A 57,671-nucleotide genomic window follows, 5' to 3' on the forward strand; every position below is an offset into this window, starting at 1 on the left:
AGCCTGACAGCGCCGATGGTACTGCGACCGGTAGGTCGTGGGAGAGTAGGACGTCGCCGGACATTCACACTGTTAAGGGCCACCCCGCAAGGGGTGGCCCTTAATGTGTTTTACAGACCTTTTCAGTGGCTGAGCCGGCGGGTGAGGGCGTCCGCTGCCTGCCGGGTCCGGCGGGCCAGCAGGAACCGTTCGCCGGCCGGGACCGCATCCGTGCGGAAGCTGATGCTGATCGCCGCCACCGGATGCCCCGCATAGTCCACGGCCGCACTCGCGACCGAGGCGACGCCAGGGGTGATGTGCGAGTCCTCCACCGCGTACCCCTGCCGCTTTTCGTCGGCCAGGATCCGTCGGAGCTGACTCAAGGTCTGCGGGCCGTGGTCAGTACGGCGTACGAAGCTCTCGGGAGTGGGGAACAGGGCGCGAACCTGGGCCGGCGGTAGGGCGGCGAGCAGAGCGCGGCCGGATGCGGTCAGGGTCGCAGGGAGGCGTACGCCGATGTCGGTGACCAGGGTGACCGGCCGTGGGGGCTGTTCCTTCAGGAGGTAGACGAGTTCCCGCCCGTGGAGGACGCCCAGATGGGCGGTCTGGCCGACTTCGGCGACGAGTTGGGCCAGCAACGGCCTGGCCAGGCGCTCGAGCGGGTCGTGGCGCAGGTACGCGGAGCCGATTTCGAAGGCTGCGACGCCGAGTCCGTACCGCTTCTCCTCCGGCAGGTGCACCACGAAGCCCTCGCTGATCATTGCTTTCAGCAAGTGGTAGGTCGAAGAGCGTGGCAGTCCGACCGCGGAGGCGATGCGCTCCATCGGTACCGGTCCGGGCTGGGTGGCCAGGAACGTCAGCACCCGCAGAGTGCGGGTCGAGGCGGGAACGTTGCCGCTCACAACAGTGAGAGTAGCCCGCCCGTCTCAGATTTCGGACGATTGACGGGTTTCGGTGCGTCCGCGCCGGATCCGGAACCGCACGCCCTCGCCCACCAGAGCCAGCGCGAACAGCCCGAGCGCCGTCCACCAGTCGAAGAAGTCATCCCCCGACAGCAGGAACCCGACCCCGACGGACAGCACGCCGAAGAAGCCCACCGACAGCAGAAACCGGGTCACCGCTGCTGCTCCACCGGCTCGGATGTCTGCTCTGCGGGTCCAGACGGCTGCTCCGCCGCCTCAGGCGTCTGGTCCACCGGCTGGAGCGTCTTCTCGGCCGTCCAGGCGGCGGCAGCCACCCGGTAGCCGAGCCACTCGTTGACCGCGAGCATCGGCTTGTTGGCCGCGTCGTTCCCGGTGAACGCCTGCTCGAACCCGGCGTCGCGACTCCGCGTGAGCGCGGCCGACTTCACCACCTTCGCCAGCCCCCGCCCCCGGTACGCCGGAACCGTCCCGGTCAGATTGGACCAGATCACCCGGCGCTCGGGATCGGCCGTCGTCGTCACGAACGAGACGACCCGGTCGCCGTCCAGCACCGCGGCGCTCAGGTCAAGGCGCAGATCCGGGTGGTCCCAGTCGTGCTTCAGCCAGTCCTCGTAGGCCGAGATGTGCGACAGTCCGCTCGGATCGTCCCCGGCGACCGCCGCGTGAGCCTCCCACAGACTGCGTGGGTCGACCGCGGTGTAGTCCACCAGTCGCAGCCCATCCGGCACAGCCGCCACCTCCGGTACGGCGCTCAACTCGGCCCGCGAATGACTCATCCGCCGGCCGACCACGAACCCACGCCGCTCAGCGAACGCCTTCGAGGCGTCCTCGTCGGCGACGACGGTCAGCAACTTGTGGGCCCCCGCCTCCACAGCCACCGCGGTCACCTGATCGGCAAGAGCGCTCCCGATCCCACGCTCGCGCTCTACCGGCGGCACGTGCACGGTGATCCGCACCCGGGGCGCCACCTCGTCAGCCGGCCGGTAGATGTTCCCGTACCCGATCACCGCCTCACCGTCGACCGCGACCAGCACCACCCGTGTCGTCGTCTTCCGGAGCTCCGCCTCGATGCCTCGAGCCGTCTTCACCAGATGCGGCATCGCCGCAGCCCAGACCCCCGCAATCCCCACCGCGTCCTCAGGCGTAGCCACCCGAACCTCAAACCCCATCCCCCGACCCTAATCCCCGCAAGGGCCGCGGGGTCCCGGCAACGTTCTCCGCCCTGCCCTCAGGTTTTCCGCCCCACCGGTCTCCGCCCAGCCCGGCGCTGAGCAGGGCCCCGGCCTCCGGTCCCCGGTGCAGGTGGTGCCAGATGCGCCGCCGCGCGAGATGTCTCGGGTCTGAGACATATGGTGGGGTGGCGGTGCTATCGGTGGGCGGTGTGGCGCGGTGCAATGGGCGGGTGAACAGCCAAACATCCCAGGCAGTGACAGTCGGTGTCGGGCCGCTCAGTCCGGCGGACGTCGTCGCGGTGGCGCGCTACCGGGCGCCTGTGCGGATCGACGACCAGGCGCTCGAGGAGATCGCGAAGTCCCGGGCGGCGATCGAGGCGCTCGCGCATGCGGACACCCCGCACTACGGCGTCTCCACCGGATTCGGAGCACTCGCGACGCGGCACATCGCACCCGAGCTCCGCGCCCAGCTGCAGCGCAGCCTCATCCGGTCGCACGCGGCCGGCTCCGGCCCCGAGGTCGAGACCGAGGTCGTCCGCGCCCTCGCACTCCTGCGACTCTCAACCCTCGCCACCGGTCGTACCGGAGTGAAGGTCGAGACCGCCCAGGCGTACGCCGGTCTGCTGAACGCTCAGCTGACCCCGGTCGTGCACGAGTACGGCAGCCTCGGCTGTTCCGGCGACCTCGCACCGCTCTCGCACGTTGCCCTCGCAGTCATGGGTGAAGGCAAGGTCCGCGACGCCGACGGCAACCTGCGCGACACCGCCGAGGCGATGGCCGAACACGGCCTCGAGCCGGTCGTCCTCGCCGAGAAGGAAGGCCTCGCGCTGATCAACGGCACCGACGGCATGCTCGGCATGCTGGTGCTCGCGCTCGCCGACCTCGACCGGCTGCTCAAGACGGCCGACATCGCCGCCGCGATGAGCGTGGAGGGTCAGCTCGCCACCGATCGCGTGTTCGCCGCAGACCTGCAAGCACTCCGCCCCCACCCCGGGCAGGGCGCTTCGGCCGCCAACCTGCGGGCCGTACTCAGCGACAGCGGGATCGTCGCAAGCCACCGCGGCCCTGACTGTAACCGCGTTCAGGACGCCTACTCACTCCGCTGTTCACCGCAGGTGCACGGCGCCGCCCGCGCCACGGCCACCCACGCCGCATCAGTCGCCGGCTACGAGCTGTCCGCCGCGATCGACAACCCGGTCGTACTACCCGACGGCCGCGTCGAGTCCAACGGCAACTTCCACGGCGCGCCCGTCGGCTACGTGCTCGACTTCCTCGCGATCGCGGTGGCCGACGTCGCCAGCATCAGCGAGCGACGGTCCGACCGCTTCCTCGATGTTGCCCGCAACCACGGTCTGAACGCCTTCCTGGCCGACGATCCCGGCGTCGACTCAGGGCACATGATCGCGCAGTACACGCAGGCCGCCATCGTGTCCGAGCTGAAGCGGCTCGCAGTACCGGCCAGCGTCGACTCGATCCCGAGCAGCGCGATGCAAGAGGACCACGTGTCGATGGGCTGGCACGCCGCCCGCAAGCTGCGCAAGAGCATCGACGGCCTGCAACGGGTTCTGGCGATCGAGATCCTCACGGCCGCACGGGCGCTGGACCTGCGTGCGCCGCTCGAGCCGTCGCCCGCGACGGCCGCAGTACGAAGCAAGCTGCGCGAGCACGTGCAGGGTCCGGGCACCGACCGGCATCTTGCTCCCGAGATCGAACACTCCGTCCAGCTTGTTGCTGACGGCACCTTCTTGTCCGCTGTCGAGGCCGTCACCGGCCCCCTGCTCTGAAAGGCTGGATCACACATGTCCGGACCACGTCCCGTTCGCGCTGCCCGCGGTACCACCCTCACCGCCCAGGGCTGGCAGCAGGAAGCCGCGCTGCGGATGCTGCAGAACAACCTCGACCCGGAGGTCGCCGAGCACCCCGACGAACTCGTCGTCTACGGCGGTACCGGCAAGGCCGCGCGGAACTGGAACTCCTTCGACGCGATGGTCAGAACGCTGACCACGCTGAAGAACGACGAGACCATGCTGGTGCAGTCGGGCAAGCCGGTCGGCGTCATGCAGACGCACGAGTGGGCGCCGCGGGTGCTGATCGCGAACTCCAACCTGGTCGGCGACTGGGCCAACTGGGAGGAGTTCCGCCGGCTCGAGGCGCTGGGCCTGACCATGTACGGCCAGATGACGGCCGGCTCTTGGATCTACATCGGTACCCAGGGCATCCTGCAGGGCACCTACGAGACGTTCGCCGCGGTCGCCGCGAAGAAGTTCGGCGGTACGTTGGCAGGCACCATCACGTTGACCGCCGGCCTCGGCGGCATGGGCGGCGCGCAGCCGCTGGCCGTCACGATGAACGACGGCGTCGCGATCTGCATCGACGTCGACGGCAGCCGGATCGATCGCCGGATCGAGCACCGCTATCTCGATGTCCGGGCCAAGGACCTGAGCGACGCGCTGCGGCTGGCCGAAGAGGCCAAGAAGGCGCGCAAGCCGCTCTCGATCGGTCTGCTGGGCAACGCCGCGGTGATCGTGCCGGAGCTGCTCGAGCTGGGCGCCCCGATCGACATCGTCACCGACCAGACGTCGGCGCACGACCCGCTGATGTACCTGCCGGTGGGCGTGGACTTCGACGACTGGGCGACCGCTCGCGAGAAGGACCCGGCCGGTTTCACCGAGCGGGCGCAGGCCTCGATGGCCCGGCACGTCGCGGCGATGGTCGGCTTCCAGGACGCGGGCGCCGAGGTGTTCGACTACGGCAACTCGATCCGGGACGAGGCGCGGAAGGCCGGGTACGAGCGGGCTTTCGAGTTCCCTGGCTTCGTACCGGCGTACATCCGGCCGTTGTTCTGCGAGGGCAAGGGCCCGTTCCGGTGGGCCGCTCTGTCCGGGAACCCCAAGGACATTCACAAGACCGACCAGGCGATCCTCGAGCTCTTCCCGGACAACGAGCACCTGACCCGGTGGATCAAGATGGCGCAGGAGCGGGTGGCCTTCCAGGGGCTGCCGGCCCGGATCTGCTGGCTCGGCCAGGGCGAGCGGGACAAGGCCGGCGTACGGTTCAACGACATGGTCGCGTCGGGTGAGCTGGAGGCGCCGATCGTGATCGGCCGCGACCACCTCGACACCGGCAGCGTCGCCTCGCCGTACCGGGAGACCGAAGGCATGCTGGACGGCTCGGACGCGATCGCCGACTGGCCGCTGCTGAACGCGATGGTCAACGTCGCCAGCGGCGCCTCCTGGGTCTCCATCCATCATGGCGGCGGCGTCGGGATGGGCCGCTCCATCCACGCCGGCCAGGTATCAGTTGCCGACGGCACCGACCTGGCCCGGCAGAAACTCGAGCGGGTACTGAGCAACGATCCCGCCATGGGTGTGATTCGGCATGTCGATGCCGGGTACGAACGAGCAGAAGAAGTAGCAGCCGAACGAGGCGTCAGGATCCCGATGCGGGAGAGCTGATCGCTGCACTGTGCGACCGAGGCAATCCATAGCGCTAAGGTGCACATTCTTGAGGGGCGAGATACCCGGGAATACCGTGTTCGCGGGCTCTCGTTCCCCTAGGATCGTTCGGGCGATCTCCGACGAGCGCGAAGGGGCGCCATGATCGAGTTCGAAGACGTCACCAAGCAGTATCCCGACGGCACCGTGGCCGTGGACAAGCTGAGCATGCGGATCCCGAGCAACGAGATCACCGTGTTCGTCGGACCTTCGGGCTGTGGCAAGACCACCTCGTTGCGGATGATCAACCGGACGATCGAGCGCAGCAGCGGGACGATCTCGATCGACGGCGAGGACATCAACGCCGGCGACCCGGTCACCCTGCGGCGCGGGATCGGGTACGTGATCCAGCATGCGGGGCTGTTCCCGCACAAGAAGGTCGTCGACAACGTCGCGACCGTGCCGCTGTTGCTGGGCTGGGACCGGAAGAAGGCCCGGGCCACGGCGATGGAGCTGCTGGAGCGGGTCGGCCTCGATCTCAAGCTGGCCGAGCGGTATCCGGCCCAGCTGTCCGGTGGCCAGCAGCAACGAGTGGGCGTTGCCCGCGCGCTCGCGGCCGATCCCAAGATCATGTTGATGGACGAGCCGTTCAGCGCCGTCGACCCGATCGTTCGGCACCAGCTGCAGGAGGAACTGCTCCGCCTGCAACGCGACATCGGCAAGACGATCGTGTTCGTCACGCACGACATCGACGAGGCGATCAAGCTCGGTGACAACGTCGCGGTGCTCCAGGTCGGCGGCAAGCTGGCCCAGTTCGCCCCGCCGTCGGAGCTGCTAGCCAACCCCGCGGACCCCTTCGTGGAGAGCTTCGTCGGTCAGGACCGCGGTTACCGGGCCCTTACGTTTCTGCAGATCAGCGAGCTCGAGTTCGGCCCGCTGCCGGCCGAGCTGGTACTCGACGAGGCCGGCCGCCCGACGGGCTGGCGCAACGGCGCCGCGGACCTGCTCCCGGTGGGCCCGGTGTTCACCAAGTCGGACTCGATGCGGGCCGCGCTCGACTCGTTGCTGACCTCGCCGACCCAGCAGGGCGTCTGCGTCGACGAGACCGGCAAGGCGATCGGCATCGTCGACCACAACATCCTCGCCGGAGCGCTGCGGTCATGACCTGGATCGGCGACAACCTCTCGCTGATCTGGGAGCAGCTCAGCGAGCACATCTACCTGGCGATCCTGCCGGTGATCTTCGGGCTGGTCATCGCGATCCCGCTCGGCTACGTGGCGACCCGGTTCTCCTGGCTGGCCAATCCGTTGATCGCGCTCGGCGGCGTGCTCTACTCGCTGCCCTCGATCGCGTTGTTCATCGTGCTGCCGGTGATCCTGGGGACCCGGGTACTGGACCGGATCAACATCATCATCGCGCTGACCATCTACGCGGTCTCGCTGCTGATCCGCAACGTGATCGACGGTCTGCGCTCGGTGCCACCAGAGGTCCGGCAGGCCGCGATCGCGGTCGGGTACGGCCCGGCCCGGCGGCTGCTGACGATCGACCTGCCGATCGCGGTCCCGGTGATCTTCGCTGGCCTGCGGGTCGTCACGGTCGCCAACATCTCGATGGTCAGCGTCGGCGCGGTGATCGGTATCGGCGGTCTCGGCGAGTTGTTCACACTGGGCTTCCAGAAGGACTTCCTCACCCCGGTCGTGGTCGGCGTGGTGCTGTCCCTGCTGCTCGCGCTGCTGGCCGACCTGCTGATCGTCACCCTGCAACGCGTGCTCACCCCCTGGGCCCGCATCGTCACTTCGGTGCAGGAGGCCTGAGATGCTCGAGTACCTCTTCGACTCGTACAACTGGTCCGGTCCGGAAGGCATCACCGCCCGGATCATCCAGCACATCTGGTACACCTTCGCCGCCCTCGGCCTGTCCGCGCTGATCGCGTTGCCGATCGGCCTGCGGATCGGGCACACCCGGCGTGGCGCGTTCCTGGCGATCAACACGGGCAACGCGGCCCGGGCACTGCCCAGCCTCGGACTGCTGATGATCGCGGTGCTGCTGACCAACCAGATCGGCTTCCTGCCCGTACTGATCGCGCTGGTCGCGCTCGGTATCCCACCGATCCTGACCTCGACGTACGCCGGGCTGTCCGGTGTCGATCCGGCCACGATCGACGCGGCGCGGGGGATGGGGATGACCGGCCGGGAGATCCTGACCAAAGTGGAGATCCCGATCGCGCTGCCGCTGATCATCTCCGGTCTGCGTGCGGCCACCCTGCAGATCGTCTCCACCGCGACCATCGCCGCGCTCGTCTCGCTCGGCGGGCTGGGCCGGTACGTCGTCGACGGGCTGAAGCTGCGCGACTTCCCGCAGATGTTCAGTGGCGCGCTGCTGGTGGCGCTGCTGGCGATCCTGCTCGACCTGCTGTTCGCGCTGGCCGGCCGGATCACCGTTTCCAAAGGTCTACGGGTCGACTGATGGCCGGAACCCATCCCTCGACACCGAACACCGGCGGCGTTCGCCGGTACCCATCGAAATCCTGGAGGCTCCCGTGTTGAGAAACACACTCATCCGTACTGCGATTGCCGGGGTCGCGGTCCTCGGTCTGGCTGCCTGTGGGGGTGGGGGCGATCCGCTGTCCAGCGGCGACGGGGGTACCTCACCCGCGCCGAGCGAGGTGAAGAGCATCACCGTCGGGTCGGCCGACTTCTCCGAGAGCCAGCTGCTGGCCGAGATCTACGGCCAGGCCCTCGCGGCCAAGGGCGTCGACGTGAAGTACCAGCAGAACATCGGCAACCGCGAGACCTACATGGCGGCCATCAAGGACGGCTCGGTGCACCTGCTTCCGGAGTACACCGGCGCGGCGCTGGACTACTTCAAGAAGGGCGCCACCGAGACCGAGGACGACGCGGCGTACAACGCGCTGAAGGCGGCGCTGCCGGCCGGCCTCGAGGTGCTGGACAAGTCGCCGGCCGCCGACGAGGACACCATCGTGGTCAACAAGGAGACCGCGGCCAAGTACAACCTGAAGTCGCTGTCGGACCTGAAGGCGCACTCCAAGGAGATGGTGGCCGGCGGCAGCTCGGAGTTCAAGGTCCGTGAGGCCGGGCTGAAGGGGCTGAAGGAGAAGTACGGCGTCGAGTTCAAGGAGTACAAGACGCTGGACGCCGGCGGCCCGCTGAGCACCAAGGCGCTGCAGACCAACCAGATCCAGCTGTCGAACTTCTTCACCACCCAGTCGGTGATCGCGGACAACGGCTGGGTCCAGCTGGAGGACCCGGAGAACATCCTGCCGCCGAACAACATCGTTCCGCTGATCCGGACCGACCACAACGGCGCCAACATCAGCGACGTGCTGAACAAGGTGTCGGCCAAGCTCACCACCGAGGCGCTGACCGAGCTGGTCAAGCGGATCGACGTCGGCAAGGAGGCCGCGAAGGCGGTCGCCACCGACTGGCTGAGCAAGAACCCGCTGTCCTGAAGTAACGCTGGGGGTCGCCGGGACAGGTTCCCGGCGACCCCTTGCCATGTCGTGATCGATGGAGGAGTGCGCGTGACCGAGTCGTTCGAGCAGCTGTGGGCCGACCTTGCCGCGATCGGCAAGGACCCCTCGACCGGCGGCTACCACCGCGGCGGCTGGACCCCGACCGAGCGGGAGGCGACCGCCTGGTTCCGCGACCAGTGCGCACAGCGCGGCCTGGCAATCGAATCCGACGGCATCGGCAACCTGGTCGCCTGGTGGGAACCCGGCGAAAGCGCCGCCGGAGCGGGGTCGGGCGGAGCGGGCTTCGGCGGGGGGCGGGGAGTCGGCGCCGCCCACGGGGCTCGGCTTCCGGGGGTGGTGACCGGCAGCCACCTCGACTCCGTCATCGACGGTGGGGCCTTCGACGGGCCGCTCGGGGTGGTGTCGGCGCTCTCGGCGGTCGATCGGCTGCGGGCTGAGGGATTCGTGCCGTCGGTGCCGATCGGCGTCGGTGCCTTCGTGGAGGAAGAGGGGTCACGCTTCGGGATGCCGTGTCTCGGGTCCCGGATCGCCACCGGGGTGCTGACGCCCGAGAAGGCATTCGCGCTGCAGGACCGCACGGGTGTCTCGCTGGCCGACGCGCTGAGGGACAACGGTGCCGACCTGGATCGCGTGGGGCCGTCGTCGTTGTTGTCGCGGATGGGGACGTTCGTCGAATTGCATGTGGAGCAAGGGCGGGCGCTGACTGCGCCGGTGGGTGTGGCGAGCTCGATCTGGCCGCACGGGCGGTTCCGGTTCACCTTCACCGGTGAGGCCAACCATGCCGGTACGACGCTGATGGAGGACCGGCACGACCCGATGCTGACGTATGCCATGACAGCCCTGGCGGCGAACAAGCAGGCGCGGCTGGCGGGTGCGCGGGCTACCTTCGGCAGGCTTGCTGTCGAGCCGAACGGGACCAACGCAGTACCGTCGCAGGTGACCGCGTGGCTGGATGCCCGGGCCGCATCGGCGGAGGTGCTGGAGTCGTTGCTGGCAGCAATCACCAGGCAGGCGACCGAACGGGCTGAGCGGGACGGGACCGCGGTCGAGATGGTGCCGGAGTCGGTCTCGCCGGTCGTGGATTTCCAGCCTGGGTTGCGGGATCGGCTGAGCGCAGTACTGGATGATGCGCCGGTGTTGCCGACGGGGGCCGGGCATGACGCCGGGGTGTTCTCCGATGCGGGGATCCCGACGGCGATGCTCTTCGTGCGGAACCCGACCGGCATCTCGCACTCGCCGGCCGAACATGCCGAGATGGACGACTGTCTGGCCGGGGTCGAGGCGCTGGCGACGGTGTTGAAAGAGCTTGCCCAGTGACTGCTTACTGGTGCGCACAAGCCTTGCTGCCAACGGGGCTCGCGTCGTCTGTGCTGGTTACCGTCGCTGACGGCCGGTTCACGTCGGTCGAGGTCGGAGCTGAGTCTGGTGATGCTGTACGGCTTGCTGGGTTGGTGATTCCGGGGCTGGCGAACTGTCACAGTCACGCCTTCCACCGGGCGCTGCGCGGTCGCACGCAGACCGAGCGCGGGACGTTCTGGACCTGGCGCGAGCAGATGTACTCCGTGGCGTCGGTGCTCACGCCGGACAGCTACTACCGGTTGGCGCGAGCGGTCTACGGCGAGATGGTGCTGGCCGGGATCACGTCGGTCGGGGAGTTTCACTATCTCCATCACGGACCGGGCGGGCAGCGGTACGACGAACCGAACGCGATGGGTGCTGCGTTGATCGCGGCGGCACAGGATGTCGGGCTGCGGATCGCCTTGCTGGACACGTGTTATGTGGCCGGGGGCATCGATCAGCCGCTGAATGACGTGCAGAAACGCTTCAGTGATGGGGATGCGGCGGGCTGGGCTGCTCGGGTCCGCGACCTGCGTGGGGCGGACGACGTGGTGATCGGAGCGGCGGCGCACTCGGTCCGTGGGGTGCCGGACGATCAGCTCACGGCCGTCGCCGATGCGTTGCCCAAGGCCCCTTTGCATGTGCATCTGTCCGAGCAGGTCGCGGAGAACCAGGCTTGCCTGGCAGCGTACGGGCGGACTCCTACGCAACTCCTGGACGAGTCCGGGTTCCTCGGGCCGCGGACGAGTGCGGTGCATGCGACGCACCTGACGCCGGTGGATATCGGGTTGCTCGGGAGTACCGGGACGTACTCGTGTTTCTGTCCGACGACCGAGCGGGATCTTGCCGACGGCATCGGTCCGTCGGTGGCATTGCGGGACGCGGGATCGCCGCTGACGTTGGGATCTGACAGTCACGCGGTGATCGATCTCTTCGAGGAGATGCGAGCCGTCGAGCTCGACGAGCGGCTGGCGTCGCAGGAGCGTGGGCACTGGACGGCGGCTGAGTTGCTCGCTGCTGGGACGGTGGCGGGGCATCGGTCGATCGGGTTCGGCGACGCCGGAGTGATCGAGGTCGGGGCCCGGGCGGATCTGGTCGCGTTGCGGCTGGACAGTGTGCGGACGGCGGGGACCGGTGGGTCGGTGGAGACCGCGGTCTTCGCCGCGTCGGCCGCCGATGTGACCGATGTGGTGGCCGGCGGCGTACAGGTTGTGGCTGAAGGCAATCATGTGAAGCTGGCGGTCGGTGCCGAACTGGCCGCCTCGATCGAGGCGGTGACGCGATGAGCTCCCTGCTGGTGACCGGGATCGGTTCGCTGGTGACCAACGACCCGGCGCACGGTGGGCCGCTCGGCGAACTGCACGACGCGGCGCTGGTGATCGAGGGCGGCAAGGTCGCCTGGGTCGGCTCGCGCCGGGCCGCGCCGGCGGCGGACAGCTCGACGGACTGCGGCGACCGTGCGGTCATTCCGGGCTTCGTCGACTCGCATTCGCACCTGGTCTTCGCCGGGGATCGTGCCGAGGAGTTCGCGGCGCGGATGAGCGGGCAGCCGTACAGCGCGGGTGGCATCCGTACGACGGTCGCCGCGACCCGTGCCGCCGCCGACGAGCAGTTGACGGCGAACGTCGGCCGCCTGGTCGCCGAGATGCGCCGGCAGGGGACGACGACGGTGGAGATCAAGTCGGGCTACGGGCTGACCGTCGGCGACGAGGCGCGCTCCTTGGCGATCGCCTCGGGCTTCACCGACGAGACGACGTACCTGGGTGCGCATGTGGTGGCGCCGGAGTTCGCCGACGATCCGGCCGGCTACGTCGACCTGGTCACCGGGCCGATGCTGACGGCCGCGGCCAAGCACGCCAAGTGGGTGGATGTCTTCGTCGAGCGAGGCGCCTTCGACGCCGACCAGGCCCGCGCCATCCTGCGAGCCGGCCAGGCGGCGGGGTTGTCGGCCCGTGTCCACGCCAATCAGTTGGGCGAGGGACCCGGCGTACAGGTCGCCTGCGAGGTCGGTGCCGCTGCCGCCGACCACTGCACCTACCTGACCGACGCAGACGTCGACGCCCTGGCCTCGGCCGGCGTCGTGGCCGGCCTCCTCCCAGCCATCGAGTTCTCCACTCGGTCGCCGTACCCGGACGCCCGACGCCTCCTGGCCGCCGGCGTGACGATCGCCCTGGCCACCGACTGCAACCCCGGCTCCGGCTACTCCTCCTCCATGCCCTTCTGCATCGCCCTGGCCGTCCGCGAAATGCACATGACCCCAGCCGAAGCCCTCTGGTCCGCCACCGCAGGCGGCGCCGCGGCGCTCCGGCGTACGGACGTCGGCCGCCTCACCGTTGGAGCACGGGCGGACCTCGCCGTCCTCGACGCCCCGTCGTACCTCCACCTCGCCTACCGGCCGGGGGTTCCGCTGGTGCATCGGACGTTCGTGGGTGGGCGGGAGGGATAGGGCCCAACCGCCACCCCATCAAACCCTCACCGCGGCGCCTCCCGTCAGCCGCACCGGCGTCACGACGGGGGTCGATTGATGGCTTGGCGGTTGTAGGGCCTTCGTGACCACGTCCACCACCCACCCCGGATCCAGCATCACGTCCTCCCAGGAGAACCGGATCAGCCGCCACCCCCGGATGGTCAGATTGGCGTGCCGCCGGCAGTCCCGGGTCAGGGCGCTCCGACTGCCATGGTGAGCGAAACTGTCAGCTTCCAAGGCGAGCTTCAGTCGCGGCTGTGCGAGATCGATCCGGGCCGAGAAGGTCTTGTCCCGTACCACCCACTGCGGGACGAACTCGTCGAAGCCGGCCTCGAGAAGCCTCGCCCGGAGGACGGACTCCAGCGGCGACTCTGCCCGGCCGTCGGCCGCCGCGGCCACCCGCCTCACCCGCGCGCTGCCCGGACCCGCGAGCCCGGCGGCCGCCGTCATGAGTCGGTCCCGCTGGATCGCACCCTTGCGAAGCGCGGAGTCGGCCACGCAGAGCCCGTCCGCGAAGGGCAGCGCGCGAGCGCAGTCGAGGACGGTCCGCAGCTTGGTGGTCCTTCCGTCGAAAGCGGGGACGTCGTCCGCCCAGTACAGGTCGCAAGCGAGGGTGCTCGCCCGTCGGTGTTGGCCTCGCGGGACCGTCACCTGTGCCGTGGTCGGCGCTTCGAGCACGTCGAATCCGTGCAGGACGGCCGCGCTCGAGTGCGACACGACCCCACCCTGGGCACGAGCGGCCGCGTCGGGGTCCCTGGCCGGTGGTAGCGCACACACCCCCTTGGCGATGCGCTGGATCGAGCCGGCCGCGAGAGCCTTCCGGATGGCGTCGCCGGACACCGAGGCCCGCAGCTCGGCGAAGGTGGCCAGGCCGTTCGCGGACCCGAGGACCTGGGCGACCGCCGTGGGGGAGACCACCATGGGGGAGATGGTGGCCGATTTCGGCCCGGGGCGTCGGGGGTTGTCCACAGGTCCGCGACCGCCAGCCCATCAAAGGAGCCCGGGTCGGGGCTCCGCAGGCGGGGGGAACGACCGGGGGACGTCGTTTGATGGGCTGGCGGTTGGAAAACCCGGTGCGAGCTCGCCAGCGACCCCTCACCCTGGAGGCATGTCCAAGCAGATGAAAGCCGAGGTTGCGCTGGGGTGGCGGTTGCGGTCCGCCTTTCGGTGGCAGACCGACGGCGGTACGTGAAGGAATTACGCCGACATCACCGGGTGGTGGCGTGATGCCGCGTTGCTGCGGGAGCTAGGGCCGGCGCTGGGGCGTTTGTACGAGACGGAGGCGACGGTCGTCTTGGGGCCGGTGTCTCGGGGGTCGCTGGTCGGGGCGCTCACGGCGGCCGCGCTCGGTGTCGGGTTTGTTGAGGTCCGGAAGAACGGTGGGCCGGCGCATGACAGCGATCGGTGGGTACTGCGGACTACCGGGCCGGACTATCGGGATCGGCATGTCGACTTCGGGTTCCGGCGTGAGTTGGTGCGGGCCGGGGACCGGGTGCTGATGGTCGACGACTGGGCCGATACCGGCGCGACCGCCCGGGTGGTGCGCCAGTTGGTCGATGACTGCGGCGCGCAGTGGATCGGCGCCGCGGTCATCGTGGACGGGTTGATGGACCCCCGTTTGCGCCATGACCTGCCGATCAGGGCACTGCTCGACGTACGGACCCTCTAGTCCGCCAGCTCCTTGGAGAGCATGGCGCTGGTCGTGCCGTTCGGGCGGCGGAGCTTGCCGACCTCGACGAAGCCGCGGGCGGCGTGGAAGGCCAGGGAGGGGGCGTCGGGCGGGTCGGACTGGACCCGCCCGACCAGGCGGTCGAAGGGCTTGGCGGCGCGTTCGACGGCCCGGTAGACCGAGGTGGCGATGCCGGTCCGGCGGTGCGCCTCGGCGACGACGATCCGGTCGAGGTGCAGGAAGCGGTCGGCGTAGGTGTTGACGAACCACTGGAAGTCGAGGGAGTCGTGGGCGGAGCCGGGCGCGAAGGTGAGGACGAAGGCGGCGATCTCGCCCTCGATCTCCACCACGGCGGCGTGGGCGGCGATCAGCCGGAGCCAGTCCAGCCGGTCGGGGCCCAGCGGGTCCGTCTGCTCGACGGCGGCGGCGTTCAGGGCGAGCACGGCCGGTTCGTCGGCTGACGTCATGGGGCGGAGTTTCACGAGCACACCTTCCCACGCGGAGACCCTTCCGCGGCAGGGGTCCGATCAGGGCCTTACCGGGCCCGAACCCTGAAATTCCGGGGCCGGGGTTGGGAATGGACCGGCAGTGGTGCAATGTTGAGCCAGGTGAACTCAAGTCTGCGGATCTGGACCTCCGGTCCGATTTGAATCCGGACAGGCCGGGAGGCAAACTTGAGTCTGTATCACTCAACTTCGTGGAGGTAACACACATGGCCCGCGCGGTCGGTATCGATCTCGGTACGACGAACTCCGTCATCGCCGTACTGGAAGGTGGCGAGCCCACCGTCATCCCCAACGCCGAGGGAGCGCGCACGACGCCCTCGGTCGTGGCCTTCGCCAAGAACGGCGAGGTCCTGGTCGGCGAGGTGGCCAAGCGCCAGGCCACCACGAACGTCGACCGCACCATCCGGTCCGTCAAGCGTCACATGGGCGAGGACTGGAACGTCTCGATCGACGGCAAGAAGTTCACCCCGCAGCAGATCAGCGCCTTCGTGCTGCAGAAGCTGAAGCGGGACGCCGAGGCGTACCTCGGGGAGCAGGTCACGGACGCGGTCATCACCGTGCCGGCCTACTTCTCCGACGCGCAGCGCCAGGCGACCAAGGAGGCCGGCGAGATCGCCGGTCTGAACGTGCACCGGATCGTCAACGAGCCCACCGCGGCCGCGCTGGCGTACGGCCTGGACAAGGGCACCGAGCAGACCATCCTGGTCTTCGACCTCGGTGGCGGCACCTTCGACGTCTCGCTGCTGGAGATCGGTGACGGCGTCTTCGAGGTGAAGGCCACCAGCGGTGACAACCACCTCGGTGGTGACGACTGGGACCAGCGGATCGTCCAGTGGCTGGTGACCCAGTTCAAGAACAAGAACGGCACCGACCTGTCCGGCGACAAGATGGCCATGCAGCGTCTGCAGGAGGCCGCTGAGAAGGCCAAGATCGAGCTGTCCAGCGCCGCCGAGACGAGCATCCACCTCCCGTACCTGAGCCTGACCGACTCCGGCCCGCTGCACCTGGAGGAGAAGCTCTCCCGGGCCGAGTTCCAGAAGCTCACCAACGACCTGCTCGAGCGCGCCCGCGCGCCGTTCAAGGCCGTCATCAAGGACGCCGGCGTGGACGTGTCGAAGGTCGACCACGTCATCCTCGTCGGTGGCTCCACCCGGATGCCCGCGGTGGCCGAGCTGGTCAAGGAACTGACCGGTGGCAAGGACCCGAACAAGGGCGTCAACCCGGACGAGGTCGTCGCCGTCGGCGCCAGCCTGCAGGCCGGTGTGCTGAAGGGTGAGGTCAAGGACGTCCTGCTGCTCGACGTGACCCCGCTGAGCCTGGGCATCGAGACCAAGGGCGGCGTCTTCACCAAGATCATCGAGCGGAACACGACGATCCCGACCAAGGGCTCGGAGATCTTCACCACCGCCGAGGACAACCAGCCGTCGGTGATGATCCAGGTCTACCAGGGCGAGCGCGAGATGGCCCGCGACAACAAGTCGCTCGGCAACTTCGAGCTGACCGGCCTGCCGCCGGCGCCGCGCAACGTGCCGCAGATCGAGGTCACCTTCGACATCGACGCGAACGGCATCGTGCACGTCAACGCCAAGGACCTGGCCACCGGCAAGGAGCAGCGGATGACGGTGACCGGTGGCTCCGCGCTGCCGAAGACCGACATCGACCAGATGGTCCGCGACGCCGAGCAGTACGCCGAGGAGGACCGCAAGCGCCGCGAGGCGGTCGAGTCCCGCAACCAGGCGGAGGGCTTGGTCTACCAGACCGAGAAGTTCCTGCAGGAGAACGAGGACAAGATCCCCGACGACGTCAAGACCGAGGTCAAGGACGGCGTCGCGGAGCTGAAGAAGGCGCTCGAGGGCACCGACGACGACGCGATCAAGGCGGCGTCGGAGAAGCTCGCCCAGTCCAGCCAGAAGATGGGTGCCGCGATGTACGCGAACGCCCAGGCCGCCGGTGGATCGGACGACAACGCGTCGGCCGCCGACGACAGCTCGAGCAACGACGACGACGGTGTCGTCGACGCCGAGATCGTCGACGACGAGCGTCCGCAGGACAAGAAGCCTGAGGACGACAAGTGACCGATCGCGACCCAGGCAGCGAGTTCGGCGACGGTGAACCCGTCGTCCGGGACAAGCGCCGGATCGACCCGGAGACGGGCAACCTGCGGGAGCCGGCTGAGCAATCAGCCGCCCCCGCGGGTGGCGCGGCAGCAGGGATGCCCGGTACGCCGGGCGCCCAGCCGCCGCGTGATCCGTCCGACCTGATCGCCGGACCGTCCGCCCAGGAGGCCCTGTTGACCGAGGCGCTCGCCGAGCGTACGGCCGACCTGCAGCGACTGCAGGCGGAGTACGTGAACTACAAGCGCCGGGTCGACCGGGACCGGGAGACGAACCGCGAGCTGGTCATCGGGTCGGTGCTGACCGAGCTGCTGCAGACCCTGGACGACATCGGCCGGGCCCGCGAGGCGGGTGAGCTCGAAGGCGCCTTCAAGGCGGTCGCCGAGTCGGTCGAGCGTGTCACCGAGAAGCTGGGGCTGACCAAGTTCGGCGAGGTCGGGGACACCTTCGACCCGCGGATCCACGAGGCCCTGCTGCACAACTATTCCGACGAGGTCGACGGTCCGACCGCGACGCTGGTGATGCAACCGGGGTACCGCCTCGGCGAGCGGATCCTGCGCGCGGCCCGGGTCGCGGTCTCCGAACCGACCGAGCAGCTCCCGGCCGAGCAGGCCGATGCTGACGAGGCCGACAAGCCAACGGAGTAAGGGATTCTCCCCGAGGAGGTGGGGCGTCGATGAGTACGAAAGACTGGTTGGAGAAGGACTTCTACAAGGTTCTCGGCGTCTCCAAGACGGCTGAGCAGGACGAGATCAAGAAGTCCTACCGCAAGCTGGCGCGCAAGTACCACCCGGACTCCAACGCCGGGGACGCGTCGGCCGAGGCCAAGTTCAAGGAGGTCTCCGAGGCGTACGACGTCGTCGGGGACGCCAAGAAGCGCAAGGAGTACGACGAGGCCCGCCGGCTGTTCGGCAGTGGTGGCTTCCGGATGCCGGGCAGTGGCGGGGCGCAGGGTGGACAGGGATTCGGCTTCGACGTCGGCGACCTGTTCAACCGGGGCGGACAGGCCAGTGGCGGTGGCGGCGGTCTCGGCGACATCCTCGGCGGCATGTTCGGTGGTGGTGGCCGCACGACGACCACCACCTCGACGGCCCGCCCGCGGCGTGGCGCCGACATCGAGACCGAGGCGACGATCGAGTTCGCCGAGGCCGTCAACGGTGTCACCGTCGCACTCCGGATGACCAGCGACGAGCCCTGCAAGACGTGCCGCGGCACCGGGGCGAAGTACGGCACGGTGCCGAAGGTCTGCCTGAAGTGCGAAGGCACGGGCATGCAGACATCGGTCCAGGGTGGCGTCTTCGCGATGACCGAGCCGTGCACCGAGTGCAAGGGTCGCGGCCTGGTCGTCGACCAGCCCTGCGAGACCTGCCACGGCTCCGGCCGCGGCCAGTCGAGCAAGACCATGCAGGTCCGCATCCCCGCGGGCGTGCAGGACGGTCAGCGGATCCGGCTCAAGGGCAAGGGCGCCGCAGGCGAGCGTGGGGGACCCGCAGGGGATCTCTACGTGAGCGTGCACGTCAAGCCACACCGGATCTTCGGCCGGCAGGGTGAGCACCTGACCCTGGCGGTGCCGGTGAGCTTCACCGAGGCCGCGCTGGGCGCCGAGATCAAGGTTCCGACGCTCGACGGCCTGCCGGTCACGGTCCGGATCCCTGCTGGTACGGCGAACGGCAGCAAGTTGCGTGTTCGCGGCAAGGGCTCGGTCCGCCGGGACGGGTCGAAGGGCGACCTGTTGCTGACCATCGAGGTGCAGGTGCCGCACGAGTTGACCGACGAGCAGCGCATGAAGCTGCAGGAGTTCAACACCGCGTCGGCACAACCGGATCTGCGCGCCGGGTTGTTCGGGAGTTCCTGATGGGCATCCCGTTCAACCAGGTGCCGACCTGGGACGACCGCACCCCGATCTACGTGATCTCGGTGGCCGCGCAGTTGGCCGGCATGCACCCGCAGACGCTGCGGCAGTACGACCGGCTCGGGCTCGTGACGCCGAGCCGGGCGAGTGGGCGCGGGCGGCGCTACTCGGCGTACGACGTGGCCAAGCTGCGGTACGTGCAGCACTTGTCGCAGGAGGAGGGGGTGAACCTGGCGGGGATCCGGCACATCCTCGACCTCCAGTCGGAGGTGGAGGGCCTGCGCTACCGGGTGAACCAGCTCCTCGCCGAGGTCCAGCGCGGCGTCGGCGTCTCCCGCCAGCAGACCCAGCGCAGCCGGGTCTTCTCGGCGGGACCGGCCGGCGACGTGATCGCCATGGGCCGCCAGCAGACCAGCACCCGCTGGATCCGCACCCAGCCCCTCGAGCTGGGCCAACGCTGACCCTCTCCGGGAGCCTCCGCAACGAGGCTCCCGGAGGGAGCAGCCAAACGTCCGGCAGCCCCACACGGGGCTTCCGGCGACAGACTTCCGGGCGCTTCTACCCCCGCGGGGCGCCCGGCTTCGGCCGGTGGCTTCTTCCCCCAGAAGCTGCCGGCGCCCGGAGACACCCGATCCCCTCAGGTGTTCTCCGGCCCCCGCCGGAGTCCGTCTCTCCCCCCGAGACGACTCCGGCCGCGGCCGGCGGCTGTCCTCCCCCAGACGGCCCCGGCCCGAGCCCCCGGACCCGGGACCCAGGTCCGGGGGCTTCCTCATACTCCGTTAACGAACACCGCCTACGCTGGCTGGGTGACGCTCACCTTGCAGACCGACCGGTTGCTGATCCGGGACTGGGAAGAAGACGATGCCGACGCCGCGCTGGAGATCTACGGCTCGGCCGATGTGGCTCAGTGGTTGTCGCCGGCGATCGACAAGGTCACCGATGTCGCCACGATGCGAGTCATCCTGCAGGCCTGGATCGAGGCCCAGCCGAACTTCGTCGTACCGGCCGGCCGCTGGGCGGTGACCCGCAAGGACGACGGCGAGGTGGTCGGCGGGCTGCTGATCCGGCTGCTCCCGCCGTACGAGGAGGACCTGGAGATCGGCTGGCAGCTGCGGCCGAGCGCCTGGGGCAACGGGTACGCCAGCGAGGCGAGCCGGGCGCTGATGACGTGGGCGTTCGACGAGGGCGCGACCGACGAGCTGTACGCGGTGGCTCGGCCGAACAACAAGCGCGCCATCGCGACCGCCAAACGGCTCGGGATGGAGTGGGTCGGCGAGACCGACAAGTACTACGACCTGAACCTGCAGGTCTACCGGATCCGGGCTTCCGAGTTCAAAGACTGACGAGAGGGCGGTCCCTGCACAAGGGACCGCCCTTCGCCGTCACCGGGTCAGCCCGTACGCCTTGGTGATCGTCTGCTGCAGCCGGCCGCCCGCGGCGTCGGTCGCGTCGAGCCTGAGGTCGACCGTGCCACCGGCGTGCGCGACAGGATGGTTGCTCGCGGCAACGTAACTGCCGGTTGGCGTTTTCGTCACGAGTACCGGTGTCCAGGTCTTGCCGTCGTAGGACTGCCACACCCTCACCCGGGTGAACGCAGCCGTCGGGGCGCCGGTCTGCTGGCGGAGGTTCAGCGTCATCTTCACCGCCGTGCCGACCCGCACCTGGCCGAAGGCGTTCGCCTGCGGCAGGTTGAGGTCCGCGAGCACGAGCGGCATCGCCTCCGCGGCACCTCCGCGCGACCTGAAGTCCCAGATCGACTGGACCCGGGGCGAGTACTTCGTCCACGTCCGCCTGGCGTCCAGGGTCAGCCGGTAGCTGCCCGGGGCCTCCGGTACCGGCCCATTGATGACCAGCTCATCCGCCTTCACCAGCGTCTTGCCGTCACGCTGCAGGGCCACCGCATAGGTTCCGTCCGGTATGCCACCCGGCTCTTCGTAGTGATCCGATCCCTGGGTGAAGCCCGCGAGACCGATCACCAGATTGCCGCCGGTTCGCTTGATCCCGGCGTCGGACGGCCACTTCGACGTCTTGGCCGGGAGACCCGAGTTGATCACCGGGCTGCCCCATCGGATCGACCGGCTCTCGCCTGCGCGGTAGCGATGTACGCCACTGCGCCAGAAGGCGGAGTTGTCGCCTTCAGCGGATTCGATTCGCTGCTCCCATTCACCGGCGGTCACATAGGCGATCCGATTGACCGGTCCGACCCCGAGCGGCCGGGTGTCGAGCCCGTGCGCCTCGCCCAGCGGGGTGTACCCCACCCGGGTCTCCGCCAGGCGTGTGGCCTTGGTCTGCGCGCCGTACGTCTCCCGGATCCGCGCCAGCTCGTCGACCTTGGCGGCATACCGGGGATCGGCTGGGATCCGGTCCGGCCAGGCCTTCAGGAGGTCGTAGACGATCGGGGAGGAGATGGTTCCGTCGAGGCGGACCACCTGGCCGGGCTTCTTGGCCAGCAGGTCGGCGACGGCGCGCGACGTACGGAGTACCGGAATCTTCACGCCCGTGGTGGTCAGCGCCGTCGGGTTGGTCGACAGTCCTGGCTCTGACGGGTTGTAGAACAGGACACCGGCGGCCTTGGCCTGTTGGGCTTCCAGCGCGAGCGCGTCCAGATCCGCGTCCTCCGGATCGGCGGCGATCAGCGCCAGCTTCCCGGCCGCGTGAGCCAGCTCTTTTACGACGACCAACTGCTTGCTTCCGGCAACCCGCGGCCCGCCCGGCAGTTCGCCGACCGGCAGGCTCGCGCGGCCGAGGAAGAGCTTGTACGCCGGTGTTTCCAGCCGCGTCCCGGCGCTGAACTCCAGCTTGCCGACCGATACCGGCCCTGTCGGTACTGCGAGAGTCCGCACCGGACCGCCACTGCTCGACACCTCCTCGAACCCACTCAGCTTCCCGAACCGGTCGAGCCGGTAGTACGCGAGCGTCGTCCGCCCGGCCGGCGGCTGGATCCTGCTGTCCAGCGAGACGCCCGCATCCACCGCCTTGCGGGCATCGAGCGTCAACTGCGTCGTCTTGGCGACCTTGACCTGCGGCAACGCGACGACGGTGAACGTGTCCGGCGCGGAGTCCGTCGCGGGCTGGAAGAAGGTGGACGAGACCGAGTACGTCCCTGGCGCGATCCGCATCCTGGCGATGCCGTTGAACATCTCCGGCCCGCCCAGACCGTCGAACGTGTCGACCAGCCCGCCATCGGGTCTGGTGACGAAGAGCAACTCGCCGTCGGCCGGCTTGCCGTTGCTGTAGTAGCCGTGCACCGTCACGTCGTACATCTCCGGCTCGAGGAACCACCCGTACGTCGTGACGAGCGGATCGCCCGTCGCCGGAGTCGCGATCACCCGCCCGGTGTGCCGCCCGACCTTGCCCTCGCCGGAATCGGTCGTCACCGTGACAGAGGCCTTGCCGCCGGCCGGTACTACGACCTGCGTCGCGCTCAACCTCGGAGGCTTTGCGGTGTCGCCTGCGTCGAGCGGGGTGGTCAGCTTGAGCGTCACGGCTGTCTTGGTCGAGTTCTGGTAGGTGAGGACTCGGCTGACGGGCTTGGGTGTCGGGTGTGGCCAGAGGGTGGTGCCGAACTCGAGCTCGCCGGTCTCGACGGTGACGCTGTTGTCCGTGGCCTGGTCGGCGTCCACGCGTCCGGCGCCTTCGTTGTCGACGGGGCCTTTGGGGAGCGGGTCGGCCGTGGAGATCAGGCGGGCTTTGAGGCGGGTGGCGTTCCAGTCCTTGTGCTGTTGGGCTAGGAGGGCGGCCGTGCCGGCGACGTGGGGTGAGGCCATCGAAGTACCGGTCAGGGAGGTGTAGTACTGGTCGACGGGAGAGCCGATGTCCGCGCCTGCTGCGAGCGGCGCCACGATGTCGGTGCCTGGGGCGCTGATGTCGGGCTTGGTCGCGCGGTCGGCGCGCGGGCCGTGGCAGGAGGTCTCCTCGAGTTCGCCGTTGCGCATCAGGTTGGCGACGGTCAGAGCCCGGGCGGCGGCGCCTGGTGCGGCGATCTGGTTCTTGCCTTCGCAGTTGCCGGCCGAGACGACGAAGAGGGCGCCGGACTTCTTGCTCAGCGCGTCGAGCGTGCGGGAGACCGGGTCGGTGCCGTTGCTCTCGTCCTGGGTCCCGAGGCTCATGTTGACGATGTCGGCGCCTTGCGCGACGGCCCATTCCATCCCGGCGATGATGGTCGACTCGCTGCCGTCGCCACCGTCGTCGAGGACTTTCCCGTTCAGGAGTGTGGCATCCGGTGCGACGCCGCGGTACTTGCCCTTGGATGCCGCGCCGCTACCGGCGATCGTGCCGGCGACGTGGGTGCCGTGGCCGTAGTGGTCGGTCACGTTGTCCGCGGCGGAGAAGTTCTTGGCCTTGAGGACTTTGCCGCGCAGGTCCGAGTGGGTTGCGTCGATGCCGGTGTCCAACACGGCAACCTTCACCCCCTTGCCGGTCAGCCCACGCTTCCACGCAGCCGGTACGCCGATCTGCGGCACACTCCAGTCGAGCGCCGCCGTCACCTTCCGATCCAACGAAACCCGGCGAACAGCACTCGTCCCGTCAACCGACTTCCAGAAGTCCCGAGCCGACCCTCTGCGCACCTTCTCCGCCCGAGCACCGAGCGAGGGCAACAACGTGCCTGCCCGCCGTGCCTTGGCCTGATCCCCGCTGTACTCCACGATCACCGGAATCGACGCCGACTTGCTGTCATCCCCCAACTCAGCCAGCAACGTCGTCACATCGAACAACCGCCGATCCAACCGCCCAGAAGCAATCGCTTCCCGAGCACCGGCTGGCACAGCAAACAAATGCCCACCCGCAGAACTAACCGACCCACTGCCCGCCCCCGGCAGAAACCTCACCCGTTCGGGCACCCCCGCCCGGACCTCCACGTCTACCCGATCGCCCGTAACCAAAGTCAACTGCCGATGCACACCCCCCGCCTGCGTCCCCACCTCCCACCCACCGGGCGGATCAGAGAGCGGGCCGGCAGCGGTGCGCTGAGCGGTGCCTGCTGTTGCGCCTGCGGCGGCGCCAACGCCTGCGGTCAGCAGTGCGGCGGACAGCAGCGCCGCCATCGGTTTGGTTGATCGCATGTGGAACTCCCCCGAGTTGTTGAGGGCGGGTGGGTCCCGCCTTCAGGACTGACGTTGGGGGATGGGGGTTGGTTCGTCTACTGGGAATCGGGGGCGGAAGGTGCCTGAAAGGGCAGCGGTTGCGAGGAAGGCAAGGGCTAGGACGGCGTAGCTGTCGCCTAGGAGTTGTTCTGGCCAGGACCAGTGGCGGCCTTCGGGGTCCAGGAGTTGGTGAGGGCCGATGGCGAAGACGATTGTTGCTGTGAGCATCCACCAGTGGCGGGTGCAGAGGAAGTATAGGGCCGCGGGGACTATCCAGACCCAGTGGTGGGACCAGCTGACGGGGGAGGAGAGTAGGCCCCAGGTGGCTATTGCGAGGAGGGCTAGGACGTCGTCGCCTGAGGTGCGGGCTCGACGGGCGACTACGGCGGCCAGTACGCCGGTTGCCGCGACCAGCCCGAACCATAGGAGTGAGCGAAGTACCCCGTCCGCCATCACGCGGCTCAGGAGCGCCTGGTAGTTCTGGTTGAAGGCGTAGGTTGCGCCGCCGATCCGGTCCGGGTCGAGTAGGACGCCGAACCAGTACTTCGCGGAGTCGGTCGGGGCGAGGGCGAATCCGAGCACGCCGACGCCGACGAAGGTCGCCATCGCGATGGCCGCCTCGCGGTACTGGCGGCGTACCAGGAAATAGACGACGAAGACGGCCGGCGTGAGCTTGATCGCCGCCGCGAGGCCGACGAGCGCGCCGCGGGGCCAGCGGGTCTGGGGCAGCAGGCAGTCCAGCGCCACCAGCGCCATCAGCATGAGGTTGATCTGGCCGAAGCCGATCGTCGACCGGATCGGCTCGAAGGCGAACGCCGCGACGGTAGCCGCCAAACCGAGGGTGATGGTGTGCTTGTTCCACCCCCGGAGCCGGTAGGCGATCACCAGCATGGTCGCTGTCAGGCCGGCCGCGCTGCCAACGCACATCGCCAGGTCGGCCAGCGGCATCGGCAGCAGATGCAACGGGACGAAGAGCACAGCTGCGATCGGCGGATAGGTGAAGGGGAGCGCGACCCAGGGGACGAGCTGCCCGAATCCTTCCGAGTAGAGGCTGATGTCGTGCAGGTACGCGTAGCCGCCGGTCCGGTAGACATTCAGATCGACGTTGCCCGACCAGCTGAAGTAGAGCAACGGGGTGAGGATGACGGCCAGCACCAGGAGTTGCAGGCGCCGGCGCAGCAGGCCGTCGTACAGCGTCCTCATACGAGCTCTTTCTGGTTGGACGTGGTGAGCAGACCCGTTACCAGCAAGGCGATTGCGGCGATCGCGTACGAGTTGCCGACCAGCGCCTGCGGGAAGGTGTGGTGGAACTCCTGGTCATGCGCCCACGGCGCCAACCACGGCAGTCCGATCAAGAACACGACGGTCCAGGCGCCAGCGAACACCCTCATCGCCGTACTACGAGCAGCCCACGACCACACCATGGCGACGGCCGGGAGGGCCCAGACCCAGTGGTTCGACCAGGAGATCGGCGAGACGAGCAACCCGGTGAATCCGGTCGCCACCACCGCGTCCAGCGGCCGGCCGGCGGCGTACAGGCGACGGGCGATCAGCAGTCCGGCGGTACCGATGATCATTGCACCGAGCAACCAAAGTGGAGCGGTCATGGTCGAGCCCTGGGTGATCCGGGCGATCGCGCCACGGATCGACTGGTTGCTGATGTAGTGCGCTGGGCCCGGGCGGCCCGGGTCGAAGATGTAGCGGGTCCAGAAGTCCACTGTCGGGCCGGGCATCACCAGGTAGCCGAGCAGCAGGGTGCCGGCGGTAGCGGCTGTGGCGACGGCTGCCTCACGGAAGCGCTTGGTGACCAGCAGGAACACGATGAAGATGCCGGGCGTCAACTTGATGCCGGTGGCAACGCCGACCAGTACGCCGCGGAACCGCCGCGGCGTGTAGCCGAGCAGATCGACCAGCAGCAGGGCCAGTAGGACCAGGTTGATCTGCCCCATCCCGAAGGTCGACCGCACCGGCTCGAGCAGCAGGCCCAGTGCCGCGAAGCTCAGCCCGGCGACGAGGGCGCGGTCCCGGGACCAGAGCGGCCGGACCGTACGGACGGTGACGAAGGCGATCGTCAGCAGCGAGACGGCCGACAGCATGGTCATCAGCAGCCGGGCGAAGTGCTCGCCGATCGCCAGCGGAACCATGATCATCGCCGCGAACGGTGGATACGTGAAGCCGAGGCCCATCCCCGGGTACTTGTGGTGGATCGTGTAGATGTCCTCGCCGTCGGCGAAGCCCTTGGCTGCCGCGTAGTACACGCGCAGGTCGGACATCGACGACGACGGGGGCCAGAGCGCCACACAGAGGGCGACGACGGCGATCGCCGCCAAGGCGAAGTAGGGCAGCAGATTCCGGGTCTTCACCGGCTCGAGAACGGGACTTGTGGTCATGTTCTCGAGCCTCGCGGCCGGACCCCACCCGCCACATCGCCGTCAAGAGCCTTCCTTGCTCACTGCAACGGATGACCGATCGCAACAGACCATCACTCCAAAGAGTGACGGCGCAGCCCCCTGTCAAGTCGCAGAATGAACAGGTGAGTGGACCCTCCCTGCCCTCGATCCGGCGATTCCTGACCGACCCGGCCAACCGGCTCTGGCTGGACGGGCTGCTGGCGGGCGCCCTGGTCGCGGCGATGGTCTACGACATCACCGCGAACCGGAGCCAGGGGACGCACTGGGCCTGGGCCGGAGCCCGGCCCGAGCTGCTGCTCTTCGCTTGCGCTGCTCCCGCGTCGCTGACCCTGCGCCGAGTGGCCCCGGAGATCCCCAGCGTGATCCTCGGCTTCACCGGCCTGCTCATCTATCCGGTGACTCAGACCCACTGGGTGCTGACGCCTGCCCTCGCGGTGGCGCTCTACTCGCTCGGCGTCTGGCGCTCCTGGCCACGATCGCTGGCGGTGGCGGCAAGCGGTCTCGTCGCCCTTCCGGTGGTGGGCCGGCTGGTCGCGGGCAGGCCGATCGCCCGGCTGGTCACCGACGTCGGCAGTGTCGAAGGAGACGAGCCGTGGGCGCTCAGGGCGTGGCCGGTCTGGTTGTCGGCGCTGATGCTCGCCGTCTGGGCAGTGGGTCTGCTGGTGCGGATGGGCCGGGAGAACCGGCTGGCCGCGGTCCGGGAGTCCGAGCTGCTCAAGCAGAACCAGGAACACGAGCAGGTCCAGGTACTCCTGGAAGGCCGGTCACAGATCGCGCGTGACCTGCACGATGTGGTCGCCCATCACGTGAACCTGATCGTGATCCAGGCCGAGACCGGGCCTGACCTGGTCCAGCGTGAGCAAGGCGACGTACTGCAGGGGTTCCAGCGCATCGGCGACGCCGGCCGCAAGGCGTTGGGGGAGCTGGACCGGATGCTGTCGGCGCTGCGCGACGCGCACGGCGTACCGGATCCGTCGCTCACGCCCCAGCCGGGTCTGAAGGAACTGCGGGCGTTGACCGACGGTCTGTCCGAGCAGGGCCTGCCCGTCTCCTTGGAGATGCACGGTGAGACCGACCGGGTCCCCGACGGCGCGCAGCTCACGGCGTACCGGCTGGTGCAGGAGGCGCTGACCAATGTGGTCAAGCACGCGCGGGCGTGCGCCGTACAGGTGCTGGTCGAGGTGAGCGCCACCGGTATCGGGGTGCGGATCACCGATGACGGGCAGGGCTTCGATCCGGACAGCCCGGCCGACGGCCGGCACGGCCTGGTCGGGATGGGCGAACGGGTTCGGGTCCACGGCGGCACTCTCACGATCAACTCCCACCCAGGCATCGGTACGACGATCAGCGCCCTGCTCCCGTACTCCGAAGAACAGGCGAACGGATGAACACCCGGCTCAGAGCCTTCCTGGCGAGCACCCAGTTCGACATCGCGCTGGCGGTGATCGGCCTGGCGATCACGCAGGTGCAGCTGATCAAGGTGAATGGGGGATGGACCCACGCGTCGCTGGCGGTTCAGCTGTTCATGGCGGTCGCTCCGGCGCTGATCGCCATTCGGCGGGTCGATCCGGTGCTGGCATCGGTGGGGCTGCTGATCGGTACTTTTTGCTCGGTGGTGGTCGGGGACATCGACTTCGTCATCCTGGCCGGAACCGCGCTCGCCCTTTGGTCGTTGGCCTCGCGATGCCGACTCGTCACGGCGCTGGTGGCCGGGGCAGTGATCACCGCCTTGCCGATCGGGGCCAAGGTCAGCTGGCCCTTCATCGCGAACTGGCTGTTTCCGGCGATCTACGACGGTGCGGTTGACTACTCCAGCCTGCCGGACGCCTCGGATTCCTATCCGGGGGGCTACAGCCGGATCCTGTCGATGGAGTGGCCGGTCTGGCTCTCGGCCGCGCTCTTCGCGGTGTGCGTGCTGGGCGTGGTCTACCGGCTCGTCCGTCAGCGCGTGGTGGTCGAGCGAGGTGCCCGGGGACGCCTCGATGACCTCCGTGCCTTCGTACCTGCCACGGTCGCTCTCGATGCGGTCCTGGCCATGGCGGCGGCGTCCCTGATCCTGCTCGACCTCGGCAGGGACCTTGGCAAAGGGCTGTGGTGGAGCGCGCCCGGCTGGATGACTTACGGCATCGCGTTCTCGGCTCTGACGCTGGTACTTCGGCGTAAGTGGCCGGTCGTGCCAGTGGTGGTGCTCGCGATCGGCGCCCTGCTGGCGTACTGGCAGACGTCGTTCAGCTGGAGCATCGTCGGGGCGCTCGCGGTCGCCCTGTACTCGCTGGCCTCCAACCGACGGCTTCGGCTGTCGTTGCCCGTGGCAACCGCTGTGCTGGGGGCGCTGCCGGTCGTCGCCGAGCTGATCCGGTACTCGCAGATGAAGCTCGTCTTCCCCAAGCTGAAGGGGTATCTGGACTGGGACGGCTTCACCGGCCGGGAGCGGAACTTCCCGTACGAGATCATGGTCGATCACCAGTGGCCGGTCTTGCTGTCGGCCGCGTTGGCGCTGGCTGTCGCTGCCGGCGTACTGGCCAGGCTCTATCGGCGGAACCGGGCAGCCGCGGCGCGTGAGGCCGAGCTGGAGCGGCGGAGCGAGGAGCAGGATGCGGCGCAGGTCGTGCTCACCGAGCGGTCGAACATCGCGCGGGATCTCCATGACGTGGTGGCGCACGCGGTCAACCTGATGGTGATCCAGGCGGAGACCGGGCCGGATCTGTTGCGGCGTGGGGATCGGGACGTGCTGGAGGGGTTCCAGCGGATCGGCGACACCGGGCGGCGGGCACTCGGCGAGTTGGACCGGTTGTTGTCGGCGTTGCGGGATGCTGACGGGGTGCCGGATCCACAGCTGGCGCCGCAGCCCGGGCTGGCGGAGCTCAGGCAGCTGGTGCGGGACGTGTCGCATGACCGGCTCGCGGTCGAGTTGGAGCTGGACGGTGATCCCGAGGTGCCGCCGGTGGGGCACCAGCTCACGGCGTACCGGCTGGTGCAGGAAGCGTTGACCAATGTGGCCAAGCATGCCGAGGCGACGGGAGCGAAGGTGGCGGTGAAGATCAGCACCGAGGGGATTGCCGTCACGGTGACGGACGACGGGCGTGGGTTCGATCTCGCGGCGGCGCGCAAGGGCAGCCGCCATGGGCTCCCCGGTATGCGCGAGCGGGTCCGCATCCACCATGGGACCCTCGACATCCACACGTCTCCAGGCGCCGGTACCACCGTCGAAGCCTGGCTCCCGGTCGCCGCGAAGGCGGAGGTGGGTCGGTGAGCGACGGGGGTGCGCCGATCAAGGTGATGGTGGTGGACGACCAGGATCTGGTGCGGGACGGGATCGCGATGATCCTGGACGGTCAGCCGGATATCGAGGTGGTGGCGCAGGCCGTCGACGGCGCGGACGCGATCCGCAAGGCGGCCGCGGTGCTCGACCTCGGCGTCGTACTGATGGACGTCCGTATGCCCGTGATGGACGGCATCGAGGCGACCCGCCGCCTGGCCGCCACGGTGAACGCGCCACGAGTCCTGATCCTGACCACCTTCGACCTCGACGAGTACGTGTACGACGCGCTGCGGGCCGGCGCCAGCGGCTTCCTGCTCAAGCGCTCGTCCCGCGACGAGCTGATCAACGCCGTCCGGGTGATCGCGGCCGGCGACGCGCTGCTCGCGCCACCGGTGACCCGCCGCCTGATCGACCGCTTCGCCGACAACAGCCTCGACCCGTCCGTCGCCGCGCGGCTCGACGTGCTCACCGCCCGCGAACGCGAGGTCCTCATCTTGGTTGCCAAGGGCAACTCCAACGCGGAGATCGCGGCCGGACTGCACCTGACCGAACACACGGTCAAGACCCACGTCAGCCGGATGCTCGCGAAGACCGGCCTGCGCGACCGGGTCCAGGCCGTCATCCTCGCCTACGACGCCGGCCTGGTGACGGCGGGCCAACGGTGAATGTCAGGCGTTGACGGCCGGGGCAAAACTCCGGAAAGATAACTGCGACGCCGCTGCAGCCAGCGCACCCCGTGAAGAACGAGGATCGCATGCGAAAGCTAGCCGCAGTACCTGCACTTGCCCTGTCCGCCGCCCTCCTGACAGCACCGGCAACCGCGCACGCCACGACCAGCGCCGCCACCTACTACGTCGACTCGTCCGCCGGCAGCGACTCAGCCGCCGGCACCAGTACTGCGACCGCCTGGCGCAGTCTGGCCAAGGTCAACGGATTCGCCTTCCAGCCCGGCGACCAGATCAACTTCAAGCGGGGCGGGTCCTGGACCGGCACCCTCACCCTGTCGCGATCGGGGACCGCCGCGAGCCCGATCGTCGTCGGCGCCTACGGCAGCGGCAACCTGCCGGTCGTCGGCGGCCCGGTCACCGACTGCGTGAAGATCACCGGCTCGTACTGGTTCGTCGGCGACCTGCGCGCGAGCAACTGCGAGTGGGCCGGCTTCGAGCTGTTCGGCGACCACATCGTGATGGACACCGTCCAGGCCGACGCCAACGCCGCCGGGATCTCGATCGTCGACGGCTCGGACGGCAACATCGTCCGGTGGAGCACGATCAAGGACAACACCAAGATGAGCGTGCTGACACCGAAGGACGTGGACCCCGACGACGACGCCGGGGCGTTCGGCTTCCTGGTGCACGGCAACGACAACCTGATCAGCCGCAACGTGATCGCCGGCCAGTACGCGTTCAGCTACGACTACGGCTTCGACGGGGCCGCGGTCGAGATCTTCAACGGCAACGACAACCGGATCGAGTACAACACCACCGCCGACAACGAGACCTTCACCGAGCTCGGCCGCAACGGCACCGGCAAGACCGCGGACGGCAACGTGTTCGGCTACAACAGCGTCACCTCCACCAAGGCACAAGGCGGCTTCCTGGTCACCCGCGGCGCGGCCAGCGACATCGGCCCGGTGCGTGGCACGGTGGCCCGGAACAACTCCGTCTACCTGCCCAACGGCGACGGCTTCAGCTGCGACGAGGGCTGTGGCGCGGGGATCCTCAAGCTGAGCGGCAACATCATCAAGGTCGGCAAGAAGGTCGGGTACGAGGACGCGTTCGACACCGGCAATCCGGCCGACAGCGCGGACGAGGACCGCGGTGTCTACTCCGGAAACCAGTACCAGTTCACGCTCGGTCCGAACTCGGTGAAGGCGGACCCGCTCTTCACCAGCGCCACCAACTTGCGCCCCAAGGCGGGCAGCCCGGCCATCGGACGCGGTGAGAGTTCCGACTTCGCGTTCGACCTCGCGGGCAAGCCCTTGGCCGGTATCGAGCACTTGGACGCCGGCGCCTACCAGTCCTGAAGAAAGTCGAGGGGGTGGTTTCAGCCACCCCCTCGACCGGCTACTTCAGCCCGTAGGCCTTGGTGATCTGCTGCTCCAGCTTGCCGCCGGCCGAGTCGCCGACGCTCAGTCGCAGCGACGGCGCCTTGCCTGCCTGAGCGGCTGGGTGCGTCACGGTCGTCCGGTACTTGCGGTCAGCAACCTTCGTCAGCGGCAGCGTGGTCCAGTGCGTACCGTCGTACGACAACTCCAGCTTCGCCTCGGTGAATTTCGCCTTCGAGCTGGAGCCGGCCTGGTGCCGCAGGCCGAGGGTGATCGTCGTCGGCTTGCCCACCTTGACCTGGTTGAGGTCGTCCGCCTGCGGCACATCGACATCCGCCAGCACGAGCGGCATCACCTCCTCGTCGCTACCGCTCGACCTGAACGACCAGACCGACTTCACCTGCGTCGAGTACAGCCAGAACGCCGCCTCCCGCTTGGCGTCGAGGCTGATCTTGTACTCCGCCGCGTCCGCGGGCACCTCAGCCCAGAGCCCCGGCTGGTCGGAGGAGGCGACCTCCTCGCCGTTGCGCTGGAGCGTGGTCGCGAACTCGCCGAGCCCGCCGAACGTGTCGCCGAACTCGAACGGCCCGCGCCGGAACGGGCTGAGGGAGACGCCCAGACCGTTGTCGGCCCTGCTCACGAAGGCGTACGGCGTCGTCGCCGCGGGCAGGCCGCTGTTCTCCACCGGCGCGATCCAGCGCTCGGTGGTGTGAGTCCCGGCCCGGTAGGTCCTGTCGGGTGTCTGGACTCCGGCGCCGTCGCCGTTGTTGTTGACGACGAGACTGCTGTTCCACTTGAGGCCGTTGGCGAGCACGTACGACGTACGGCGTACCGGTGTGGGCATGACCGGGAGCAGCCAGCTGCCGAATCCGCCGCCCAGCGGGGTGGTCGACGTGCGGATCTCCGACGTCTCGGTGCCCGCGACGTGCGCGCCGAAGATGTCGTCGACCCGGGCCAGCTGGTTCGGCTTCAGGACGAGCTGGGCGCCTGCCGGGACCTGATTCGCCCAGGCTTTCGCGTAGTCGTAGACGACCGGGGTCGCGGTCACGCCGGTGAGTTTGATGGACACCGGCCCCTTCTTCAGCCGGTCGATCAGTTGCTGGGCCTCCACGCGCGACGTGCGAGCGGCCGGGATCGTCGCTACGGGGCCGTCGCCGGTCGCCCAGTAGGCGAAGACACCGTCGATGCCTGGGTAGTCCGGGTTGTAGAGCAGCGTCGCGGCGGCGCCGGCATCCTCGGCCAGCTTCACCAGCACGCCGTTCCAGCGCGGGTCGGTGTCGGTCGACTTGATCAGGACGAGTTTGCCCTTGGCGCCGGCCAGCTCACCCGGGTTCGCCGCGCCACCGTCGTACAGGTCCAGGGTTTTGGTGCCGGTGAAGCGCGGGCCGACGTAGAAGTCGAGGGCGGTGATCGCCTTGCCGCCAACGACTTTGGCCCGGTACGGCGGAACCTCCAGCCGGCCGCCGGTCGAGAACTCACTCCGGCCGATCGTCGCCTTCGCCGTCGGAGTCACCGCGAGGAGGCGGGGCGCGCCGGTGAACGAGATGCCGTTGCCGCCAGCGAGGTTGCCGTCGGAACCGTTGCGCAGGTAGGAGAGTCCGGCCTCCCGGAAAGTCAGGTCCGGGCGGCCCTGTGCCCTGGTCTGGACGGGCTTCGTCTTGCGCGCGTCGAGCGTGACGGTGGTGTCCTTGGTGACGGTCGTTTCCGGGCCGACGACCAGGTCGAACCGCTGCAGGCCGGTCTCGGGCCACGGACCGATGAAGGTGCTCGTCACCTCGTACTTGCTCGGTGGCACCCGGACCGTGACCGTGCCGTCCTGCATCGCGACGCCGAACGGGCCGAAGTCGATCGGTTCGCCGTCGAGCCGGGCGATGTTCAGCAACGTGTTGGCCGGGCTCCCGTCGTGGTTGATGCCCTTGATGGTGAGGTCGTAGAGCTCGGGCTCGGCGTACCAGCCGATGGTCGTCACGATCGGGTCCGCGCCGGCCGCGGTCGCTGTGACCCGACCCGAGAAAGTGCCCGTGCCGGCCGCCGCGCGATCGGCGGTGACGGTCACCTTCGCGTCACCACCCGCCGGTACTACGAGTTGGCTCGCGCTGAGCTTCGGGGCCGCCTTGGCCGGGTCGAGGTCGGCGGCGAGGTCGAGTGTGACCGGAGAACTGCCGGGGTTGTGGTACGTCAGCTCGTGGCTGACCGGGTCGCTCGCGGGGTAGGGCCAGCGCAGTACGCCGAGCTCCAGCTCGCCCGTGCCGACCGTGACGCTGTCGTCGGTGGCCTGGTCGGCGTCGACGCGGCCGGCGCCTTGCTCGTCGACCCGGCTGCCGGGCTGCGGGTCGGCCGTCGAGATCAGGCGGGCCTTGAGTCGCGCGGCCTTCCAGGTCGGGTGGGCCTGCGCGACGAGAGCTGCCGTGCCGGCGACGTGAGGGCTGGCCATCGACGTACCGGACAGTGTTGTGTAGTTGTCGTCGACCGGGTCACCGAGGCTGGTACCGGCGGCGCGTGCCGCGACGATGCCGGTGCCTGGTGCGGAAATCTCCGGCTTGAGGGCGCCGTCGCCCTTGCGCGGGCCGCGGCAGGACGAATCGTTCAGCTCGCCCGTGCGAGTCAGGTTGCCGACGGCGAGGGCGTCGTCGGCGGCGGCCGGTGTGCTGACCGTGAACGGTTGCGGCCAGAAGCAGTTGCCTGCGGCGATGACGAAGAGGGCGCCGGTGGATCGGCTCATCTGGTTGACGGCCTGGGACAGGTCGTCGGTGCCGTCGCTGGCATCGCCGCCGAGGCTCATGTTGACGACGGATGCGCCCTGGGCAGTGGCCCACTCCATACCGGCGATGATGTCGGAGAAGTCGCCGTTCCCGTCGTCGTCCAGGACCTTGCCGACGAGCAGGCTGGCTTCGGGGGCGACGCCCTTGTACTTCCCGCCGGATGCAGCGCCATTGCCGGCGGTGATGCTGGCGACGTGGGTGCCGTGGCCGTTGTGGTCGACCGCGTCCGGCGTACGGGTGAAGTTCCTGGCCTCGGCGATCCGGCCGGCCACGTCCGGATGGGTCGGGTCGATGCCGGTGTCGAGGATCGCGACCTTCACCCCCTTGCCGGTCAGGCCGCGTTGCCAGGCGGCGGGGGCGCCGATCTGGGGGGACGCTCTGGTCGAGGTTGGCGGTGACCTTGCGGTCCAGCGAGATGTGCTGGACGGTGCCGGCGACCCGGTCGGACTTGCCCGGGGTGAGGGAGCGCCAGAAGTCGGCGGCCTTGGTCTTGGTGATCGCGGCGGCGTTGGCGCCGAGGCTGGTGAGTGCGCGGGTTCTGGCTGAGCCGGGGATCGCGGCCTTCGCCTTGGTGAGGGCGGCGGGTCCGGAGTACCGGATGATGACGGGCATCGTCTTGCTGTGCGCGTCGTCGCGGTGCTCGGCGATCAGGGTGGTGACGTCGAACAAGGTGCGGTCGAGGCGACCGGCCACGACGTCGGCGGAGGCTGCGGAGGGTACGACGTACGTGTGGCCGTTGGAGTAGCTGGTGACGGCTGAGTCGGAGCGGCTGCCGCTGACCGGCTCGAAGACGATCTCGTCCGGCTTGCCGGGGCGGGTGGTGACCCGGACGCGGTCGCCGGTGATCAGGGTCACGGTGGCGCTCGCCTGTTGCTTGGCGGGGTGGCTGGGCTTGGCGGGCTGGCTGGGTGGCGCTGATTCGGCGGGCAGGGGTGCCGCGGAGAGCAGGAGCGCGGCCCCCAGCAAGGGCGGGATCCAGCGATGGCTGGGCAAGACGGACCTCCAGTGGGCAGAAGCTGCGTTCTGTGAGGAAGACCCGACTGAGCGTCCGGTGGTTCTCGTTTCGAGGTTCCTCGAAGGGTCGGGCGGCCCGGGAGTTCCCTGAGTTTTCCCCAGGATTCGACAGAGTTGAGCGGAATGGACTCAAGTTTGGATAAGTTGTCTCTAGTAGGACCTGTAACTGAGCTTTGAAAGGCTGGAACCAGATGGACGTTCAGCGGTTGACGACGCTGGCCCGGGAAACCCTGTCGGTCGCGATCCGTCAGACGTCTGCGGCCGGCAACCCGACCGTGGAACCGATTCACCTGCTGTCGGCACTGCTCGCGCAGCCCGAGGGGACCACTGTCGGTCTGCTCGAGGCCGCCGGCGGTGACCTCGACGCGGTACGCCGCCGCACGGCGGAGGCGATGAGCCGCTTGCCCAAGGCGAGCGGTGGCAGCATGCAGGCGCCGAGCCTGTCGCCGAAGACGAGCGACGTGCTCAACCAGGCTGAGCAGCGGGCGCTGGGGCTGGGGGACGAGTTCGTCTCCACCGAGCACCTGCTGATCTCGCTGGCCACCGTCGAAGGGGTCGCGCAGACCGCGCTGGGCGTGACTGCGGATGCCTTGCTGCAGGCGTTCGACAAGATGCGCGGCAACCGGCGGATCACCTCGCCGGAGGCCGAGGGCACGACGAAGACGCTGGAGAAGTACGGCGTCGACCTGACCGAGCGGGCTCGCGACGGCAAGCTCGACCCGGTGATCGGGCGCGACTCGGAGATCCGGCGCGTGGTGCAGGTGCTGTCCCGGCGTACGAAGAACAACCCGGTGCTGATCGGTGAGCCCGGCGTCGGCAAGACGGCCGTGGTCGAGGGACTGGCCCAGCGCATCGTCGCGGGTGACGTTCCCGAATCGCTGCGCGGGCGGCGGTTGATCAGCCTGGATCTGGGGGCGATGGTCGCCGGAGCGAAGTACCGGGGTGAGTTCGAGGAGCGGCTGAAGGCCGTGCTGACCGAGATCAAGGAGTCGGACGGCCAGGTCATCACGTTCATCGACGAGCTGCACACGGTCGTCGGCGCGGGCGCGTCCGGCGAGGGCGCGATGGACGCCGGCAACATGCTGAAGCCGATGCTGGCGCGCGGTGAGCTGCGGATGATCGGCGCCACCACGCTGGACGAGTACCGGACCCGGATCGAGAAGGACCCGGCGCTGGAGCGACGGTTCCAGCAGGTGTTCGTGGGTGAGCCGTCGGTCGAGGACTCGATCGCGATCCTGCGCGGGCTGAAGGAGCGGTACGAGGCGCACCACAAGGTCGCCATCTCCGACTCCGCGCTGGTGGCCGCGGCGACGCTGTCCAACCGGTACATCACCGGCCGGCAGCTGCCCGACAAGGCGATCGACCTGGTCGACGAGGCTGCTTCCCGGCTGCGGATGGAGATCGACTCGTCGCCGGTCGAGATCGACTCGCTGCGGCGTACCGTCGATCGGTTGAAGATGGAGGAGCTCGCGCTGTCGCGCGAGGAGGACGCTTCGTCGCAGGACCGGCTGGCCCGGCTGCGTGCGGACCTCGCGGATCGCGAGGAGGAGCTGCGTGCGCTCGAGGCTCGCTGGGAGAAGGAGAAGTCCGGGCTGAACCGGGTCGGCGAGATCAAGGAGCGGATCGACGAGCTCCGCGGTCAGGCCGAGCGGGCTCAGCGTGACGGCGAGCTGGCGCGTGCCTCCGAGATTCTGTACGGCGAGATTCCCGAGCTGACCAAGGAGCTGGAGGCGGCCGCCGCGGAGCCTGAGGTTCTGGACGGGCCGGACGCGATGGTCAACGAGGAGGTCGGGCCGACCGAGATCGCCGAGGTGATCGCGATGTGGACCGGCATCCCGACCGGCCGGCTGCTCGAGGGCGAGACCGGCAAGCTGCTCCGGATGGAGGACGAGCTCGGCCGGCGGCTGATCGGCCAGCGTGAGGCGGTCAAGGCCGTCAGCGACGCTGTGCGGCGGGCGCGGGCGGGCATCTCCGACCCGGACCGGCCGACGGGGTCGTTCCTGTTCCTCGGGCCGACGGGTGTCGGTAAGACGGAGCTGGCGAAGGCGCTGGCGGACTTCCTCTTCGACGACGAGCGCGCGATGGTGCGGATCGACATGTCGGAGTACGGGGAGAAGCACAGCGTGTCGCGGCTGGTCGGCGCACCGCCTGGTTATGTCGGGTACGAGGAAGGCGGCCAGCTGACCGAGGCGGTCCGGCGGCGTCCGTACTCCGTGATCCTGCTCGACGAGGTGGAGAAGGCGCATCCCGAGGTCTTCGACATCCTGCTGCAGGTGCTCGACGACGGGCGGCTGACCGACGGCCAGGGCCGGACGGTCGACTTCCGCAACGTCATCCTGGTGCTGACCAGCAACCTGGGGTCGGCGTACCTGGCGGACATGTCGATCGAGGACTCGGTCAAGCGCGACCAGGTGATGAACGTGGTCCGGCAGGCGTTCAAGCCGGAGTTCATCAACCGGCTCGACGAGATCGTCCTGTTCGACGCGCTCGGCTCGGAGGAACTGACCAAGATCGTCGGCCTCCAGATCGTCGCCCTGCAGAAGCGGCTGTCCGACCGGCGGATCACGTTGGACGTCGGCGAGGACGCGATGGAATGGCTGGCCATGACCGGCTACGACCCGGTCTACGGTGCTCGTCCTCTCCGCCGCCTGGTCCAATCAGCCATCGGCGACGAACTGGCCCGAGGCCTGCTCTCCGGCACCATCCGAGACGGCGACACAGTCCACGTCCGCCTCAGCGAGGCCAAGGACACCCTGGAGGTCACCGCCGCCTGACCTCCGCCCGAAACCACCCCGTGCCTGTTGGGTGCGGGGTGGTTTTGGCTTTGTCTGCGAGGATCAAGGGGTGAGCGATCAGTACGGCGGTGACGATCGGCCGGGCCCCTACCAAGGCGCCTTCGGCTCGCCCGGCCAGCAACCGCCCTTTGGCGGACAGCCCGGTTCCGGTCCCGGCCCTGGCCCGTACGGCGGGGCCTTCGGCCAGAACCCGTACTCCTCGGTCCCCGGGCGGGAGGCGGTACCGCCGAAGCAGGTGAAGATCGCCGCTGCGATCTCCCTGGCCCTCGGCGTACTCTGCGTCCTCCTCGGCCTCTTCATGCTCACCTCAGCCGGCACCGAGATCGCCAAAACCCTCACCGGCGACCCGTCGGCCAAAGGCGTAGTAGTCGCCGCCGTCCTGATCAGCAGCGCCCTCTACCTGCTCCCAGCCTTCTTCCTCCGCCACCGCCGCCGCTGGGCCCGCACCCTGCTGATCGTGGTCGCCGCCCTGGGCATAGCTGGCGGCCTCACCGCCCTACCAGCATCGATCCTCGGCGTAGCCCTCCACGCCACCCTGCTCTACCTGATGCTCCAAGAACCCACCAAGCGCTGGTTCCAAGGCCCCCGCTGATGGAAATCTGGATCAACCCGGCTTGCTCCAAATGCCAAGCCGCCACCACCGCTCTAGACGAAGCCGGCGCCACGTACACAGTCCGCCGCTACCTGGACGACCCACCCACGGCAGAAGAACTAGAAGCAGTCCTAACCCGCCTGAACCTAGCTCCCTGGCACGTAGCTCGTATGAACGAACCAGCCGCCAAAGCCGTCGCCGCCCTGCCCAAGGACGAGGCTCACCGCCCCCATTGGATCGCCGCCCTGATCGCCAACCCGATCCTGATCCAACGCCCCATCCTCACCACAGACGACGGCACCACAGCCATAGCCCGGGACCCAGAAACCCTCACCCGTCTCCTAGGTCCCTAACGCGCGAAAGCTGGGCCCCACCGTCCGGAGGGAATCCCAGCCTCACTTCCCACCAAGGAACCCGTGGCGAGCTGCCACAACCCTTGCACACAAGGCGATCGCGCACCAAGCCACCGGCGAATCTGCCCCACCCTGCCCCAGTCAGCACACAAGGCCGGGTCCACTCCTCCGAGCGGTGGACCCAGCCTTGTGTGCCGCGAGCACCAGAGCCCGTCGTCCGGCGGGAGTCTGGCTTCACTTCTCCGCAAGGAGCCCTAGGGAGCTGGCAACAGCCTTACACACAAGGCGAATCGCCTGCCACCCATCCAAGCGATCTGCCCCGATCTGCCCGACTCCAACGGCCAGAAAGCCGCAAGGGCTGGGTCCGCCCCTCCCGAGGGGTGCCCAGCCCTTGCCGACCGCGACCACCAGGGCCCACCGTCCGGAGGGAATCCTGGCTTCACTTCTCCACGAGGAGCCCCCGGGAGCTAGGTAAAGCCTTACATACAAGGCGATCGGTGTGCCATCGAGTAAGACGATCTGCCCCAAGGCTGCCCCATCCTGCCCACCGAGTGGCTCCCCCCAACGTCGGCTCAGACACTGCATCATCCCCAGATGCTCAGCAACCATTCGCCTGCTTCCGCTCTCTCCGCCTGGATCGACGAGTCGATCATCGTCGGCAAGGATCATCCGGGTGCCTACGCTCTAGCGTCGGTGATCACCGACGTATCCGCCGTGGATGACCTTCGCGATACCTTCCGGGCCTTGAGAGAAAAGAAGGTCGTCCGTCTCCACTGGGTTGCCGAATCGACGAAGCGACGCGACCTGATCACTCACACCATCGCCGAGTTGGACCTCGTCTCGGTCGTGGCCCTTGGTAAACCCGTTCACCGGCAAAAGCAGGAGCGCGCCCGACGATGCTGTATGGAATGCGTGCTGCATGAGCTTGAGGGCTACGGCGTCACTAGTGCCCGGCTCGAATCGCGCGCGCCCGCGCAGGATCGGCACGATGTGAGGCTGGTCGACAGTGCGCGAGAGAAGGGACTGATCTCGCGCGACTTGCTGGTCGACTTCGCTCGGCCGACTCATGAACCGATGCTCTGGTTGCCTGACGCGGTCGCCGGTGCGGTGACAGCAGCAGAGTTGGGAGAGCCGCGATGGCTACTCATGCTCTCCGAGTCGATTGACATTCGGCAGGTGAAGGTGCGCTAGAAGCGCGAAAGCTGGGCCCCTTCATCCGGAGGGAATCCCAGCTTCACTTCTCCACATGGAGCCCAAGGGAGCTGAGACAAGTCTTGCACAGGGGTGAGTGGGGTGTCACGTTTATTGGTGGGGCAGGTTGGGGCAGATCAGAGTTTGGTTAGGCGGGATAGGGCTTCCTCGAGGACTTCGGGTTTTTTGCAGAAGGCCCAGCGGACCAGGGGGCGGCCGGCTTCGGTGTTGTCGTAGAAGACTTGCGTCGGGATGGCTACTACGCCGGTGCGTTCGGGGAGCATGCGGCAGAACTCGATGCCGTCGGTGTGGCCGAGGGGGCGGATGTCGGTGGTGACGAAGTACGTTCCTTGCGGCCGGTGGACGCCGAAGCCCAGTGATTGCAGGCCGTCGCAGAGCAGGTCGCGCTTGGCTTGCATGGTCGAGCGCAGGGTGTCGAAGTAGTCGTTGCCGAGGGCAAGCGCTCCGGCGACGGCCGGCTGGAACGGGGCGCCGGAGACGTAGGTGAGGAACTGCTTGGCGGTGTTCACGGCGGTGACCACTTCCGGCGTACCGGTGACCCAGCCGATCTTCCAGCCGGTGACCGAGAAGGTCTTGCCCGCGCTGCCGATCGAGATGGTGCGGTCGGCCATTCCGTCGTACGCCGTGAGCGGCCGGTGCTGCAATCCGTCGAAGACCAGGTGCTCGTAGACCTCGTCGGTGATGACGACCAGGTCGTGCTCGACCGCGATCGACGCGATGCCGCGCAACTCGGTGTCGTCGAGGACCGTACCGGTCGGGTTGTGCGGCGAGTTGATCAGCAGCACCTTGGTACGCGGGGTGACCGCGGCCCGGAGTTCGTCGAGATCGAGCCGGAAGTCGGGTGCTCGCAAGGTGACCGGTACGCGACGTCCGCCGGCCATCGCGATGCAGGCGGCGTACGAGTCGTAGTACGGCTCGAGTGCGATCACCTCGTCGCCTGGCTCGACGTACGCGAGCAACGCGGCCGCAATCGCCTCGGTCGCCCCGGTGGTGACGAGCACCTGCGTATCCGGGTCATACTTCAGCCCGTAGAACCGCGACTGATGCTCCACGATCGCCTGCCGCAACGCCGGAATCCCACGTCCCGGCGGGTATTGGTTCGCCCCGCCGCGGATAGCAGCGATCGCATCCTCCAGCAACGAATCCGGCCCGTCGGTATCCGGAAACCCCTGCCCCAGATTGACCGACCCAGTCCGCACCGCCAACGCCGACATCTCCGCGAAGATCGTCGTCCCCAGCCCCTGCAACCGCCCAGCCTGTCCACGCATGTCTCTGACCCTAACCCGGCCCACCGGCTCTCGGCGGAAGCATCCGCACGGCGGGCTACGGCTCGTCGATGGGGACTTCGGGGTTGACCATTCGGGTCAGCCAGGCTCGGGCTGCGGCTCGGTCGGTGGGGGTTAGGGCGGACTCGAGGTTTTCTTCTACGGCTCGGACTTTGGGGGTTGCTTCGGCTAGGCGGGAGTGGCCGGATTCGGTCAGGTAGATCTGGTGGGTGCGGCGGTCTGCCGGGTTGGGGCGGCGTTCCAGGAGGCCGGAGCGTTCCATGCCGGTGATCAGCTCGTTGGCTGATTGGCGGGCGGTGCCTACCTTGCGGCCTACCTCGGCGATGGTTTGGCCGGGGTTTTCGCGGAGGACGAGCAGGGTGCCGTACTGCTGGACGGAGAGGTCGTGCTCGGCCAGGGCGACGGCTACGGCGGAGCGCATGCTCAGCCAGGCGTGGCGGACCAGGAAGGTGACGCACATGCCTTCATCGACAGACTCCATGTCGCCATTCTGCCGCGCGCACCGCGGCCACCGAGAGTTCGCCCGAAGAGATTGACAGGTTCCTGTCGAGTCATGCAGACTCGATCACGTCAGGACCCTGTCAATTGTAGGAGCCACCGTGCATCCTGTCGATCCTCGGCGGCAACGCCGGATTCTCTCGATTCTTGTTGTGTCCGCGATCCTGATCTGGATCGATTCGACCGTGCTCGGCATCGCGCTGGAGCGGCTCGCCGATCCGGTCGACGGGCTCGGCGCCACCCCGGGGCAGCTGCAGTGGGCGCTCGGGATCTACTCCCTCTTCTTCGCCACCGCGCTCTTCGCGGCCGGTGCGCTCGGCGACCGCTTCGGTCATCGGACCGTGCTGATGTCCGGTATGGCCGTGTTCGGCGCCTCATCGGCGTGGGCTGCCTGGGCCGACGGCCCCGTCTCGCTGATCCTCGCCCGCGCGTTGATGGGCATCGGTGGCGCGATGATCATGCCAACCTCGATGGCCATCATCGGCTGGGTCTTCCCGCCCGAACGCCGGGCCGGCGCGATCGCCGCCTGGTCCGCGTCCGCCGGCATCGGGGTCGCCGTGGGGCCGGTGCTCGGCGGGCTGCTGATCGACCACTTCTGGTGGGGCTCGGTCTTCCTGATCAACCTGCCGATCGTCGCCGCCGGCCTGGTCGGCGCCGCGCTCGTCGTACCGAATCCGCGCAGCCCGCAGCGTCGCCGGTTCGACCCGCTCGGCCTCGGGTTGTCGACGTTCGGGCTGCTCGGGGTGACGTACGGGCTGATCGAAGGCGGTCAGAGTGGCGGCTGGGGTCGCTGGCAGGTCTGGGGCAGCATCGCGGCCGGCGTACTGCTGATCACGGCTTTCCTGTACTCCGAACTGAAGGAAGCCCACCCGAGCTTCGACCCCCGCCTGTTCCGCAATCGGCAGTTCGCCGCGGGCAATGTGGGGATGGCTACCCTCTTCCTCACGATCACCGGGCAGAGCTTCTACCTCACCTTCTATTTGCAAGGCGCTCGCGGATTGACGGCTCTGCATGCCGGCCTGCTCTCCCTGCCGGGCGCGACAGGCGTCGTCATCGGATCGGCTCTGGGTGCCCGGCTGGCGCGGCGGTTCAGCGTCGCCGCGGTCTCCGGTACGGCGCTAGCCGTCTTCGCCGGATGCCACGCGCTCAACCTGACCTTCTCGGTCGGCACCTCGCTGATTTGGTTCTGCTTCGTCGGTGGTGTGGCCGGGATCGCGATCGGTACTGCGGTAGCGCCCACCAGCGCCGCCATCCTGTCGACCCTCCCGATGGAACGGATCGGCGCGGGGTCGGCCGTCAACAACGCGATTCGCCAAGTCGGCAGCGTGCTCGGGATCGCGGTCCTCGGCACGATCGTGTCGAACGTCTACCAGCATTCGATCGCCCCGTCGCTGGCCGGACTGCCGGACGCCGCCCGTGAGGCCGCATCTGGGTCGGCCGAAGCGACCCGGCGTACGGCGGCAGCAATCGGTCGCCCCGAGCTGGTAGGCCAGGCGAACGACTCATTCATCCACTCGATGCACGTCGCGGCGTTGTCAGCCGCCGGGTTCGCGCTCTTCGGCGCGATCGCATTGATCCTCGCCTTCCGCGCAAAGACAACGTCGGCTCAGGCGCCTGCGGCGCCTGACCCGGCGGAGGTAGAAGGAGCGGCCGCAGCTGTGGTGGGGGTGACCGTGGAGCGAGCCGGATAGGCACCAGGGCTGCGTGGGCTGGATGACAGGCCGGCCGGCCCGCAGTGGCGGGCTGGTCGGGCGTGCGGTGGGGGTGAGGGCGGGCCCACCCCCACGGTGATGGGCTAGTTCCAGGGGCTGGGGGCTGGCGGGGGGACTACTGGTGGGCGGTCTTCGCAGTGGCCGGGGGCGCCGGCGTCGGTGGTCCAGTTGCCGTCGTTGCCGGTGCCTAGGCGGACGTCGAACTCGGGAGTGCCGGTGAAGTGGAAGGTGCCGCAGTTGTTGACGAACGGGGCGCCGACGTTGCGGGCGTCGACGTTGTCGAAGGTGGCCCAGCCGCCGACCCGGGCGTTCACCACGTTGGTGCCGGTGCCGTCGACCTTGATGTTGCGGAAGGCAACGTTCGTCAAGGTGTAGTCGTCCTTGACCGGCCAGTCGACGACGAACATGAAGGCGTTGTACGTCGAGTCGAGGAAGGAGCTGTCCGTGACCTCGATCTTGCCCGACATGTTCGACTGCAACGCGTAGAGCCAGATCGCGCCCAGCCCGAGATCCCAGTTGAGATCCCGCGGCCCGCCACGCACCGTCGTGTTGCGAGCGAACGACAGCGTCCCCTCGAACGGCGTCGATCCGAACCGCGACCCGGCATGCAGCGTGCTGCCCTCACGAATCGGGTCGGCGACGAGGTTGTCGGTCACCGCGTTGTCGCGACCACCGTAGATCGCGATGTTGTTGGCCAGTACCGGCGTCTGCACCGTGTTGTGGTCATAGACGTTGTCGTGGTTGACCAGCCCGGCCGCGTTCGCCTCAGACCACATCGCCAGCCCGTCGTCACCGCTGTTCCGGACGAAGTTGTTGGTGGCCCGCACGTTCGAGACACCCAGATGCAGGTTCATCCCGTCCGCGACGGCGTCGGTGATGATGTTGTTGCGGATCAGCAGACCGCTCATCGGCCCGTCGAGCCAGATCCCGACCTTGGTGTGATGCAGGTACAGGTTCTGGATCGTCGACCCACCACCGATCGCACCGCCGATGCCGTTCACCTGGTCGGTGTCGATCCGCTCGCGCACGTCGCTCTCGATCGCGAAGTCGGACAGATGCACCTTCGTACTGCCGCCGGCGTCGGCGTACTTGCCGTAGAAGCCCGGCGCGCTGTGCACCGACTTGTCCGGCGCGGGCTCCGCGAGCGGCAGCACCTTGCCCTTGATGATCGTCCACCAGTTGCCGGCGCCCTGGACGGTGACCTTGTCCACGACGATGTGCCGGTTGACCTGGTACGTACCCGGCGGGATGAAGACCGTCCAGCCGAGCTTCTTGGCCACCGCGATCGTCTTGTCGATGGCCGGCGCGGCGTCGCGTTGCCCGGTCGGGTCAGCCCCGAAAAGCCTTACGTCCAAGGACTTCTTGGGCTGCCGCAGCGGTGCGGCGACGAGCTCGAAGTCGGCGACGTCCAGTACGGTCCACGCGGCCGGCGCACCGGCCGGCAACTGGAAGCGGACCTTGTCGCCGGCCTTGTACGTCTTGCCGAGCAACAGCCGCTGCTCGTCGTAGAAGTGGTTCGGCCGGAACGGCTTGGCGACCGGGTCCGGCTCCGGCTTCCACCAGCCGGGGATCGGGTCGACGTTCGGGTCGTTGGAGAACGGATACATGCCGTACAGCCAGGCGTACTCCGACGTCAGCGTCATCGTCTTGGTCCGCTTGCCGTTCACCAGCACGTCAAGCGGCGACCGCAGCCCACCACCGGACGCCGTGTCCGGGATGCTGTACCGCAGGGTCAGCGCGTTGGCCGGCTGCGACAGCGTGAACTCGACGTACTGACCGGCCTGGTTCAGCCGTACTGCGGTACGCCCCGACGCCTCGGCGGGCAAGGTGTACGCGTCGCGGCCGGGGCCGAGCTTCTCGCCGGTGGTGACGGCGTTCTCCGCCTCCTGCTCGACGAACGGAACGGTGGCGCCCCGGCCCTGGACCAGCGCCGGGTCGAGCCCCGCGCGGGTCACCACCGCAGCGGGAGTGGGCTGCGGTGGAGGATGACTGGACGTGGCGGCCGCGGACAGACCTGGTACTGCGAGTAGTGCGCCGACGACTGTGCCGATCACGACCGGCCGGCGGCGGAAGAGAAGCTGGGACACGGGCGACATCCCCCTCGAACTCACGGCCGCCCCACAGGCGGTGCCGTACTGAGCCCGGACACTACGCATGCCGACGTTTCTCTGCAAGATCTCGACAGATGGAAGAAAGTTCCGCACAAGACCTGCTCGTCGGTAGAGTGCCAAGCGATGCCTGAAGAGTCTCGGTGAACGCCCAAGCGCTGTCCCTGGTACTGGTCGCAGCCCTCCTGCACGCGGCGTGGAACTTCGCCGCCAAGCGGGTCCGCCACGGCGGGGCGACCTTCGTCTGGGCCTACTACACAGTCGCCGCGATCTTCCTGCTTCCGGCGCTCGTCATCACCTTGCTCGTCACGGATGCACGGCCGCACTGGAACTGGTTGCTGGCCGCTGCCGTCACCGCCGTACTGCATGTGAGCTACGGGATCGTCCTGCAGCGCGGGTACGACGTGGGCGACCTGTCCGTCGTCTACCCGGTAGCGCGGGGGACTGGACCTCTACTGTCCGTCCTGTTCGCAGTACTGCTGCTCCACGAGCGCCCGGGGCCGATTGGCCTGGCAGGTGCCGCGCTGATCGTCACCGGAGTACTCACCATCAGCAGTGGCGGCCCCCGGCGCGCCAAGGGGTCTGCTGTGCGAGCAGGAGTCACGTACGGCGTGGCGACCGGCGCGCTGATCGCGGCGTACACGCTGTGGGACGCGTACTCCGTGACGACGCTCGCCGTGCCGCCGGTCATCTACTTCGCCGGTGGCTCCCTGCTGCAGAGCGCGATGCTCACCCCGAAGGTGCTCCGTGGCAAGGACCAGCTTCGCCTGCTGTGGAAGGAGAACTGGCGCGAGGTGCTGATCGTCGGCGCGCTCTCACCGGTCGCCTACCTGATGGTCTTGTTCGCGATGCGTCTGGCGCCCGTCAGCCTGGTGGCCCCGGCGCGAGAGGTCAGCATCGTCCTCAGCGGCCTGGCCGCCTGGCTGGTACTCGGCGAGGCCGGCGCCCAACGACGGCTGGTCGGCAGTGCCGTAGTACTGGCCGGGATCGTCGCGATCGCTCTCGCCTGAACCTGCTATCGGCAGGTCAACTGGTACCTGTGGTCGACGTTGGTGTTGTCATTGGCACTGTCGATCACGAAGCTCTGGGTCAGCCCGGTGGGGTTGGCTTCATCGGAGAGGTCGACGGTCGTCTCGATGATCGTGTCGCCCTTGGGGAGCTTCAGTTCGACCACCGAGTTGCCCTCTTCTGCTGACAGGTCGGGGTCCGATTCCCAGTGGTACTGGATGGTGGTCGCCTTGTCAGCGGTGACCTTGGCCTGGATCTTGACCGGACTGTCGCAGGAGATCCTGTTCGTCGTCGGCGCGACGAAGTCGACTTTGCTGATCTTGCCGTCGTCGCCGCCGAGGACGCTGATTCCGGCGATCAGGGCGATGACGGCGACGGCGGCGATGGCCAGGATCGGGACGTAGGGCGGCCTTCGCCGTACTGGCGGCTGGTCGATGAATTCAGGCTGCTCCAGCAGGCCGAGCGGTGGCTGTTGCGGTGGCACCGGGGCCGGCTGCCGGACCGGCATCGGGGCGGTGATCGAGCGGAGTGCGAACGGCTGGGCGGAGGCGAGCACGAAGCCGGATTCGTCGGCCAGGAAGCGCTGGTACGTCTGCAGGGCCTCGATGTGGGCGGTCGCGAGATCGCTGTCGTCGAGGCCGATGATGTCGAGGCCGCGGCAGACGACGCCGTACAGGAGTTCCAGTGGGCGGCCGAACTCGTCGGTGACCGGGCCGACGGCCGGCGTACCAGCTAGATCGGCCGGGGTGAGCCGGTATGTGACGTAGGCCAGCGCGAGGTCGCCGGAGGCAAGGCCCTCGATGCGGGAGATCCGCGGCGCCGAGCCAGGTTGGTCACTGCTCGACAGTTGGCCCAGTGCGCCGTACTCATTGCCCTGGACCAGGAATTCCGGCATCAGCAGGGACTGGTAGCCCTTGCGCCGGCCGCGCGCGACCAGGAACGCCCATCCGGGTGTCGGCTGCTCGGTCACTCGCCCTGCCTTCCACTGAGCCGGGAGGCCGGTAGTCGCTGTTCAAGCCGGTCGAGTTCCGTGCCGAACTCCGCCAGGACTCCTGCGCGGGCAGCTTCGATGGACTGGGCTTGTGCTCGGTACTGCTGCCTGGCGCGACCGGCCTCGCGGACCTGTTCGGCGCTGGCTCCACCCATCCAGTCGAGGAACATGCCCATCACCTCCTTGCCGGACGAGCCGCCGACCACGTCTTGGAGTCGTTGGCGGAGCGCTGCTCCCGCTGGTACCGACAGGAGGCCGTCTAGCGACGCATTCCCTGCCTGGGCGCGTCTGGCGCGGGCTTCTTCGGTGAGGCGCCGACGGGTCGTGGCGTCCAGCGACGACTCCACCTGGCGGAAGAGGTCCGGGAGGATCGCGGTGAGCGGTACCTCGACGTTGGCGGGCTCGACCTCGCCGCCGGGCAGCTTGAGCACATGACCCTGCTGGTCCATCTGGGCGAAGTGCGGGCCGACGGCGCTGACGGGGATCAGCCGGATGACCCGGTTCTCGAACGTGTGCGTCTGGATCAGGGCACGGAGATGGGCGGTCTCGAGCAAGGCGTTGCGGACGAGATCGAGGCGGGTGTTCTCGTCGGCGTCGGCGGGTTCGCCGAAGCCGCGGACGAGGTCCCACTTGGTGAGGACGAAATGGATCGGGCAGGAGGCGCCGGCCATGATGCCGGTCATCGGCTGGATCTGGCTGCGGAAGTACCGGCGGCCTGCCGGTTCGTTGCGGAGGTACTGCAGGACGCGGTAGCCGTCCAGCATGCAGAGCAGGCCGTGTGCGCCGCGAATCCTGGCCTCCAGGTCGCCGAGGGCGGTGGAGCCTGCTTCTTGCTCGGATTCCAGGAGCTCTCCGGCGTAGTCGAGGTAGCTGATCCTGAAGACGGTGTGCCTGATGCCGGCGTCGAAGGAGACGCAGTCGAAGTCGAGCTCTCTCGTCTCGCCGGTCCTGGTGCCGCGGGGCCAGGGCTCGGAGGTGTCGCTCACCTCGTCGAACACCTTGCTCAGGTAGACCCGGTGGGCCGCGTTGGTCTCCAGGAAGTAGGTCCGGCCGGGCTTTGGCACGTTGACGGTGTGGAACATGCTCGACAGGTAGACGGTCTTCCCGGACCCGGCGACGCCCAGTGCGACCACCCGGAAGTGCGGGACGGCCGGTGGTGCCGGCGCTTCGGCGGTACGCCGCGCTGTCGGCGTACCGGCGAGCAGCGTGACCGGAGTCCCTTGTGTTGTTGGGGTTGCGGGCCGGCGTACGGGCTGCGGTGGTGGGGCTGGGCGCGACGGCGCTGGGGCGAAGACGCGCGGGCGGAGCACGAACGCGTGGATGGTGCCGATGATGGCGAGCAGGAACACGAGCGCGGTCAACTGGATACCCGAGCCGATGCCGATCAGAAGGCCCAGCCACACCACCGAGTAGATGACCGCTGCGGCTGTCGCGCCACCGTCTTTGAGCTTGCCCGCCGCGTGGATGAACGGCACCGGCGTCAACAACCCCAACGACAAAACTGGAATCAACGCCCAGAAAGCCGACCCAACTCCCGGCTGCCCCGCAGGCACACCCTGCGGAGCATTCGACCCTCCCGGCGCCCAGCCCTGGTTGGCACCCGGTGGCGGCACCGACGCAGCAATAGGTGCAACCCGCGGAGGCGCCGCCTGCGATGGCCCAGCAGGCGCACTCCGCGGAGGCACCGCCTGTGTCGGCCCAGCAGGCGCACTCACCGGAGCTGTCGCCCTTGGCGGGACAGTCGGCGCACCCACAGGAGGAGCCGTCGTTGGTGGGGTGGTCGTCGCGCCCACGGGAGCCGTCGTCCTTGGCGCGACAGCAGGTGTATCTACCGCAGGTGTTGTCTGGGGTGGCGCAGCGGGTGAGCCCGCCGGAGGCGTCGTCTTTGGCGGGACGGCAGGTGCGTCCACCGGAGGGGTCGTCGGGGGCACAGCCGCACTGCCCGCTGCGGGCGGTTCCGGCTTCGTGCTCGCCGGTGGGGTTGCTGGCTCGGTGGGAGCGGGGGTGGGTTCTGGGGCAGGGGGTGGTGTGGGTGGGGTGATGGTGGCTGTTACGGGGATTACTTGTTGGCCGTTGGGGCCTTTCAGGGTGATGGTGCCGGTGCGGGGGCCGGGGGTGGTGGTTTCGATGGTGACTACGAAGGATTCGGTGGACTCCTGGAGGTGGATCCAGGGGTCGTCGGCGTGTGGGATGGCTGCGCGGGCGATCGGTGGGCCCTGGAGGCGGACCTCTTGGGTGGGGGAGTCCGCGCCTTGTTCGACCGAGGGGAAGGCGATCGAGGTCTGGGTGGGGTCCAGTGCGGCTTCGGCCAAGGCGGCCTTGGCGGGGTCTGCGACGTACTGGATGTCGGTGCGGGCGATCTCGGCCAGCGCCTCGTAGGCGCCGACCGCCGACGGCAGGTTCTCACTCAGCAGCCGGGTGCGGAGTTCGCTGACCGCACCCAGCCGGGAGAACATGTTGGGATCGGTCATCGCGGCTTGGAGGTCGGCCGGGATCGGCATCGGCTTGATCCGTTTGCGCCGGCTCCTGGCCAGGTACAGCTCGCCCTGCATCTCGACGTCGCGGCTCGGTGTCTGGTGCGGCGTCTGCGCGCGGACCCGCTCGAAGACGTAGTCGTACAACTCGTTCAGCGAGACCCAGCCGTCCTCGTCGCGGTCGGCGTCGCCGGTCGCCAGGCCCTCGACCAGGGCGGTGGTGAACACGGACGGCCGCTGGGTGTTGTCGTCGGCCAGCTGGTCACCCTCGAAGGCGTACTCGATCGAGCTCGACGCGGTGATCACCGCCCGGCCGCGGCCGCCGCCGACGCGGTTCTCCGGGAAGCTGTCGGCCACGTTCACATCGCCGCTCGAGCGGACCGTGACGCCCTTCCCGAACGCGCCGCCGTAGCAGCAGTCCAGCAGCAACACGATGCTGCGGGACCGGCTCGCCCGCATGCAGCGCTGGACGAAGTCGGCCGAGATCGCCGTCGAACTGAGCCGGTTCGGCCGGGTGTTCCGGGCCGCGAAGAACAGCTCACCGGACTCGCTCTTCAAGCCATGACAGGAGAAATGCAGCAGCAGTACGTCGTCCGCGCTGCTGTCGGCGAGCAGGTCCTCGATGTGCGTCTGGATGACGTGGGTCGGCTGATTGCGGACGGTCTGTACTTCGAACGCGCCGATCTGCCGGTCGCCGAGCACCCGCGCGAGCGCCTCGGCGTCCGCGGCGGGTGACAGCAGGTGCCGCAGTCCCTCGTGGTCGTACTCGTCGTTGGCGACGATGAGGGCCTTGCGCCGGCCGTCCATCAGCCGCCGGATCCCGTGTGCCGGCTGACGAACAGCTCGATCAGCCGGGTCTGTTCCTTCTCGGTGACCTCGGACAGTTCGAGCACGTCGCCTTCGAGCTCGAGCCGTACGGTCCGTTTGGTGGTACCGCCCTGGGACAACCAGCCCCGGATCGCGGTCACCACCTTCCGGATGCCCTGGGCCGACTCGGACAAGCTGACCAGCAGCCCGCCGATCGCGAGCGCCTCGAACGCGCGGGCGCCAGGTGGTGGCGGCCCGGCGGGCTGCGCCGTGACGTCACCGACGCCGAGGTCGACCAGTTCTTGGCGCAGGTACCTCGTCAGTGTGTCCAGACGCTCGGCATCCGCTCCTGACTCGGACAGCTGCAGACGCAGCTCTGTCATCCGAGCCCACCCCCTCCCACTCGGTGGACCCCGCCGAGGCCCCCCACGGCGGATGAGATCCACATCACTCAGGCTAGTCCGCCTGGAACCTTCCCGCTACGCATCGTGAGCCAACCAAGTGGTCCCGACTCTGCCCGATCGGGCAAGTGGTCCTAGCGGAACTCGCTGAGGCCGACGAAGATGCCGTCCGGGCCGCGGAGGTAGCAGATCCGGACGATGTCCTGGTAGTCGGCGATCTGGCCGACGACCTCGGCGCCGTGCTTGCGCAGCCGGGCGATGGTGTCGTCGAGGTCGTCGACGGCGAACATGACGCGGTGCATGCCCACCGTGTTGTGCGGTGTGTTGCGCGGTCCGTCGCCGATCGGCGCGGGGCTCAGGTACTTCGCCAGCTCGAGCCGGCTGTGCCCGTCCGGGGTCTTCATCATCGCGATGTCGCAGCGGACGCCGTCGAGTCCGACGCACTGGTCGGCCCAGGGGCCCTCGACCTGCGCCTCGCCTTCCAGCTCCATCCCGAGTTCCTGGAAGAACGCGACGGCCGCCGCGAGGTCGTCGACGACGATGCCGGTGTTGTCCATCCGCTGAAGCGTCACGATGGTGCTCCTTCTGGGGTCGAGCGGCCTGTCCTGGCCGCTGCTGTACCCATGGACGAAGCTGTCGGCGGCCTCTCTACATCCTGAGTTTCAGCCTTCGCCGAGCGCGACTTGCGGGTCGGGGCGAAGGGCGCGGAGCCAGAGTTCGGTCTGGGCGATGTGGGCCGAGGCGGCGGTCGCGGCGGCGGCCGGGTCGCGGTGAGCGATGGCGGCGAGGATCGCCCGGTGGCCGCGATCGCTGGTCTGCTTGATCGCGTCGAAGTCCGCGCCCGGTTCGAAGATCCGGTAGTGCCCACCGCGGCCGCGGATCACGCCGGTCAGCGCGGTCACGGTCGGGTTGCCACCCGCAGTACAGATCGCGTCGTGGAACTCCGCGTCCAGCGCCTGGATCTCGGCCGCGTCGGTGGTCGCCTCCAACCGGTTGAGGATGTCGGTCAGCTGCTTCTCCAGCAGGGGATCCTGCCTGGCCGCGGCGGCTGCGGTGGCATGCGCTTCGAGCACCCGCCGTACTTCGAGCAGCTCCAGCACCCCCTCGAGCGGGATCAGCTCGACCGACAGCGAGAACCGGCTGATGATCTCGGCGGGATCCAGTGCGGAGACGTACGTGCCCGAGCCGTGCCGCGACTCGATCACGCCCAATGCCGCCAGCGAGCGCGCCGCCTCCCGCAAGGAGCTGCGGGACACCCCGAGGTGGTCGCAGAGCTCCGGCTCCGGCGGGAACTTCTCGCCCGGCCCGAGCGCGCCGGACGCGATCATCTGCCGCAGGCCGGCCAGTGCCTTGTCCGTGGCTGCCATCAGCACCTCCCCTGTGAGAACTCTCTCAGAGGGTAAGTCCTCAGACCACTTGCGGTCATGTCCTCACTAAGTCCTTGTCGTCACGGCGTGAATCTGCGTAGTGTGCTGGGATCGTTCCACAACTCATCTGATGTCAGAGCAAAGTCGTCCCCCTGGCCCACATCCCCTGAGGAGAAGTGCCAATGCGTTACCGACAGATGTTCGCACCCCTGGCCGCCGCCGTTGCCCTGGTCGCGGCCGCCACTGCCTGCGGCCCCGGCCCGGCCGAGAAGGCGCAGAGCGGCGGCGAGGTCAAGCTGCAGATGGTCGAGAGTCTGACCAACCCGACCAGAACCGCGCTGCTGAAGAAGCTGATCGCCGACTTCGAGGCGAAGAACTCCGGCATCAAGGTCCAGCTGATCTCACCACCGACCAACACCGCGGACCAGAAGATCCAGCAGATGCTCCAGTCCGGCAAGGGCGTCGACGTGCTCGAGGTCCGCGACACCACGGTCGGCCCGTTCTCCACCAACAAGTGGATCTACGACATGGCCCCCGACCTCAAGGGCTGGGACGGTCTGAACGCGCTGACCGAGAACGCGCGCAAGGTCACCGAGCAGGGCGGCAAGTCGTACATGGTGCCGTACGGCTTCTACGGCCTGTCGCTGTTCTACCGCAAGGATCTGGTTCAGCAGGCCGGCTTCAGTGGCCCGCCGAAGAGCTGGTCGGAGCTGGTCGAGCAGGCCAAGAAGATCAACGACCCGTCGAAGAACCGGTACGGCTACTCGTTCCGCGGCGGTCTCGGCGCGGCCGGCAACGCGATCGCGGTGATCTCCGGCTACGTGATCGACGACCTCAACAAGGACAACGCGTTCAAGCTGACCAGCGGCAAGACGATCTTCTCGTCACCGAAGGCGGTCGACGCGCTCAACCTGTACGTCGACCTGTTCAAGACCGCCTCGCCGCCGTCCTCGGTGAGCTGGGGCTACCCCGAGATGGTGCAGGGCTTCACCTCCGGTACGACCGGCTTCCTGCTCCAGGACCCAGAGGTGATCGCGACGGTCAAGGAGTCGAAGACGATCAAGGAGGACCAGTGGGGTACGGCGCCGTTGCCGGTCGGCCCGACCGGCAAGGCCGCCCAGCCGCTGGCCAACGCCGGCTGGGGTGTCGCCGCGGGAAGTACGCACAAGAAGGAAGCCGTGGAGCTGGTGAAGTTCCTGACCTCGGGTGACTCGGCGATGACGTTCTCCAAGGAGAACAGCCTGGTCCCGATTCTGAAGAGCGCGGCCGACGACCCGTACTTCAAGGACGGCCCCTGGGCCTCGTACGTCGCGATGAACTCCTCGCCGGACACCTACGTCGTGGTGACCCAGCCGCGCGGCGTGCCGTGGTCGACCGAGTGGGGCAACAAGGCCGACGCCGATGTCCAGAAACTCATCACCGGCAAGGCCCAGCCGGCCGAGATCCTGAAGAGCTGGGACGAGTACTGGACCAAGAAGTGGGCGGGGAACTGAGCCGATGGCTCTGACCGACACGGAACGCCGCGGCGCCGCGATGGCGCCGGTGCCGCGGCGGCCGGTCACCCGGCGACGGCAGTTCACCGGGCGGACCGCGCTCACCTTGTTCCTGTTCATGCTGCCGGCGATCGGGTTCGTCGGCATGTTCACCTACTACCCGCTGGCCAACGGCATCTCGATGGCCTTCCGCAACTACAACCTGAACGACCTGACCGACACGTCCTGGGTCGGGTTGAAGAACTTCAGCACCCTGCTGCACGACGAGATGTTCCGCGGCACGGTGAAGAACTCGGTCGTCTGGGTGGTCGGGTCGCTGGTCCCGCAGTTCCTGATCGGCTTCGCGATGGCGTTGTGGCTGCGGCGCAAGTTCCGGTTCCGCGGGACGTACCAGGCACTGGTGTTCTTCCCGTGGGCGGTCTCGGGCTTCCTGATCGGCATCCTGTTCCGCTGGATGTTCAACGGCGAGTTCGGCGTCGTCAACGACCTGCTGATGAAGTCGCACCTGATCGTGGAGCCGGTGCCGTGGCTGGCCGACGCGAAGTACGCGATGGTCGCGGTCATCATCGCGAACGTCTGGTACGGCGTGACGTTCTTCGCGATCATGATCCTGGCCGCGCTGCAGTCGGTGCCCGAGGAGCTCTACGAGGCCTCGGCGATCGACGGTGCCGGCAAGGTCCGGACGCTGTTCAGCATCACCATCCCGTCGATCCGGACGACGCTCGCGCTGACCGTGCTGCTGCGGGTGATCTGGATCTTCAACTCACCCGAGCTGATCTTCGGGATGACCGGTGGCGGCCCGGCCAACGAGACGCACATCGTCACGTCGTACATGATCCAGGTGACCCAGGAGGGTGACTACGGGCGGGCGTCGGCGATGGGCGTGATGGTGGTCTTCGTGCTGATGCTGTTCGCGATCTTCTACCTGCTGTCGATCCGGCCCAGGAAGGCGATGCGATGATCCGCGACTACAGCACCGGCGGCAAGATCGCGCGATTCGTCGGGCTCGGCCTGTGCCTGCTGATCACGGTCTTCCCGCTGTACTGGATCCTGGTGACGTCCTTCAAGGATCCCGGTGCGATCTTCGCCTACCCGTTGAAGTACTGGCCGGCGCAGTTCTCGCTGGACAACTACCGTGGCCTGTTCGACCAGTCGAACTTCGCCGTCTACCTGGTCAACAGCCTGATCGTGTCGACCGTCGCGGCCGCGTTCGCGACGGTGATCTCGCTGCTCGCGGCGTACGTGCTCGCGCGCTTCGAGTTCGTCTCCAAGGGCGCGGTGATGGGCGCTTTCCTGGTCACCCAGATGATCCCCGGCTTCATCGCGCTCGGTTCGCTCTACATCCTGATGACGAGGCTGTACCTGGTCGACAACCGGTGGGGCCTGGTCCTGGTCTACGTCGCGGTCTCGATCCCGCTCTGCACGGTGATGCTGCGCGGCTTCTTCGAGAACGTGCCGGCCTCGCTGGAGGAGGCGGCGATGGTGGACGGCTGCTCGCGGCTGTCGGCGCTGTTCCGGGTCCTGGTGCCGGTGATGGCGCCGGGGATCGCGGCGTCGTACATCTTCAACTTCGTGAACTGCTGGAACGAGCTGTTCTTGTCGGTCACGCTGATGAACAGCGACAGCAACAAGACGATTCCGGCGGCGCTGAACGGCTTCATCAGCAGCTACAACATCGACTGGGGCTCGATGTCGGCCGCGGCGGTGCTCTCGATCATCCCCACCATGATCCTGTTCGCCTTCGCCAGCCGCTACATCGTCGAGGGACTGACCGCCGGCGCCGTCAAGGAGTGAAGGCTAGCCACCTAGGGAAAGAAGGAAAGCAGGCAGATCCCACACCCGCCACCGCCGCGGTGCCAGTACCTGGTACTGCGCGGTGCCGGGTGCGGCCTCGCCGCCGACGAGAACGGTCGCCATCCCGAGCTGCTCCGGCACCGTCAGGTTGACCGCCAGGTCGTCGAAGAACGCGGCCCGGGCGGGGTCGATGGAGAACTGCTCGACGAACCGCCGATAGCTCTCCGGATAAGGCTTCGGGATCAGCTGCCCGGCCAGGATGTCGAAGACGCCGTCGAAATGCTCACCCAGTCCGAGCCGGGGCAGCGCCTGCTCCGCGTGGTACGCCGATCCGTTGGTGAACACGAATTTGCGCCCGGGCAGCGCCGCGATCGCGTCGACCAGGCGCGCGTCAGGGCGTAGTACCGAGTAGTCGAGCCGGTGCTCGAACGCCAGTACGTCGTGCGCGTCGAGGCCTTCCGTCGTCATCAACCCGCGCAACGTCGTGCCGTGCGCCGCGATCAGCTCGGCCTGGATCCGGCGGGCGCCGGCGTCGTCGGTGCCGAAGTACTCGCTGAGGTATTCGCGGATCTTCGCCTTCATCTGCTCGGCCAGGCCGTTGGCCGGCGGGTAGAGCGTGTCGTCGAGATCCAGGATCCAGGTGTCGACATCGGCCAGACCGGGGCGGTGAGGTGGGGCCGGATGACACAGCATCGTCCCAGAGTAGTGACAGACTGGGGCTCAGCGTCATCGACGGGAGGACGAAGCTGTGGCTTTCGCGCTCATCACTGGACCCACCGCCGGAATCGGGCGGGCCTTCGCGGACAAGCTCGCGCTCGAGGGGTACGACCTGGTCCTGGTGGCCCGCGACGAGGCCCGGCTGAAAGAGACCGCCGCCGAGCTCACCGCGCTGCACGGCGTCGCCTGCGAGGTGATCGCGGCGGACCTGACCGAGCCGGACCAGCTCGCGGTGGTCGAGGAGCGGTTCCGGACCGGCCCGATCGAAGTACTGGTGAACAACGCCGGCTTCGGCCAGAAGAAACCCTTCTGGGCGAACCCGATCGAGGTCGAGGAGAAGCAGTTCGACCTGCTCACCCGGGTCGTACTCCGGCTGACCCACGCCGCCGTCCTGCCGATGATCGAGCGCGGCTCCGGCGCCGTCGTCAACGTGTCGTCGGTGGCGGGCTTCATGCAGCGCGGCAGCTACAGCGCCCACAAGTCCTGGGTCACCAACTTCTCCGCCGGCCTCGCGATCGAGCTGCACTCCAAGGGCG

Annotated in this window: 49 protein-coding genes (1 of these 49 running past the window's edge); 31 read left to right on the plus strand and 18 right to left on the minus strand. The window is 68.3% G+C overall.

Annotation, left to right across the window (positions count from 1 at the left end; all coding sequences use genetic code 11):
* Window positions 1-122 precede the first annotated feature (122 nt).
* From ABD768_RS39505 to ABD768_RS39515, 3 genes are read right to left on the minus strand one after another with little or no spacing between them, the layout of a single operon-like run.
* Window positions 123-881, minus strand: coding sequence for an IclR family transcriptional regulator (locus tag ABD768_RS39505; RefSeq protein ID WP_343974427.1), 759 nt, complete (start codon window positions 879-881; stop codon window positions 123-125).
* Between the two features lie 24 nt (window positions 882-905).
* Window positions 906-1,097: a hypothetical protein gene (locus tag ABD768_RS39510; RefSeq protein WP_343974430.1), complete on the minus strand. Its 192-nt coding sequence runs from the start codon at window positions 1,095-1,097 to the stop codon at window positions 906-908.
* Window positions 1,094-2,071 carry a GNAT family N-acetyltransferase gene (locus ABD768_RS39515; RefSeq protein ID WP_344849537.1) on the minus strand — a complete coding sequence of 326 codons (978 nt, stop codon included), beginning with the start codon at window positions 2,069-2,071 and terminating at the stop codon, window positions 1,094-1,096. Before ABD768_RS39515 ends, ABD768_RS39510 begins: the two co-directional genes overlap by 4 nt.
* A 233-nt stretch (window positions 2,072-2,304) precedes the next feature.
* On the opposite strand from ABD768_RS39515, the gene hutH reads away from it, so the two are divergent.
* The 9 genes from hutH (at window position 2,305) to hutI (ending at window position 12,785) form a co-directional block, all read left to right on the plus strand.
* Window positions 2,305-3,858 carry a histidine ammonia-lyase gene (gene hutH / locus ABD768_RS39520; RefSeq protein WP_344849538.1) on the plus strand — a complete coding sequence of 518 codons (1,554 nt, stop codon included), beginning with the start codon at window positions 2,305-2,307 and terminating at the stop codon, window positions 3,856-3,858.
* Between the two features lie 15 nt (window positions 3,859-3,873).
* Window positions 3,874-5,529: a urocanate hydratase gene (hutU, locus tag ABD768_RS39525; RefSeq protein ID WP_344849539.1), complete on the plus strand. Its 1,656-nt coding sequence runs from the start codon at window positions 3,874-3,876 to the stop codon at window positions 5,527-5,529.
* Window positions 5,530-5,670: 141 nt separating this feature from the next.
* Window positions 5,671-6,672 carry an ABC transporter ATP-binding protein gene (locus tag ABD768_RS39530; RefSeq protein WP_344849540.1) on the plus strand — a complete coding sequence of 334 codons (1,002 nt, stop codon included), beginning with the start codon at window positions 5,671-5,673 and terminating at the stop codon, window positions 6,670-6,672.
* Complete coding sequence (locus ABD768_RS39535) at window positions 6,669-7,322, plus strand: ABC transporter permease (protein ID WP_344849541.1); 654 nt, start codon at window positions 6,669-6,671, stop codon at window positions 7,320-7,322. Before ABD768_RS39530 ends, ABD768_RS39535 begins: the two co-directional genes overlap by 4 nt.
* 1 nt (window position 7,323) lies before the next feature.
* On the plus strand, window positions 7,324-7,974 hold the full coding sequence (locus ABD768_RS39540; RefSeq protein ID WP_344849544.1) for an ABC transporter permease: 651 nt from the start codon (window positions 7,324-7,326) through the stop codon (window positions 7,972-7,974).
* 73 nt (window positions 7,975-8,047) lie between these two features.
* Entirely contained in the window at window positions 8,048-8,977 is a 930-nt protein-coding gene (locus ABD768_RS39545) for an ABC transporter substrate-binding protein (protein ID WP_343974449.1), read from the plus strand.
* 72 nt (window positions 8,978-9,049) lie between these two features.
* Window positions 9,050-10,318, plus strand: a complete 1,269-nt coding sequence (locus ABD768_RS39550) for an allantoate amidohydrolase (RefSeq protein ID WP_343974451.1) — start codon at window positions 9,050-9,052, stop codon at window positions 10,316-10,318.
* Entirely contained in the window at window positions 10,315-11,625 is a 1,311-nt protein-coding gene (locus ABD768_RS39555) for a formimidoylglutamate deiminase (protein WP_343974453.1), read from the plus strand. The genes ABD768_RS39550 and ABD768_RS39555 overlap by 4 nt, the downstream gene beginning before the upstream one ends.
* The gene (gene hutI / locus ABD768_RS39560; protein WP_343974455.1) at window positions 11,622-12,785 is read left to right on the plus strand and encodes an imidazolonepropionase; all 1,164 of its coding nucleotides are present in this window, start codon (window positions 11,622-11,624) and stop codon (window positions 12,783-12,785) included. The genes ABD768_RS39555 and hutI overlap by 4 nt, the downstream gene beginning before the upstream one ends.
* Window positions 12,786-12,803: 18 nt before the next feature.
* Here the strand turns inward: hutI and ABD768_RS39565 are convergent, their stop codons facing one another.
* The gene (locus ABD768_RS39565; protein ID WP_344849546.1) at window positions 12,804-13,727 is read right to left on the minus strand and encodes a DUF559 domain-containing protein; all 924 of its coding nucleotides are present in this window, start codon (window positions 13,725-13,727) and stop codon (window positions 12,804-12,806) included.
* A 346-nt stretch (window positions 13,728-14,073) separates the two neighbouring features.
* Here ABD768_RS39565 and ABD768_RS39570 point away from each other — a divergent pair, with 346 nt between their 5' ends.
* Window positions 14,074-14,475: a phosphoribosyltransferase family protein gene (locus tag ABD768_RS39570; RefSeq protein ID WP_344849548.1), complete on the plus strand. Its 402-nt coding sequence runs from the start codon at window positions 14,074-14,076 to the stop codon at window positions 14,473-14,475.
* Here the strand turns inward: ABD768_RS39570 and ABD768_RS39575 are convergent.
* Window positions 14,472-14,957 carry a GNAT family N-acetyltransferase gene (locus tag ABD768_RS39575; RefSeq protein ID WP_343974461.1) on the minus strand — a complete coding sequence of 162 codons (486 nt, stop codon included), beginning with the start codon at window positions 14,955-14,957 and terminating at the stop codon, window positions 14,472-14,474. The genes ABD768_RS39570 and ABD768_RS39575 overlap by 4 nt on opposite strands.
* Window positions 14,958-15,187: 230 nt before the next feature.
* Between ABD768_RS39575 and dnaK the strand changes: the two genes are divergently transcribed.
* The 5 genes from dnaK to ABD768_RS39600 all read left to right on the plus strand — a co-directional run bounded on the left by dnaK (window position 15,188) and on the right by ABD768_RS39600 (window position 20,290).
* Window positions 15,188-17,056 (plus strand): molecular chaperone DnaK, encoded by a 1,869-nt coding sequence (gene dnaK, locus ABD768_RS39580; RefSeq protein WP_343974464.1) that lies wholly within the window; start codon window positions 15,188-15,190, stop codon window positions 17,054-17,056.
* A complete protein-coding gene (gene grpE / locus ABD768_RS39585; RefSeq protein WP_343974467.1) occupies window positions 17,053-17,742 on the plus strand; it encodes a nucleotide exchange factor GrpE in 690 nt (229 codons plus the stop codon). Before dnaK ends, grpE begins: the two co-directional genes overlap by 4 nt.
* A 29-nt stretch (window positions 17,743-17,771) precedes the next feature.
* Window positions 17,772-18,950 (plus strand): molecular chaperone DnaJ, encoded by a 1,179-nt coding sequence (gene dnaJ, locus ABD768_RS39590; protein ID WP_344849551.1) that lies wholly within the window; start codon window positions 17,772-17,774, stop codon window positions 18,948-18,950.
* Window positions 18,950-19,408: a heat shock protein transcriptional repressor HspR gene (locus ABD768_RS39595; RefSeq protein WP_344849553.1), complete on the plus strand. Its 459-nt coding sequence runs from the start codon at window positions 18,950-18,952 to the stop codon at window positions 19,406-19,408. The genes dnaJ and ABD768_RS39595 overlap by 1 nt, the downstream gene beginning before the upstream one ends.
* Before the next feature lie 345 nt (window positions 19,409-19,753).
* Window positions 19,754-20,290: a GNAT family N-acetyltransferase gene (locus ABD768_RS39600; RefSeq protein WP_344849557.1), complete on the plus strand. Its 537-nt coding sequence runs from the start codon at window positions 19,754-19,756 to the stop codon at window positions 20,288-20,290.
* A 39-nt stretch (window positions 20,291-20,329) separates the two neighbouring features.
* Here ABD768_RS39600 and ABD768_RS39605 read toward each other — a convergent pair whose 3' ends face one another.
* From ABD768_RS39605 to ABD768_RS39615, 3 genes are read right to left on the minus strand one after another with little or no spacing between them, the layout of a single operon-like run.
* The gene (locus ABD768_RS39605; protein ID WP_344849559.1) at window positions 20,330-24,010 is read right to left on the minus strand and encodes a S8 family peptidase; all 3,681 of its coding nucleotides are present in this window, start codon (window positions 24,008-24,010) and stop codon (window positions 20,330-20,332) included.
* 42 nt (window positions 24,011-24,052) lie between these two features.
* Window positions 24,053-25,234, minus strand: a complete 1,182-nt coding sequence (locus ABD768_RS39610; protein ID WP_344849561.1) for a glycosyltransferase 87 family protein — start codon at window positions 25,232-25,234, stop codon at window positions 24,053-24,055.
* Window positions 25,231-26,421 (minus strand): glycosyltransferase 87 family protein, encoded by a 1,191-nt coding sequence (locus ABD768_RS39615; protein ID WP_344849563.1) that lies wholly within the window; start codon window positions 26,419-26,421, stop codon window positions 25,231-25,233. The genes ABD768_RS39610 and ABD768_RS39615 overlap by 4 nt, the downstream gene beginning before the upstream one ends.
* 143 nt (window positions 26,422-26,564) lie before the next feature.
* Here ABD768_RS39615 and ABD768_RS39620 point away from each other — a divergent pair, with 143 nt between their 5' ends.
* The 4 genes from ABD768_RS39620 (at window position 26,565) to ABD768_RS39635 (ending at window position 31,730) form a co-directional block, all read left to right on the plus strand.
* Window positions 26,565-27,830, plus strand: a complete 1,266-nt coding sequence (locus tag ABD768_RS39620) for a sensor histidine kinase (RefSeq protein WP_344849565.1) — start codon at window positions 26,565-26,567, stop codon at window positions 27,828-27,830.
* Window positions 27,827-29,695 carry a sensor histidine kinase gene (locus ABD768_RS39625; protein WP_344849567.1) on the plus strand — a complete coding sequence of 623 codons (1,869 nt, stop codon included), beginning with the start codon at window positions 27,827-27,829 and terminating at the stop codon, window positions 29,693-29,695. Before ABD768_RS39620 ends, ABD768_RS39625 begins: the two co-directional genes overlap by 4 nt.
* Window positions 29,692-30,369, plus strand: a complete 678-nt coding sequence (locus ABD768_RS39630) for a response regulator transcription factor (RefSeq protein ID WP_343974492.1) — start codon at window positions 29,692-29,694, stop codon at window positions 30,367-30,369. The genes ABD768_RS39625 and ABD768_RS39630 overlap by 4 nt, the downstream gene beginning before the upstream one ends.
* 89 nt (window positions 30,370-30,458) lie before the next feature.
* Window positions 30,459-31,730 carry a hypothetical protein gene (locus ABD768_RS39635; protein WP_344849569.1) on the plus strand — a complete coding sequence of 424 codons (1,272 nt, stop codon included), beginning with the start codon at window positions 30,459-30,461 and terminating at the stop codon, window positions 31,728-31,730.
* A 40-nt stretch (window positions 31,731-31,770) separates the two neighbouring features.
* On the opposite strand, the gene ABD768_RS39640 is transcribed toward ABD768_RS39635, so the two are convergent.
* On the minus strand, window positions 31,771-34,833 hold the full coding sequence (locus ABD768_RS39640; protein ID WP_344849572.1) for a S8 family serine peptidase: 3,063 nt from the start codon (window positions 34,831-34,833) through the stop codon (window positions 31,771-31,773).
* A gap of 74 nt (window positions 34,834-34,907) precedes the next feature.
* On the opposite strand from ABD768_RS39640, the gene ABD768_RS39645 reads away from it, so the two are divergent.
* From ABD768_RS39645 to ABD768_RS39670, 6 genes are all read left to right on the plus strand, one after another.
* On the plus strand, window positions 34,908-35,258 hold the full coding sequence (locus tag ABD768_RS39645; RefSeq protein WP_344849574.1) for a hypothetical protein: 351 nt from the start codon (window positions 34,908-34,910) through the stop codon (window positions 35,256-35,258).
* A gap of 3 nt (window positions 35,259-35,261) precedes the next feature.
* Window positions 35,262-35,618 (plus strand): hypothetical protein, encoded by a 357-nt coding sequence (locus tag ABD768_RS39650; RefSeq protein WP_344849576.1) that lies wholly within the window; start codon window positions 35,262-35,264, stop codon window positions 35,616-35,618.
* 100 nt (window positions 35,619-35,718) lie between these two features.
* Entirely contained in the window at window positions 35,719-38,301 is a 2,583-nt protein-coding gene (gene clpB / locus ABD768_RS39655; RefSeq protein WP_344849578.1) for an ATP-dependent chaperone ClpB, read from the plus strand.
* Window positions 38,302-38,371: 70 nt separating this feature from the next.
* A complete protein-coding gene (locus ABD768_RS39660; protein WP_343974504.1) occupies window positions 38,372-38,914 on the plus strand; it encodes a hypothetical protein in 543 nt (180 codons plus the stop codon).
* Window positions 38,914-39,267, plus strand: coding sequence for an ArsC/Spx/MgsR family protein (locus ABD768_RS39665; RefSeq protein ID WP_344849580.1), 354 nt, complete (start codon window positions 38,914-38,916; stop codon window positions 39,265-39,267). The genes ABD768_RS39660 and ABD768_RS39665 overlap by 1 nt, the downstream gene beginning before the upstream one ends.
* Before the next feature lie 594 nt (window positions 39,268-39,861).
* A complete protein-coding gene (locus ABD768_RS39670; RefSeq protein ID WP_344849582.1) occupies window positions 39,862-40,458 on the plus strand; it encodes a hypothetical protein in 597 nt (198 codons plus the stop codon).
* Between the two features lie 137 nt (window positions 40,459-40,595).
* Here ABD768_RS39670 and ABD768_RS39675 read toward each other — a convergent pair whose 3' ends face one another.
* Both ABD768_RS39675 and ABD768_RS39680 read right to left on the minus strand, forming a co-directional pair.
* Window positions 40,596-41,747, minus strand: a complete 1,152-nt coding sequence (locus tag ABD768_RS39675; RefSeq protein ID WP_344849584.1) for a pyridoxal phosphate-dependent aminotransferase — start codon at window positions 41,745-41,747, stop codon at window positions 40,596-40,598.
* Between the two features lie 55 nt (window positions 41,748-41,802).
* Window positions 41,803-42,246 carry a MarR family winged helix-turn-helix transcriptional regulator gene (locus ABD768_RS39680; protein ID WP_344849586.1) on the minus strand — a complete coding sequence of 148 codons (444 nt, stop codon included), beginning with the start codon at window positions 42,244-42,246 and terminating at the stop codon, window positions 41,803-41,805.
* A 118-nt stretch (window positions 42,247-42,364) separates the two neighbouring features.
* Between ABD768_RS39680 and ABD768_RS39685 the strand changes: the two genes are divergently transcribed.
* On the plus strand, window positions 42,365-43,954 hold the full coding sequence (locus tag ABD768_RS39685; protein ID WP_344849588.1) for a DHA2 family efflux MFS transporter permease subunit: 1,590 nt from the start codon (window positions 42,365-42,367) through the stop codon (window positions 43,952-43,954).
* A 104-nt stretch (window positions 43,955-44,058) separates the two neighbouring features.
* Here ABD768_RS39685 and ABD768_RS39690 read toward each other — a convergent pair whose 3' ends face one another.
* On the minus strand, window positions 44,059-46,071 hold the full coding sequence (locus ABD768_RS39690) for a glycosyl hydrolase family 28-related protein (protein ID WP_344849972.1): 2,013 nt from the start codon (window positions 46,069-46,071) through the stop codon (window positions 44,059-44,061).
* Between the two features lie 155 nt (window positions 46,072-46,226).
* Here ABD768_RS39690 and ABD768_RS39695 point away from each other — a divergent pair, with 155 nt between their 5' ends.
* Window positions 46,227-47,093, plus strand: coding sequence for a DMT family transporter (locus tag ABD768_RS39695; protein WP_343974521.1), 867 nt, complete (start codon window positions 46,227-46,229; stop codon window positions 47,091-47,093).
* A gap of 5 nt (window positions 47,094-47,098) precedes the next feature.
* Here the strand turns inward: ABD768_RS39695 and ABD768_RS39700 are convergent, their stop codons facing one another.
* The 5 genes from ABD768_RS39700 to ABD768_RS39720 form a co-directional block, all read right to left on the minus strand.
* The gene (locus ABD768_RS39700) at window positions 47,099-48,061 is read right to left on the minus strand and encodes a hypothetical protein (RefSeq protein ID WP_344849590.1); all 963 of its coding nucleotides are present in this window, start codon (window positions 48,059-48,061) and stop codon (window positions 47,099-47,101) included.
* Window positions 48,058-51,363, minus strand: a complete 3,306-nt coding sequence (locus tag ABD768_RS39705; protein WP_344849592.1) for a caspase family protein — start codon at window positions 51,361-51,363, stop codon at window positions 48,058-48,060. Before ABD768_RS39705 ends, ABD768_RS39700 begins: the two co-directional genes overlap by 4 nt.
* Window positions 51,363-51,746 carry a hypothetical protein gene (locus ABD768_RS39710; protein ID WP_343974530.1) on the minus strand — a complete coding sequence of 128 codons (384 nt, stop codon included), beginning with the start codon at window positions 51,744-51,746 and terminating at the stop codon, window positions 51,363-51,365. Before ABD768_RS39710 ends, ABD768_RS39705 begins: the two co-directional genes overlap by 1 nt.
* 152 nt (window positions 51,747-51,898) lie before the next feature.
* Window positions 51,899-52,336 (minus strand): VOC family protein, encoded by a 438-nt coding sequence (locus ABD768_RS39715; protein WP_344849594.1) that lies wholly within the window; start codon window positions 52,334-52,336, stop codon window positions 51,899-51,901.
* A gap of 90 nt (window positions 52,337-52,426) precedes the next feature.
* Window positions 52,427-53,131 carry a FadR/GntR family transcriptional regulator gene (locus tag ABD768_RS39720; RefSeq protein WP_344849596.1) on the minus strand — a complete coding sequence of 235 codons (705 nt, stop codon included), beginning with the start codon at window positions 53,129-53,131 and terminating at the stop codon, window positions 52,427-52,429.
* A 182-nt stretch (window positions 53,132-53,313) separates the two neighbouring features.
* Here ABD768_RS39720 and ABD768_RS39725 point away from each other — a divergent pair, with 182 nt between their 5' ends.
* The 3 genes from ABD768_RS39725 to ABD768_RS39735 are packed head-to-tail and all read left to right on the plus strand — an operon-like array spanning window position 53,314 to window position 56,418.
* A complete protein-coding gene (locus tag ABD768_RS39725; RefSeq protein ID WP_344849598.1) occupies window positions 53,314-54,624 on the plus strand; it encodes an ABC transporter substrate-binding protein in 1,311 nt (436 codons plus the stop codon).
* 4 nt (window positions 54,625-54,628) lie between these two features.
* On the plus strand, window positions 54,629-55,585 hold the full coding sequence (locus ABD768_RS39730; RefSeq protein ID WP_344849600.1) for a carbohydrate ABC transporter permease: 957 nt from the start codon (window positions 54,629-54,631) through the stop codon (window positions 55,583-55,585).
* Window positions 55,582-56,418, plus strand: coding sequence for a carbohydrate ABC transporter permease (locus ABD768_RS39735; protein WP_344849602.1), 837 nt, complete (start codon window positions 55,582-55,584; stop codon window positions 56,416-56,418). Before ABD768_RS39730 ends, ABD768_RS39735 begins: the two co-directional genes overlap by 4 nt.
* Window positions 56,419-56,421: 3 nt before the next feature.
* On the opposite strand, the gene ABD768_RS39740 is transcribed toward ABD768_RS39735, so the two are convergent.
* Complete coding sequence (locus ABD768_RS39740; RefSeq protein WP_344849604.1) at window positions 56,422-57,111, minus strand: pyrimidine 5'-nucleotidase; 690 nt, start codon at window positions 57,109-57,111, stop codon at window positions 56,422-56,424.
* A gap of 55 nt (window positions 57,112-57,166) precedes the next feature.
* On the opposite strand from ABD768_RS39740, the gene ABD768_RS39745 reads away from it, so the two are divergent.
* Window positions 57,167-57,671, plus strand: the 5' portion of a protein-coding gene (locus tag ABD768_RS39745; RefSeq protein WP_344849606.1) for an SDR family NAD(P)-dependent oxidoreductase. The gene runs 263 nt beyond the window's last position; 505 of the gene's 768 nt are visible here — the first part of the coding sequence; the start codon lies at window positions 57,167-57,169; its stop codon lies beyond the right edge, outside the window.

Origin of the sequence: Kribbella ginsengisoli, from assembly GCF_039537185.1 — a bacterium.
GTDB classification, from domain to species: domain Bacteria; phylum Actinomycetota; class Actinomycetes; order Propionibacteriales; family Kribbellaceae; genus Kribbella; species Kribbella koreensis.

Bases quoted from the DNA above. Each gene is read 5' to 3' on its own strand.
- ABD768_RS39515 (WP_344849537.1), bottom strand. From the start codon at position 2,071: ATGGGGTTTGAGGTTCGGGTGGCTACGCCTGAGGACGCGGTGGGGATT.
- hutU (WP_344849539.1), top strand. From the start codon at position 3,874: ATGTCCGGACCACGTCCCGTTCGCGCTGCCCGCGGTACCACCCTCACC.
- ABD768_RS39530 (WP_344849540.1), top strand. From the start codon at position 5,671: ATGATCGAGTTCGAAGACGTCACCAAGCAGTATCCCGACGGCACCGTG.
- ABD768_RS39535 (WP_344849541.1), top strand. From the start codon at position 6,669: ATGACCTGGATCGGCGACAACCTCTCGCTGATCTGGGAGCAGCTCAGC.
- ABD768_RS39540 (WP_344849544.1), top strand. From the start codon at position 7,324: ATGCTCGAGTACCTCTTCGACTCGTACAACTGGTCCGGTCCGGAAGGC.
- hutI (WP_343974455.1), top strand. From the start codon at position 11,622: ATGAGCTCCCTGCTGGTGACCGGGATCGGTTCGCTGGTGACCAACGAC.
- ABD768_RS39565 (WP_344849546.1), bottom strand. From the start codon at position 13,727: ATGGTGGTCTCCCCCACGGCGGTCGCCCAGGTCCTCGGGTCCGCGAAC.
- dnaK (WP_343974464.1), top strand. From the start codon at position 15,188: ATGGCCCGCGCGGTCGGTATCGATCTCGGTACGACGAACTCCGTCATC.
- dnaJ (WP_344849551.1), top strand. From the start codon at position 17,772: ATGAGTACGAAAGACTGGTTGGAGAAGGACTTCTACAAGGTTCTCGGC.
- ABD768_RS39595 (WP_344849553.1), top strand. From the start codon at position 18,950: ATGGGCATCCCGTTCAACCAGGTGCCGACCTGGGACGACCGCACCCCG.
- ABD768_RS39605 (WP_344849559.1), bottom strand. From the start codon at position 24,010: ATGCGATCAACCAAACCGATGGCGGCGCTGCTGTCCGCCGCACTGCTG.
- ABD768_RS39610 (WP_344849561.1), bottom strand. From the start codon at position 25,234: ATGAGGACGCTGTACGACGGCCTGCTGCGCCGGCGCCTGCAACTCCTG.
- ABD768_RS39615 (WP_344849563.1), bottom strand. From the start codon at position 26,421: ATGACCACAAGTCCCGTTCTCGAGCCGGTGAAGACCCGGAATCTGCTG.
- ABD768_RS39625 (WP_344849567.1), top strand. From the start codon at position 27,827: ATGAACACCCGGCTCAGAGCCTTCCTGGCGAGCACCCAGTTCGACATC.
- ABD768_RS39635 (WP_344849569.1), top strand. From the start codon at position 30,459: ATGCGAAAGCTAGCCGCAGTACCTGCACTTGCCCTGTCCGCCGCCCTC.
- clpB (WP_344849578.1), top strand. From the start codon at position 35,719: ATGGACGTTCAGCGGTTGACGACGCTGGCCCGGGAAACCCTGTCGGTC.
- ABD768_RS39665 (WP_344849580.1), top strand. From the start codon at position 38,914: ATGGAAATCTGGATCAACCCGGCTTGCTCCAAATGCCAAGCCGCCACC.
- ABD768_RS39670 (WP_344849582.1), top strand. From the start codon at position 39,862: ATGCTCAGCAACCATTCGCCTGCTTCCGCTCTCTCCGCCTGGATCGAC.
- ABD768_RS39675 (WP_344849584.1), bottom strand. From the start codon at position 41,747: ATGCGTGGACAGGCTGGGCGGTTGCAGGGGCTGGGGACGACGATCTTC.
- ABD768_RS39680 (WP_344849586.1), bottom strand. From the start codon at position 42,246: ATGGAGTCTGTCGATGAAGGCATGTGCGTCACCTTCCTGGTCCGCCAC.
- ABD768_RS39690 (WP_344849972.1), bottom strand. From the start codon at position 46,071: ATGTCGCCCGTGTCCCAGCTTCTCTTCCGCCGCCGGCCGGTCGTGATC.
- ABD768_RS39705 (WP_344849592.1), bottom strand. From the start codon at position 51,363: ATGGACGGCCGGCGCAAGGCCCTCATCGTCGCCAACGACGAGTACGAC.
- ABD768_RS39710 (WP_343974530.1), bottom strand. From the start codon at position 51,746: ATGACAGAGCTGCGTCTGCAGCTGTCCGAGTCAGGAGCGGATGCCGAG.
- ABD768_RS39720 (WP_344849596.1), bottom strand. From the start codon at position 53,131: ATGGCAGCCACGGACAAGGCACTGGCCGGCCTGCGGCAGATGATCGCG.
- ABD768_RS39725 (WP_344849598.1), top strand. From the start codon at position 53,314: ATGCGTTACCGACAGATGTTCGCACCCCTGGCCGCCGCCGTTGCCCTG.
- ABD768_RS39730 (WP_344849600.1), top strand. From the start codon at position 54,629: ATGGCTCTGACCGACACGGAACGCCGCGGCGCCGCGATGGCGCCGGTG.
- ABD768_RS39735 (WP_344849602.1), top strand. From the start codon at position 55,582: ATGATCCGCGACTACAGCACCGGCGGCAAGATCGCGCGATTCGTCGGG.
- ABD768_RS39740 (WP_344849604.1), bottom strand. From the start codon at position 57,111: ATGCTGTGTCATCCGGCCCCACCTCACCGCCCCGGTCTGGCCGATGTC.